The sequence below is a fragment of the Pseudomonas sp. MYb185 genome, assembly GCF_002979975.1.
Taxonomy (GTDB): Bacteria; Pseudomonadota; Gammaproteobacteria; order Pseudomonadales; family Pseudomonadaceae; genus Halopseudomonas.
This window is the reverse complement of record NZ_PCQD01000013.1, coordinates 1-53,855: the sequence shown is the minus strand read 5'-3', so window position 1 is coordinate 53,855 and position 53,855 is coordinate 1. Positions and strand designations below refer to the sequence as shown.

The following is a 53,855-nucleotide window of genomic DNA, read 5'->3' as shown; positions in this document are numbered from 1 at the left end:
ATGTGTTCCGGTGTGCTTGCCAGACGGTGACCTTCTTCAGCTGCGGAGCCTTCTACCACCTCGGTGTCCGTGTAGGTGTAGGTGGCGATCAGATCCCAGTTGGGGGACAGGGTAGCCAGGGCTTCCAGCTCGACGCCCTGGGCCCTGGTTTCGCCAGTCTGGATGGTGTTGATCGGATTCTCCGGGTCCGGCATGCGGCGGTTCTGCTCGCGCAGATCGAATAGCGCGGCGGTATACAGGCTGCGGCTGGCCGGGGGTTGATACTTGATACCGAGCTCCCATTGCTCGCCTTCCATCGGCTTGTAGGGCTGGTTGGTCAGGGCATTCAAGCCGATGACCGGCTGGAAGGATTCGCTGTAGCTGATATAGGGCGCCAGGCCATTATCCAGCAGATAGGTCAGCCCAACATGGCTGGTGACGGCGTCGTCCTTCTGCCGGGTGCCGCCTTCGGTGCGGTTGTCGGCCCAGTCCTTGCGCAGGCCCAGGGTCAACAGCCAACGCTGATAGCGGATCTGGTCCTGCAGGTACAGGCCGCGCTGGGCCACGGTCTGCTCCGGGTCGGCGGTCAGGCTGATGATGGATGGATCGAAGGTGCCGTACACCGGGTTGTACAGGTCCAGCGGCGTGGCCGGGCGCCGGCCTGGTCGCGGTTGGTCACGGCGTGCTGGTAGTCGGCACCGACCAGCAGGGTGTGCTGGAGTGAGCCGGTATCGAACTGGGCCTGGCCATTCTGATCGGCGATCCAGACGTCCACCTTGGGCTTGGCTACGTAATAGATCCGGTCGAGTGTGCGATTGTCCGCTGCCAGTACCGGTGGCCAGCCATAGATCTGCTGATAGCTGACCTCGCTTTCCTGATAGCGCAGGTTCTGGCGCAGGGTCCAGGTATCGTTCGGGCGCCAGGTCAGCATGGAAGTCAGGGCCAACTGCTCGGTGTTGTATTCATCGAAGCCCGGTTCGCTGACGAACAGATCGGTATCGAAGCGTCCATAGGGGGCACCGAGCAGGGTGCCGGTGTGGGGCAGGAACTGCGATGTGGAGCCGCTGTCATCCCGCTGGATGTTGGCGAGCAGGGTCCACTGGAAGTTGTCGGTCGGCTGCCAGGTGATCGAGGGCATCAGCAGCAGGCGGTCATCGTCGACATGATCGACCTGGGTGCCGCTGTCGCGGGCGATGGCCACGATGCGATACAGCCAATTGCCATCCGCGGTCAGCGGACCGGTGCTGTCGATGGCGATCTGCTTGCGATCGTGGCTGCCGTACTGCAGCTGCAGCTCGGTCTGTTGGGTAGCCAGAGGGCGCTTGCTCACCATGTTCACCAGCCCGCCCACCGGGCTCTGGCCGTAGAGCATCGAGGCGGGGCCCTTGAGGACTTCGATACGTTCCAGAGCAAATGGGTCGGGGCGGGTGTTGGTATAGCTGCCAAAGGCCTGCTGCAGGCCATCCAGGAACAAGGCCGGCATGCTGCCGCGGACCAGCGCCGCGTCACCCCGGGCATCCAGCCCGTAAGCCTCGCCGCGCACGCCGGCAACATACCGCAGGGCATCCTGTACCGTCTGCACGCCCTGGTCCCGCATGCGGTCAGCGGTGACGATACTGATCGACCTTGGCGTTTCGGTGATGGCCGTGTCGGTCTTGGTGGCGGTGGCTGAGCGCGTCGCAGTGTAGCCCTGGACGGGACCCTCGGGCGACTCCACCTCACTACCGACGATCACATCGTCCGGTAGCTCGACAGCCGATGACTGAGCGAATACCGGGAGGGCTGACAGACAGCCGATGATCGCCAGGCTGGCGCGCAGGGGTATAGGAAGAGGGAGGTGAGCATCGCGTTGGGAATTGTGCATTCAGGTTGTCCTTTGTTTTATGAATGCTAATGCTAGTGATTATCTATAGCAATAATTGCATTTGGCCGTACATCACGAAATGGCGCAGGGGTTCTCGACACAATCCATCCGCAGTCGTCCAGACAGACGATGCCAGCACTGCCCTCAGGCCATAGAAAGAAGGCTGAACTCTTTGCAGGAGCAGCTTCATGGTATCGATACAGCCTGGTATCGCTGTGGTAACCGGGGCCAGCCGGGGTGTGGGCAGGGGCATTGCGATAGCGCTGGGCAGCGCCGGGATGACGGTTTATCTCACTGGGCGGACGCTCAGTGGTCAGGGCCAGGAGCAGGTCAATGGCCAGGTGCTCGGGGGCAATCTGGAGGAAACGGCGCAACTGGTCAGCGCAGCCGGCGGCTGTGGTATTCCGGTCGGCTGCGATCATGCCGATGATGCCCAGGTCGCCAGGCTGTTCGAACGGGTTGAAGCGGAACAGGGGCGGCTCGATCTGCTGGTCAACAACGCCACCTTTCTGCATCGCCAGTTGGTCGCGCCCGGGCCGTTCTGGGAGAAGGACCTGGATATGGCGGATATGCTCGACGTGGGGTTGCGTTCGGCGTATGTCGCCAGCTATTACGCCGTCCCGCTGTTGCTGAAATCCACGCGCGGTCTGATTGCCTTCATTTCTTCCTACGGCGCCAATTGCTATATGCACGGCCCGGCCTATGGCGCCCAGAAGGCCGGTTGCGACAAGCTGGCGGCGGACATGGCGGTGGACCTGGAAGGCACCGGCGTCGCAGCCCTGTCTCTCTGGCTGGGGTTGCAGCATACCGAGCGCAGTGCCCTGGTTGGCGCCGCCAGTGGTGTGGATTACTCGGCTTTCCTGGCCCAGGCGGAAACACCTGAATTCAATGGCCGGGTGATTCACGCTTTGCTGAATGACCCGGCGCTGGCGCAACTGAGTGGGCAGACCCTGATCAGTGCCGAACAGGCGGTGCGCTACGGTATCGTCGATGCCGATCAACGCCAGCCGGCCTCACTGCGTCAACAGCTGGGTGGGCCGGTACCGGTGCATCCGGTGCGGGTCGGCTGATCAGGAGAATATAATCATGCAGTCCACAGACACACTGACCATCGAACAACGCCTGCAGCAACTCGAAGCGCTGGAACAGATTCGCCAGCTCAAGCACCGATACCTGAACGCGTGTGATCGCAAGGCGGTGGAGGATATTCGCGAGTGCTTCGCCCTGGGACCGATACGGATCGATTATGGCGAGTTGGGTGTGTTCCATGATCGCGACAGTTTCATCGAGCTGTATACACGTCTGGCTTGTCAGCCCAATGTCATCGATCTGCATCACGGCAGCAATCCGGAAATCATCCTGGAGTCGGCAACCGAAGCGCGTGGCCGCTGGGCGCTGTACTACTTCAATCTGGAGGCGCAGAGTGGTATCACCCGCCAGCTCGGTGGGTTGTATGAAGATCGCTATCGGCTGACCGAGGCTGGTTGGCGCATCGTCGAAACCTGCTCTCATATCCATTCGGTGGTGGAGGGGCGCAGCCTGTCCGGGTGAGCTAGACCCCCTGCAGTTGAGCCGTAGCCCAGCTATGCGACTGCAGGTAGATGCGGTTGATCTGCTCCATCAGTTCACTGGATGCCTGCTCGAGCCTGCCCTGTTCATGGGCGATCACCAGTCGCAGCAGGCGGCCCAGCTCTCCCTCGCCGTGACGGACCGCCTGCTTGATGTCGCGGCTGAGTGGCAGGCTGTCGAGTAGTTGCTCGCGCTTCTTTCCCAGCATCACGTGCATGAGCGAGAAGATGCCGACGGTGAAGGCTTCATCCGGAGCTGCTCTGCTGAACTGCCGGGCCAGTGACTCGCACATGGCGGCGCGGGTCAGCAGCTGCGGCAGCATCAACAGGCTGGCTGGGCCGTTTCTGGCCAGCATGAGGGTGGTGACCAGTTGCTGCAGGCGCTGCATGCCGAGCATGAGTAGCGCCTGGTGGATGCTGGAGATTTCCCTGGTGCGGCGATGGGCGGCGGAATTGGCCTGTCTTATCAGCGCGACGCATAACTCCGGGTCCTGCACCAGCAGGTAGGCCAGCCGCTGGAAGTCCGGGGTTTTGCTGTACAGGGCGTTGAGTAGGTGGATATGGGCGGCATGGTTGCTGCCGCGTTGACGGGCCGAGAGAGCATGCACCTCCGGCCGTGCATAGAAATAACCCTGGAACAGGGTGAAGCCGAGCGCCTGGCAGCGCTCGAAGGTCTCGGTGTCTTCGACCTTTTCCGCCAGCAACTGCAGGTTGTGCTGGTGGTACAGCTCGATACTGGCTTCATCCAGCGGTTGCAGCATGTCCACCTTGATGATGTCGGCCAGCTCCAGTAACGGGCGCGTTTCCGGAGTCAGGACGAAATCGTCCAGGGCCAGGCGGTAACCCTGTTCACGCAGTTGTTGCAGCGCCTTGATGATGGCCTGGTCGACCTCGACCGATTCCAGCACTTCGATGACGATCTGCTCACTGCAGGGCGGCAGCAGTTCCGGGCTCATCAACCAGTCGCGGGGTGCATTGAAGAACAGGGTGCGCTGCCCGACCAGGGCTTCCAGGCCGATCTCGTAGAAGGCGGTGTTGCAGGCGCGCACGGTGGCAGTCAGGCCACAATCGATCTGGGCGTAGTCGCTTTGCTGGTTGTGGCGATAGAGCATCTCATCGGCCACATGCTGCCATTGGGTGTCACAGATGGGCTGCAGTGCGATGCAGTAATTCTCAGCGGGGCTGGTTTTCCTGGACACGCGGCGATCCTTTGTCGGTGGCTCTGAGGTCTATGCTGTACCGCGCTCCCCGCTCAAGTCCACTGTATTTTCCCTTCCATTACCGATGCTGGCCAGCCCCGCAGCTCTGCGATTGGCGCTATCATCAGACGATGCTGAGCCACGCTATGAGCTGAAGATGGTATCTCACCCGCAGGGAGCGCCAAGCGCGGGCTGATCCCCACCTGAACCGGAGGAAACGATGCACGGACCGAAGCCGACGACCACACACCCGATGGAGGGATTTCCCCAGGTGTGCTTTATCAGGAACACGGTGAAGAGCCCGAACATCATCGTGGGTGACTACAGTTATTACGATGATCCGGAGGACTCGGAAAACTTCGAGCGCAACGTTCTCTATCACTACCCGTTTATCGGCGACAAGCTGATCATCGGCAAGTTCTGTGCGATCGCGCGGGGCGCGAAGTTCATCATGAACGGCGCCAACCACAAGCTGTCCGGTATCTCCACCTATCCATTCCAGATTTTCGGTAATGGCTGGGAGCAGGTCATGCCGCGCCTGGACGAACTTCCCTACAAGGGCGATACGGTGGTGGGGAATGATGTGTGGATTGGTTATGACGCCTTGATCATGCCGGGCGTGAACATCGGCAATGGCGCTATCGTGTCGTCACGGGCGGTCGTGGTCAGCGATGTACCGCCCTATACCGTGGTCGGTGGTAACCCCGCCAGGCCGGTCAAACCGCGCTTCTCACCCGAGACCATCGAGATACTGCAAGCCATCGCCTGGTGGGACTGGCCGGTGGAGAAGATCACGCGCCACCTGTCGGTGATCGTGTCGGGGGATGTCGAGGCGCTGCGCGTCTGCGCGCTGGAGGCATGACGGCAATATAACCTGATCCGTATGGACGAGGCGCGCCATATCATGGCTGAGCTAGGGTGGGTATCTACGCACCATCGACGGCCAGCTGTGGAGAACTCGCGATATGCATTCGGGCAAGGATCTGATCAGGCAATACTTCGATTCCGTGGCGGGCAGGAACGACACCCCGATAACCGACTACTTTGCTGCTGATATCCAATGGCATCTGCCCCCAGCTCATCCCTTTGGTGGGCCTTTTACCGGTATTCCTGCCGTGCTGGAGATGATGGGCAAGGGCAGTCATCTCTTTCGATTCGACACCATCGCTATTGAATTGCACGCTCTGATCGCGGAGCAGGATGATGTGGTGGCACATTTCCGGCTCACTGCCAGAACCCCTGACGATCGGGATTACCGCAACGAATATCTGTTCCGTTTCCAGTGTCGTGACGGCAAGATCATCGCGGTATGGGAGTTCCTGGATACCTATCTGCAGCACCGGATGGGGCTGTTCGAGAAATAGGCGCCCGAAGGCGCCTCTGCGGTACTCAGAAGGATTTGGACGCTGAGAAGGTGAAGTTGGAGTCGCAGTAACCGCTCTTGCCGTACCACTCGGCACAGGTGCTGCCTTTCAGGTTGGTATCGGTGTAGGCCAGTGCCCAGTCGATGTCCAGGAAGGTCTTGCCCAGCGTAACTGCCCAGTCATTGTACTTTTCCTTGGTATCGGTGGGCTCGTTCAGCGCGTCCTTGGTATCGGTCCGGCCAAAGTGCAGGTCCAGGCTCACATCGGCGGGCAGGGCGAAGCCGTAACCGATATAGGTATACAGGGCGCTGTCCGACTCGTAGGCGTACTTGGCCCCCAGGGTCAGACCATACAGGTTGATGCTGGCCAGCACCTCGTCCGTGGCGCGGACGCCCTTGGGATAGGTGTAGGTCGCCCACTGCAGGTCATAGCTGATATCGTCAGTGATATCACCGGCAAAGCCGGCATAGTAATCGATTTCAATGCTTCCCCCATCGAAGGCGTCCGAATCCACATTGGAGGCCCAGGCACCGATATACAGACCGCTCTCGTGGCCGATATCCAGGCCGCCCTGGATGGCGCCCGCGCCGGCAGTCTGGGACTGGCCGCGCCAGATGTAGTCGGTGGCCAGCGTGACGTTCATGCTGGCATCCAGTTTGCCGATGGCGGTATCGAATTCTTCCGTATGGCCCAGATTGGCAAAGCCGACGGTGCTGATCGTGGCGACGGCGGCTGCGAGTTTCTTCATCATCAGTTGATTCCCCATGCATGTATGTCAGGTGCTGTTGCGTTGGCATGGGTCTCATAGCATTTTGCTTGCCATGTTTTACTAATCTTTATTATTCAAGGGGTTGCATGTTTTTGTTGGCGAAATAAGCGCTATTGGTGCACTAGCGAAGCGGATTCGTGTGCCGTAATGGTGCGTGGTGGCGAGGTGATGGTGCAAAGCGGGCGGGTGCTACAGTATTGTGCTGCAGCGGCGAAACCTATGCGGGTGAATCAGAGGAGGAGGATTGAGCCATGAATGCGCAGCAGCGAGCGGCATTGCTTGAGACCTTGCGGTCGCGTTTTGCAGGCAATATGAGCCGGCATAGAGACATTGACTGGGCAGATGTCGAAAGCCGGTTGGAAGCCAGGCCGCACAAGCTGCGCTGCCTGCTGCAAATGGAAAACACCGGCGGTGAACCTGATGTAATCGGTGTCGACCTACAGAGCGGCGAGCTGCTCTTTGTCGACTGCTCTGCGGAAAGTCCCACAGGCCGCCGCAGCCTGTGCTATGACCGGGAAGCACTGGAAGCCAGAAAGACGCACAAACCGGCTAACTGCGCTACGGATCTCGCTGCGGCCATGGGTATAGAGATCCTGACGGAAGAGCAGTATCGGATGCTGCAGACACTCGGCTGCTTCGACAGCAAGACCTCGAGTTGGGTGGCAACGCCGCCTGGGATCCGCAGGCTTGGCGGTGCGCTGTTCTGCGATCGCCGCTATAACCAGGTTTTCCTGTATCACAATGGCGCGCAGTCCTATTATGCCGCGAGGGGCTTTCGCGGGATGCTCAGGGTGTGACTGCAGTGCCTGCAGGCTCCCCCGGGTGCCCAACCGACTGCCACTTGCGTGACCTGCTCTACAAATAGAACAGGAGCCGCTTGGCTCATATCGCCGGCTTCTCTAGCATCCGTCGTCACTTCAGGAAAAGTTGCAGGACGGATGGCAGTCCATGTTGAAAATCGGAATAGGTTCCAGAACGTCGACTGGCGGTTCTGTTATCGAAGGAAACCCAGGTATCACCTTCGACGGTCTGGTAGCGAGTTCGGTGGGGCACAAGGCTACCTGCCCCGCCTGCAAGAAGGGTATCGGCGAAATCATCGCTGTCGGCCCCAGAACCATCGTCCTGCCTGCGGGGCCTGCTGCCCGGGCCGGTGACTATATTGCCTGTGGATGTCCAGCGGGATCCAACGTGCTGCTGGCCGAGGGAACCGTGCATATTGGCGCCCAGTCCGGCTCAGGTTCCCTGGGCAGTTTCGCTGCCGCTGCATTCGCCTTGAAGTGAAGAGACTTTACCGTTCCAGCCTGGTGGCAGCGCTGATCATCTTCCTGGGTGGCAACGCCGCCGCCGCCGATGAAGGCCTCGTCTCTGCGCGGCAATCCTTGGCGGATTATGGCCTGGCCCGCTGCCTGATGGCCGCCTGGCCGGAGACCTCGGTTATCCGCGATGATATAGCAGCCGCGAGCGGGGCATTGCATCATATGGGGCGAGGAGCTCATCAGATCAGGCAGAATGAGGACACCCTGGAAGTGACGCATGACCCCTATCAGGTCATCGATGCGTTTGTACGCAAGGCCTATGCGGAGCACGCCACGCTGACAAAGGATGAACGGGAGAATGTGCTGCTTGGCTGTCTCGCTGTGTATCATCTTGATGAATACCGGCAATTGGTCAGCGCCCAGGATGAATTCATCGATAGGTGAGAGATTGGAACAGACCCAGGATAGCGATATATGGTGCCAGTATTACGCAAAGGCGCTTGCCCGAAAGCATGCCCAACGAACGGAGCTGGCGGCGGGGATGAATCAATCCTCCCTCAGGGTGGCGGTCGATTGTGGCTGTGGGACCGGGGCGGATATCGCCTACCTTGCCGAGCTGGGCTACTGCGTTCATGGCTTCGATATCAACCGCGACGCGGTTGCCATCTGCGAGCAGCGCTTCAAGAACAACCCCCGGGTCAGGATATCCGACGCCTCTTTCGAGCGATTTGCCTATCCGGAAAACGGGTTGGTTCTGGCCAATTCCAGCCTGTTCTTTGCCGACCCCCAGCGCTTCGATAAGACCTGGGCAAGCATCAGGTCGAGCCTGGGGGAGGGAGGCGTATTTGCCGGTGACTTCATGGGGATGAAAGACAGTTGGGCCACGGGTTATCGCAGTCCGACGCTACCCTTGACCAGGGAGCAGGTAAATGGACTGTTTGATGGCTTCGATATCATCAGGCTCGATGAGCGCGATGAGGACGGCCCTACTGCGTTGGGCAGGACCAAGCACTGGCATATGTTTTCCGTGGTGGCGATCAAGCGGGCCTGATTCGAAGAAGAGATGCCGAAGGCGTGGCGCCCGAACGCGGACCGGGGTGCTACACCCCGGTCCTGTCGCAGGCCGGATTCAGGCGCCCTTGGCCAGTTCAGCCTCGATCGCTGCCACCAGTCGCGGATCATCCGCGGCTACATCCGGGGCAAAGCGTGCAACCACTTCACCGCTGCGGCTGATCAGAAACTTCTCGAAGTTCCACAGCACATCCTTCGGTTCTCCCGGGTTGATGCCAAAACCTTTCAGACGCTCGCGGAACGGACCATCGCCAGCCGCTTGGGGCTGGGCAGCGGTCAGCTGCGCATACAGCGGATGCTGGTCATCACCGACCACCGAGATCTTGGAGAACAAGGGGAATTGAACGTTGTACTCGGTGGAGCAGAAACTCTGGATTTCCGCGTCGGTGCCCGGCTCCTGGCCTTTGAAGTTGTTGGCGGGAAAGCCCAGCACCTCCAGCCCCTGGTCGCGTTTATCCTGATACAAGGCTTCAAGCCCTTCGTACTGGGGTGTCAGTCCGCACTTGGAGGCGACGTTGACTACCAGTAGCACCTTGCCGCGGTAGTTGGCCAGGCTGGAGGGAGCGCCGTCGATCTGGGTCAGCGGGATGTCATACAGGGCGGTCATGTCGTATTTCCTCGGTATCGATGTTGTTAGTGGATACTGAAGGTAGCAGAACCTTTGCCTGCTGGTTAACTTTGTTGGGTGGGGTGGCGACACTGGTGCGGCGCTCTGGCGGTTACCGGTGGGCCCTGCCCAGGGTTACTGGACTGTCGGTTTCCTCAGCTACCCTAAAGAGGTGCATTCAACAGAGGAGATGCGGTCATGAAACTGACAGGAAGCTGTCTGTGCCAAGGCGTGCAATATGAAATCCACGGCCCGTTGAGCGATGTCTACAACTGTCATTGTTCCATGTGCCGCAAGCTGCATGCCGCGGCGTTCAGAACCTCCTGCAAGATCCGTTCGGCGGACTGGAAGACGCTGCGCGGCGAGGAGCTGATCCGGTTCTACGAATCCTCGCCGGGTGAGCACAAGGCCTTCTGTTCGGTATGCAGCTCCAGTCTGTATACTCGCTTCGATGCCAGGCCTGAGGTGTATGGCTTCCCACTTAGTACACTAGATGCCGACCCGGGTGTACGTCCCCAGCGGCATATTTTCGTGCAGAACAAAGCTCCCTGGTTCGAGATTACCGATGACCTGCCACAGCATGCTGGGTTCAGTTAGCGAGGTGGCGCCTGTGAGGATACGGATTGATGAAAAGCTGGCTGTTTCTATCCATCGCGATTGTCGCCGAGGTGATTGCTACCTCGGCGCTCAAGGCCAGTTCGGGATTCAGCAGGCTCTGGCCATCGGTGCTGGTGGTGGTCGGGTACGGCATCGCTTTCTATCTGCTGGCGCTGACGCTGCGCACCATTCCGGTGGGCGTCGCCTATGCGGTCTGGTCCGGCGCCGGCATCGTATTGATCGCGGTGGTGGCCTGGTTGCTGTTCGGGCAGAAGCTGGACCTGCCAGCCGTGATCGGCATGGGGCTGATCATTGCCGGTGTGGTTGTACTGAATGTATTTTCCAAGGCGGTTGCCCACTGACGATGGCGTGCCTCTTTTCGCCGGGCGGGGTATAATCGCCGGGCTTGCTTGGCAGAGGCTGTGCAGGCGCCTTTAACGCTATGGAAGTGAGGACGACCTCACTTTGTCATTCAGCGGGGACGGCCCCATTCAGAGGTAATCATGAACTGGGTCATTCTCGCTATCGCAGGTCTGTTTGAAATCGGTTGGGCTATCGGCTTGAAGTACACGGAAGGGTTCACCCGTCTGTGGCCCACGCTGGGTACCGCCTTGTCGATGGTGATCAGTGTCTGGCTACTCGGTATTGCCATGAAAACCCTGCCACTGGGCACCGCCTATGCGATCTGGGTCGGAATTGGTGCGGTGGGCACCGTGGTGCTGGGCATTCTGCTATTCGATGATCCGGCCAGTCCGCTGCGGCTGATCAGTCTGGTGCTGATTGGTGCCGGCATCCTGGGCCTCAAGCTGGCCAGCGCATAACGGGCGGGCGATGTTATGCTCGCGGGCCTGCTGAACTGGATACCGAGCCCCATGCAGAGACTGCCTTCCGACAATCCTCTGGTCGAACTCTATCGTGATGACTGGCTGTTGGCCGTGCACAAGCCGGCCGGCCTGCTGGTGCATCGCAGCCCCATCGACCGTCACGCCACCGAATTTGCCCTGCAGTATGCCCGGCAACTCAATGGCGGTGAGCATGTCTATCCCTGCCACCGGCTGGATCGTCCGACCTCGGGTGTGCTGTTGTTCGCGCGGGATCCGGATACCGCCAGTGTCTTCGGCAAGGCACTGATGGCGGGGCAGGTGAGCAAGGCCTACCTGGCGCTGGTACGGGGTTGGTCGGCGGAGCAGGGGATAATCGATCACCCGCTGCGTGAGCATGCGACCGACAGGCGCAACAAGGATGAGGAGCTACCGGTGCGCGATGCGCTTACGCATTTCCGGCGGCTGGCTACTACCGAGATTCCGGTGGAGGTGGAGGGCTATCCACAGAGTCGCTACAGCCTGCTGGCGCTGTATCCGCACACTGGTCGCAAGCATCAGCTGCGCAGGCACATGCAGCACATCAGTCATCCGATCATTGGCGATACCAATTACGGCCGTACCCGGCACAACAAGTACTTTGCCGCGCGCTTCGGTGGCAGTCGGTTGATGCTGGCGGCCACCGAGCTGGCCTTCGAGCACCCGGCCACCGGCGAGCCACTGCGGGTGCAGTGCTTGCCGGAGGCCAGTTTCACGCAGGTGCTATCGATCTTTGACGACCTGCCGCCGCTGCTGGCGTGAGTCTCAGTCGAGAATCAGCACATGCCCATCGCTGGGATCGATGCGGCCATTGACCAGGGTGTCGACCAACGCTGGGGCCGCATCGAGTCCCTGATGATTCTGTAGCGCGATCCAGGGTGAGCTCGTATCACGTACTCGGTCGATGAAACTCAGTTGTGCAGCGTTGAAACGCCGTGTCACTTCCGCAGGCCCCCAATCGGCATTGCGTTTGCGGATCTGGTTCGGTGCGAAGTAGGTCTGTGGTTGCGGGCCGGCGAGTTTCAGGTTCTGTTCGCTGATATGGTCCTGGCTATGGGCCGAACCGGCGTAGCAGTCATGCATCAGCGATGCGCCAAAGTGGGCGTGGACGCGCTGGCGCAGTCCGGCGTTGCCGGAGAAGTCGACATACAGGGTGGGAACACTGGCATCCAGCGACTCCAGTTGGTCATAGGTGACCGTCTGCTGATAGCAGCCGAGGCCTTCCACATACTCCCGGTTACTGGCTGAGGTGAGGCCAACCAGTTGCACGTCATTGCGGCCCTGCAGGCAGAACACGGTGCCGAACGCGGTCTTGCTCGAGGCGCTGGAAACGACAATGCGTCTGGCATCGAAGAAGCGGTTGTCCTCCAGATAGTCGGCAAGCATGAACGAGGTGATGAACAGCGGCCGCAGCAGCATCTGATAATCCTCGTTTTCCGGACGATAGGCCGCGTCGCTACTGTTGCGCTGGTACTGGTTATAGGCTGAGGTCAGGCTCAGTCGATGTTCGCTGCCATCGTAGAAACCGCGTTCGGTTACCCGTACCGGCTCCACCACCAGATGCGTGGCGATCGGCCAATAGCCATAGAAGCGCTCACCAATGGTCAGGCCTTCCACCGTGGTGCTGACCACCTCGGCAAAGCCCCAGGCCGGCATATGGCCCCAGCCTGCGTCGCCAGTGGGGAAGAAGTCCCAATAACGCAGGTGCGGAGTGTCACCAAAGGCGGCATAGGTGATGTTGTTGGTGGTCAGCGCCAGCCGGCTGATCTTCAGCAGGGCCTGGCCGGCTTGCAGATCACCCTGGGTTTGGGTGACGATGCGGGTACGCGCGAGGTCGCGTTTGTCAGTTTGCAGACTATGGATCTGAGTCATGTTGGGCTCCGGTAAAGACAATCTTGCAGTACACAGACTGTACGCCAGCCCTGGGCTGGACGGGTTCGGATAACCATGAACGGCAAGACGCCCCCTGTAACCCGCAGTAAACCGCTGAAACGGCCCACACAGGCCCGGGCGCGTTTCACCGTCCAGGCGATATTCGACACCTATGTTCGGATTTGGCAGCGCGATGGCTGGGACAAGCTGACCACCCGCGCCGTGGCGCTGGAAGCGGGTGTGGCGGTCGGCACCCTGTACGATTACTTTCCCAGCAAGGAAGCGCTGCACTCGGCCTATGTGCGCCATTGCATCGAAACGCTGATCCAGGCCGTGGAGCAGCAGGTGGTGCTGCCGGCAGACCTGGCTTGGCGGCAGCGTATGCACCGACTGATTCAATTGCTCAGCGGCCGGCGTGAGCTATCCTGGTTTCATCCTGACATGATGGAACTGGAGCCACGGGTTGCCGAACAGAAGCACCAACAGCGCGCCTGCTCCGAGTTCCTGGCCATGTGGCGGCGTGTCTTCAATGCCTGTACCGATCTGCCGCAACAGCCGGACGATAGTCTGATCCAGGCGCTGCATCTTGCCGTATGGGGCGGTCGTCGCTATGCCATGCAATTGCATTTGGATGATGCCGGTATGCAGCACTGGGCGGAGGAAATGGAACAGCTGTGTCTGGCTCGGCTGGAGCGGTTGGCTCAATAGTAACCAGTAGGGAGCTGAAGAATGTCATTCGCCAAGGCAAGTTGGCACCGTCGGATTCCCGCCAGGCGCGTTCCAGCATGGGGGCTGATGCTCCTGGCGGCAACGGCGCTGATGGCCTGCGAATCAAGCAGCCACCCCTATGGGTTATACAGTGAAAAGGTGCCGGTCTGTTTCAGCACATCAGCGGGCTTTGAGTGTGAAGGCGAGGCGGAGAACCGCCTGCTGATTGCCCCTGCGGCGTCAGGACAGGCGCTTGTCGATCTGGACATGGTGTTTACCAACGGCCACTCCTGTACGGCAGAAAACGCCCCAGGCCAATGGGCGGAGGGTCATCTTGTCGTCACGGTGGACAGCGGCACGGATGCCTGCGAGTTCACTATCAGCTTCAGTGGCAAAGAAGCGACTCTCGCGGACGACCCGGATACTCCCTGCCGCGAAAGGATATGTGGGGCAAGGGGGATGCTGGACGGCATGGTGCTACCTTTCAAGGGCGAGCCAGCGGACGATAAAGGCCGAACGGGTGGGGTGAATGATGCATAAGGGGCGCTGTCCTTAGGGACGCTACTGAGCTGGAGGAAAAGACCAATGAAACCTCATATCACTGTCATTACCCTCGGTGTCGACGATCTGCACAGGTCATTGCGTTTCTATCGGGATGGCCTGGGTTTCCCTACCCAGGGTGTCATGGGCGAAGAGTTCGAGTACGGAGCTGTCGTATTCATCGATATGCAGCCTGGCTTGCGTCTGGCCTTGTGGCCGCGCGGAAGTATTGCCCATGACACAGGGCTGGCCGTCGGCCCGTCTAGTCCGACGGAAATGACCTTGGGGCATAATGTCCATTCGACCGCGGAAGTCGATGCGGTCATGGCCAGAGCGGGCGGCGCAGGCGCAGTAATCGTCAAGCAAGCGCATGAGACGTTCTGGGGTGGCTACTCCGGTTACTTTCAAGATCCGGATGGTCATCTCTGGGAGGTCGTCTGGAATCCGCATTGGTCTGAGTAGTGGCGGGCTGGCGATGACGCTCCGCCGTGCCATATCATCTGCCGTCCAGTCATTGCCAGCTCGAGTCATGCTCAATCTATCTTGGTGAGCGCATCTTCCTTGTGCATGGCAATGTGATCGGTCTTGTCACTTTTTATCTCGTATTGCGGTGAATCCTTGCTCGCCCGGCGTGGATGTCCTTTGTAGGTGGTGTCTGCGGTGTGTACCTTGATGATGGTGCCGCTGACCCGGCCGGCCTCGGAATTCCAGCTGACGTGGTCGTTGACCTTGAACTTCATGACGTGCGCCCTCGGTAGCCTGTTACTGTTGTGACAAGGGGCAGGGTGGAAGGTTTGTCCGAGCTTGGCGCTGATGGCGCAGCACAGCTAATCTTTCCCTGTTCATTTCATACAAGAGAGGGTACTGACATGGAGACGATGGAGCTGCACCGTGGACGACTGATCGACCACATCCAACTGGTGGTGCGGGATCTGCCTGCCGCGCAGCGATTCTATACCGCGATTCTCGATGTGCTGAACGTTCCCATCAATGGCACTGGCGAAGGGTTCTTCTGGGCTGATGAACTGGTGATCTCGACAGCGGACTCCGAGGCGGCACAGGGCGAATTGACCGGACGCCAGCACCTGGCATTCCAGGCGCACGACCAGGCCATGGTGGATGCCTTCCATCAGGCGGCGCTGGCCAGTGGTGGCAAGGACAATGGTGCTCCGGGAACGCGCCCCTATCACCCCGATTACTACGCTGCATTCGTCCTGGACCCTGACGGCAACAATATCGAAGCTGTCTATCATGGTGAAGCAAGGCGCAGTGCGCCATCGGTGCATATCACCTTCGAGTCGGACTGAGTTAGGGCGCTGTCGTCATGCTGGTGACCATTTCCCGCTACAGCTTTCCCTATGAGGCCCAGCTGGCTCGCGCGCTGCTGGAGAGCGAGGGGATTCCCGCGTTCATCGCCGACGAGCACACCATCAACATGCAGTGGCTGTATTCCGACGCGTTGGGCGGGGTGCGGCTGCAGGTGCCGGAGCCCTATGTGCAGGCTGCGCAGAAGGTGCTGGCGGAGGATCGCGAGCAGGCGCTGGTCGAACAGCAGGATATCGATATTCGGCACTGTCCCCGTTGCGGCAGTGCCAATACCGAGTATCACCAGATTGGTCGGCGCTGGGCGTTTCTGGTCTTCCTGGGCATCAATTTCCCGCTGTTTCCGGTGCGCGATGGCATCCTCTGCCGGGATTGCGGGAGGGTCTCGAAGTCATGATCTGCTAAAAAACACTTGATTGTTATAATATAACGAATCATATTGCTCCCCAATCCGTGGCGTGGGGCCATGGGCATTCGACTTTGCATCTGTGGGGAAGCATGAAAAGGTTACGTCATCCGTTGGCTGCGGCAGTTGCCCTGGCCAGTCTTTCCGGGTTGCCCGTGTTGGCAGCCGATTCTCTCAGCCTGCCGGACACCACGGTCAGCGCCTCGTCCCATGGTAGCCGGGCAGCGGAGCTGAGCTCCTCGGTCGAGGTGTTGCGCGGTGATGATCTGGTGACCGGCAGACAGGCGACCCTGGGCGATACCCTGTCCGGTCTGCCAGGCGTTCACTCCAGCGGCTTTGGGCCCGGTGTCGGCCGGCCGGTTATTCGTGGCCTGGACGGCGCGCGGGTAAGGGTGTTGAGCGATGGCGTGGGGGTACTGGATGCGTCAACCAGCAGCCCGGACCATGCCATCACCAGCGAAATGCAGTTGCTGGAACAGGTGGAGGTCATCAAGGGGCCAGCGACGCTGATGTACGGCGGCGGAGCCATTGGCGGGGTGGTCAACCTGATTGATCGGCGCGTGCCGACCTACATTCCGGAGCGCGGTATCGAGGCGGATCTGGAGCTGCGTGGCAATACCGTGGCCGATGAGCGCGCCGGCGCCGTCGGCGTGACCGCCGGTAGCGGGCAGTTCGCGCTGCGGCTGGAAGGCAGCAAACTGGAGGCCGACCCCTACCGCATTCCGGGCAGCCCATCACGCCAGGCGGGAGCGTTCAACGAGTCCGACTCGGCGGCCTTCGGCTTGAGCTGGATCGGTGAGCGCGGTTATCTGGGGGTGGCCTACAGCGAGCAGAACCGGGAATACGGCCTGCTGGCGCATGAGCACGCCGATTGCCATACCCATGGCCCAACCTGGCATTGTGGCGGCCATGACCATGATCACGACGATGACCATGGTCATGACCACGATCATGACCACGCCGCGGCGTTCATCGATATGCGTCAGCAGCGCTGGGATCTGCGTGGTGAATACCAGGATCCCTTTGCCGGCTTCGAGAAGGTGCGGCTGCGCATGGCGCATACCGATTACCAGCATAAGGAAATCGAAGGCAGCCAGGTCGGTACCCGCTTCGACAACCGGGGCAGCGAGGCGCGTCTGGAGTTGACCCACCGGCCGCTCGCGGGCTGGCGTGGCGTTATCGGTGGGCAGACCACCCGGCGCGACTTTTCCGCGTTGGGCGAGGAGGCCTATGTGCCGGCGACGCTGACCAGCAACCATGCACTGTTCCTGGTCGAGGAACTGCAGCTGGGCAACTGGCGCCATGAGATCGGCCTGCGCCATGAATGGCAGAACGTGGATGTGAAACGCACAGCGGCGGATGTGTCCCACCGTGGGACTTCGATTTCCGCTGGCACCACCTGGCGCTTTGTGCCGGATCATGCCTTGTTCGCCAGCCTGTCCCGTTCCCAGCGCCTGCCGACCGCCGAAGAGTTGTATGCGGCTGGTCCCCATGCCGCGACCCGTACCGTGGAGTTGGGCAACGCCAACCTGCGTGAGGAAACCGGCTACAACCTGGAGGTTGGCCTGCGCAAGCTGGCCGGCACCCTGACCTACAGCCTCAGTGCCTTTCGCAATCAGGTGGATGATTTCATCTACGCCGCCGATGCCGGCTACGATCCAGGCGGCGGCTACCGTGTGGTGGAATACCGCCAGGACGACGCGCTGTTGCGCGGCTTCGAGGCCAGTCTGGGCGTTCGTGCCACAGATGCGCTGCAGGTTACCCTGTTCGGTGACAGCGTGCGTGGCAAGCTGCGCAACGGCGGTGGCGACCTGCCGCGTATTCCGGCAGACCGTTACGGTGTACGTCTGGAGCAGCGCCTGAGCAGTCAACTGACCGGCGAGCTGGAAAGCTACCGCGTGCGGCGCCAGGGCAATACCGCTGCCCATGAAACCGATACCGGCGGCTACAGCATGCTCAACGCCGGGTTGAGCTATCGTGGCCACAGCCAGGTCGGCGTGGATTACCTACTGTATGCACGGGCCAACAACCTGCTGAATGACAAGGCCCGCCAGCACACCTCCTATATCAAGGATGAGGTGCTGTTGCCGGGGCGCAATCTGACGGTGGGCATGCGCTTCAGTTTCTGATTGGCATTTGTACAACGCGCTCGGGGCTGCAACACTGCCCAGTCCATGTTCAGCCCGGAGCGTCCAGCATGTACAAACTCTGTTTCTTTGTTCCCGAGTCTCATCTGGAGTCGGTCAAGCAGGCAGTATTTACCGCCGGCGGTGGCCGCATCGGTGATTACGAGCATTGCTGCTGGCAGGTGTTGGGCCAGGGGCAGTTCCGTCCGTGCCAGGGGGCCAATCCGTTCATTGGCCGGCAGGGAGAACTGGAGCAGGTGGCCGAATATCGGGTGGAGCTGGTGTGCCGGGATGATCTGATCAGGGACGTAGTGGTCGCGCTGAGGCAGGCGCACCCCTACGAGGAGCCCGCCTTCGATGTCTGGCAACTGCTGGATATCTGAGCGGGGGCCGCACCGCGGGAGCGGCCCGGCATGGCGTGCCCCGGTTCGAGACCGGGGCACGGGTCTCCGGTTCAGGCGCTTTGGCGGGCCTCATCCTTGAAACCGGCAGCCGGCACGGGGCTGGCCAGGTATGACGCCATGGAGTCGTCCATGGCCTCCAGCCAACGGCTGTGGTGCGGAGTGGCCATGGTGCCGGTGATGACCGAGCGGTAGAGCCGGTCACGGAAGGTCATGATGTTCTCCTCCTTGTGCTGCATCCAGTCCAGGAAAATCTGCTTCACGCCTTCGATGTCAAAGCTCGGATAGTCGGTCTGTTCGATCAGGCTGTGCACATAGTCGCCCTGGAAGCCGATCATGCCCGGCACATCGACGATCTCGTCCTCGCGTTGGCGCCACGCCAGGCTGTGCTGGCGCATGGCTGCCTGCTCGGGCAGTGCAATGCGCTGGAGGATCACGTCACGGACGTACCAGGCCTGGGCGTCGAACATGTTGAAGGTGAACCATTGGTCCTGCATACCGAGGTAGAAGAGCTTAGGATTGTTCTCCCAGACGGTGCCCTGATAGAGGTTCAGCGGCCACAGGCGGTTGTCGGTTTCCAGGCGCAATGATTCGTCCAGGAAAGGAAAATAGTGCTGGTATCCGGTACACAGGATGATCGCATCGATACGTTTTGAGGTGCCGTCGGAAAAGTGGGCCGTGTTGCCATTCACTTTGAGCAGCAAGGGTTTTTCTTCCCAGTTGTCCGGCCATTCAAAGCCCATTGGCCCGCTGCGGTAGCTGGAGGTGATGCTGCGAGCGCCGTATTTGTAGCATTGCGAGCCGATGTCCTCCGCTGAATAGCTGCTGCCGATCAACAGTACATCCTTGCCGCGAAATTCGGTGGCATCGCGGAAATCGTGGGCATGCAGAATGCGCCCGGGGAAGCTGTCGAAGCCTTCGAATTCCGGTACGTTGGGAGTGGAAAAGTGGCCGGAGGCAACCACAACGTGGTCGAAGGTCTCGGTGCTGGTCGTATCGGTTGCATGGTCATGGGCGGTCACGCTGAACAAGCCGCTCTGCTCATCGTAGGTTACACGACGAACCGGGCAGTTGAAGCGGATATAGCGGCGTACATCGGCCTTTTCAACCCGCCCCTTGATATAGTCCCAGAGTACTTCCCGCGGCGGATAGGAGGCCAGGGGCCGGCCGAAATGCGCGTCGAAACTGTAGTCTGCGAACTCGAGGCCCTCCTTCGGACCGTTTGACCAGAGATAGCGATACATGCTGCCGTGCACGGGCTCGCCATGCTCGTCCAGGCCGGTGCGCCAGGTGTAATTCCACAGGCCGCCCCAGTCGCTCTGTTTCTCGTAACAGACCAGCTCGGGAATCTCATGACCCTGCTGCTGCGCCGACTGGAATGCACGAAGCTGGGCCAGGCCGCTGGGGCCGGCGCCGATAATGGCTACTCTCATATTTTTACTTCCTTCAATAAATAAGAAGCACTGCCAGCCATTGGTTATATGGTCTTATTTGGACTTACGACAGCGGAGGAAGCCAGCCGGTTTATTGGCGGCTGGCTGAGGACGTTAGAGTTATTGCTTAGACGTATAAGTATAAAGGCTGATCAGCCGTGTGGCTAGTGTGGTTATTGTGTCGGGCCGCCATGGGGATGATTCACTGTGCTGCAGGGGGCAGTCGGCGAAGGGGGAGGGAACGAAAAAGGCCACACCCTGGGGGTGTGGCCTTGGTCTCAGCGGCGGGGCCTGATCACTTGGCGCCGAAGGGTTGCGGCCGTGGTGTGTCGTTGGTCGACGGCGGCAGGATCGGCATGGTGAAGGTTGGCTGTTGACCAGTCAGGGTCTTGAGGAAGGCAACCACATTGTTGATTTCCTCTTTCTGTAGTTCACGGCCCAGCTGCAGGCGCGCCATGACGTCGGTAGCCTCTTCCAGCGTCCAGTAGGCGCCATCGTGGAAGTAGGGGTAGGTCAGTTCGACGTTGCGCAGTGTCGGCACCTTGAAGGTGAAGCGGTCCGCATCCTTGCCGGTAACCGCCGCACGGCCTTCAGCCGGGTTGGCGGTCTGATAGGCTTCCACTACACCCATGCGCTGGAACGAGGTCCCGCCAGCGGCCGGACCGTTGTGGCAGGCGACACAGCCGATGCTCTTGAAAGTCTCGTAACCGGCCAGCTCCTGGGCAGTGATGGCATCGTCATCACCCTTGAGCCACAGGTCAAAACGCGAGTTCGGCGTCACCAAGGTTTCCTCGAACTCGGCGATGGCATCGGTGATGTTCTCGATGGTGACCTCAGCACTGCCATAGACTTTGGCGAACTCTTCCCGGTACTGCGGAATGGAGTTGATCACATCGATTGCCAGCAGGTGACTGGAGGCCATTTCCATCGGGTTCGCGATCGGGCCACCGGCCTGCTCCTGAAGGTTGGCGGCACGGCCATCCCAGAACTGCGCTACGCTCAGGCTGGAGTTCAGTACAGTCGGCGAGTTGATCGGACCTTCCTGCCAGTTGTGGCCGATGGAGGTTGGCAGGTTGTCACTGCCGCCCGTGCTCAGGTTGTGACAGGAGTTGCAGGAAATGAACCCGGACATGGACAGGCGCGGATCGAACCACAGTTTCTTGCCCAGCTCCACTTTTTCCGGTTCGGCGGAGACGTAGGGGTCAATCGGCTTGATCAACTCGGTGGTCAGACGGTCGGCATGTGCCTGCATGCTGAGGCCGAGTCCGGCGGCGATGGCGATAGTGAGTAGCTTTTTCACGGATAATGCTCCTTGACATGTAGCACAACAGGCATGGTTCTGTGGCCATGTTCTTGATGGCTATAGTGTTCCTCAGCTGGAGGAGGAGGGTGTTGATCTGGGTCAAGGTCTTATTTCAACGAGGGTCCCATCGGGGACCAGGTCCCATAGTTCCCGCATGCTGCGGTTGTCCAGGGCGATGCAGCCGTTGGTCCAGTCGAGCCCGGTGAAGAACCACTCGGGGTACTCTTCATCCACCGGCGTGCCATGAATCATGATCATGCTGCCGGGGTCTGCACCGCGTTTCCAGGCGTCGGCCCGGTCCTTGAGGTTGGGGTAGTCCAGGTGCAGGCTGAGATTGTAGCTGGGGCTGCGGTGCCGCCAGTCGATACTGTAGATGCCCTCCGGTGTGCGATCGTCGCCCCGTTCCTGCTTGTGCCCGACCGGCTGTTTGCCCAGGGCGATGCGGTACTGGCGAATCACCTGGCCATGGCTGATCACCTCCAGGCGCCTTTCGTGCTTGTGGATCAGCAGTTGATCGATGGCCGGTGGCGTGGCCAGGCAATTGGCCGCGAACAGCCCGAACAGCAGTGCAGCCAGCCAGCGGCTCATCGCACGGCGCCGCCGGATTTGCCGGTAGGCCAGGTGATATCGTTCATGCGTACCGGAAAATGCTGGGTGGGATAGTCGAGGAAATACTGGCGCAGCGTCTTGCTGATGGTGGGAAAGGCCAGTTGATCCCAGGGAATTTCCGCCTCGCTGAAGAGTCTGACTTCCAGGCTCTCTTCGCCGGCGGCGAAATCCGCATCGGCCAGTTGACCGCGGAAGAACATGTAGACCTGATTGATGTGCGGCAGGTTGAACAGCATGTACAGCTGCTGCGCTGCCACCCTGGCCCGCGCCTCTTCCCAGGTTTCCCGCAGGGCTGCCTGCTCGGTGGTTTCGCCGTTCTCCATGAAGCCCGCCGGTAGTGTCCAGAAACCGCGGCGCGGCTCGATGGCGCGACGGCAGAGCAGCACATGCCGCTCCTGGGTGACCAGGCAGCCGGCGACGATGCGTGGATTCTGGTAATGGATGACTTCGCAGTGATCGCACACATAGCGGGGACGATTGTCACCTTGCGGGATCCGCTCGGTGACAGCCTGTCCACAATGGCAGCAGAATTTCATGTCGCGGATACTCCCGGCTGGTAGGCTGGCATGGCGGTATCTTGCGTTGCAACGGCCCGGCGGTAAAGGGGGGGAGACTGCTGTGGCGGTCGCTATGGCGGCTTATTCGGTAGCATAGAGGTGCTGGCTCGGTGACGGTGATCATGCCATGATTGGGAAAAATGACGAGGTAGGTTGCATGCTGGACAAAGTGCGCTCGCGGGTTCCCGGGTATCGACCGCGAGCAGTCGAGGCGGCCGGACTTCCGGAGGCGGGGGTTCTGGTGCCGGTAACCTGTATAGATGACAAGCCGGAGATCATTCTCACCCTGCGTTCCAACAGCCTGTCGACCCACTCAGGGGAAGTGGCGCTGCCCGGCGGGCGACGTGATCCGGGGGATGTCGACCTGGCTTATACCGCCCTGCGCGAAGCTCACGAGGAAATCGGCCTGCTGCCGGATCTGGTGGAAGTGGTGGGGCCGCTGGGCAGTCTGGTGTCGCGGTTCGGCATCAAGGTCACGCCCTATGTCGGCATAGTGCCGGATGTGTTCGATCTACGCCCCAACGAGAGTGAGATCCAGGAAGTCTTCCGCGTGCCGGTGAGCTACTTTCTCGGCGACAACCGGGAAATGACCCACCGCATCGATTATGAAGGGCGTAGCTGGTATGTCCCCAGCTACCGCTATGAAGGCTTTCGCATCTGGGGGCTGACCGCGCTGATTCTGGTCGATCTGATGAACGTCGCCTTCGACGCCAATATCCCGCTGCGCACTCCCCCCAACGAGTGGAGCGATCCGACTAAGGAGTAGGAATGAAGTACAGACTGGGCAATGACCGTGTGGAGATGGCTGATGATGCCTGGATTGCCGATAGCGCCATGGTGATCGGCAAGGTGCGCCTGGAAAAGGGCGCCAGCGTCTGGTTCAACGCCGTATTACGCGGTGATTGCGAGTTGATCCTGATCGGCGAGAACAGCAACGTCCAGGATGGCGCGATCATGCATACCGACTACGGTTTCCCGCTGACCCTTGGCAAAGGCGTCACTGTTGGTCACAAGGCCATGCTGCATGGCTGCACTGTGGGGGATGACAGTCTGATCGGCATCAACGCGGTGGTGCTCAATGGTGCCAGGATTGGCCGTAACTGCATCATCGGCGCCAATGCGCTGGTGCCTGAGGGCAAGGAAATTCCCGATGGCTCGCTGGTCATGGGCTCGCCCGGCAAGGTGGTGCGCCAGTTGAGCGAGCAGCAACATCAGGCAATCGTCGCCGGCGCCGCCCACTATGTGCATAACGCCCAGCGTTACCGCCGTGATCTGCAGCCGCAGGAAGATTGATGTCTCAGGAACAACCGGTCAAATCCCCCTGTGTGTATGTCTGCTGCCTGGATGACAACGACATCTGCACCGGCTGCCAGCGCAGCGGTGCGGAAATCACCGAGTGGGGACGCGCCAGCAATGAGCGGCGCCGGGAAATCCTGGGGCTTTGTGAGCGCCGGGCCCATGAGCAGGGCCTGTGGTTGAATGTTGGAACGGTAAAAGGATAGTCGGCATGCCCTGTATTGGAACGCCATTGACCGGGAATGCTACCCGTGTATTGCTGCTCGGCTCAGGTGAGCTGGGCAAGGAAGTGGCCATTGAACTGCAGCGCCTGGGCTGCGAAGTCATTGCCGTGGACCGTTATGCCAACGCCCCGGCGATGCAGGTGGCGCACCGCAGTCATGTGATCAACATGCTGGATGCCGCTGCCCTGCGTCAGGTGGTCGAGGTCGAACGGCCTGCGTATATCGTGCCGGAGATCGAAGCCATTGCCACCGCCGCGCTGGTGGAGCTGGAAGGGGAGGGCTATACCGTCATTCCCACTGCCCGCGCCGCGCAACTGACCATGGATCGTGAAGGTATCCGGCGGCTGGCCAGTGAAGAATTGAAACTGCCCACCTCGCCTTACCGGTTTGCCGACGGGCATGCGGATTATCTGGCGGCGGTCAGGGAGATCGGTCTGCCCTGTGTGGTCAAGCCGGTGATGAGTTCCTCGGGCAAGGGGCAGAGCCTGCTGCGCAGCGAGCAGGATATCGAGGCGGCCTGGGAATATGCCCAGTCAGGTGGGCGTGCCGGTGTCGGCCGGGTGATCGTCGAGGGCTTCGTCGATTTCGACTATGAAATCACCCTGCTGACGGTGCGGCATATAGGGGGCACCAGCTTCTGTGCCCCGATTGGTCATCGTCAGGAAAGCGGTGATTATCGCGAGTCCTGGCAGCCGCAGCAGATGAGCGAGCAGGCCTTGGCACTGGCGCAGGATGTAGCGCGGCGGATTACCGATGCACTGGGCGGGCGCGGCGTGTTCGGCGTCGAGCTGTTCATCAAGGGCGATCAGGTCTGGTTCAACGAGGTGTCACCGCGGCCGCATGATACCGGCCTGGTTACGCTGATTTCCCAGGAGCTGTCCGAATTTGCCCTGCACGCCCGGGCCATCCTCGGGCTGCCGATTCCGCAGATCCGCCAGTTCGGCCCGGCGGCCTCGGCAGTGGTCATGGCTGACGGGTGCTCCCAGAGTATCAGCTACGGCAATCTGCAGCAGGCGTTGAGCGAGCCGGATACCCAGTTGCGGCTGTTCGGCAAGCCCGGTGCGGAGGGCTTACGGCGCATGGGGGTGGCGTTGGCACGGGATGAGAGCACCGATCTGGCGCGGACCCGGGCGCAGCGTGTGAGCCAGGCGGTGAAGGTCGAGCTGTAGGAGGGGGGGCGGTCAGTCCTGCTCGTCGGCCGCCGGCTGCAAGTCCAGCTGCCAGATCCGCACGCTCTTGATCATGTTGTCCTTGGTCTGCAGGATCTCCATGCGGTACTGGCCGATACTCAGGCCCACGATATTGTCAGGAATGTTTTCCAGGCGCTCGGTAATCAGCCCGTTGAGGGTCTTGGGGCCGTCCTCGGGTAGCCGCCACAGCAACTGCCGGTTGATCGCCCGCAGGGTAACGCTGCCGTCGATCACATAGGTGCCATCCCCCTGGGGGTGGATATCATGGTTGGCCGGTAGCAGGTCGGTGGTGAACTCGCCGACGATCTCTTCCAGGATGTCCTCCAGGGTCACCAGCCCGATCACATCGCCATACTCATCCACCACGAAACCGATGCGCCGCTTGTGCTTCTGGAAATTCAGCAGCTGGGTATGCAGCGGGGTGTTCTCCGGGATGAAGTAGGGCTCCTTGCAGGAGGCGATCAGGGTTTCCTTGGTCAGCTCGTCACGGCTCAGCAGTCGGGCGATGGCGCGCATGTGCACCAGGCCGGTGACATTGTTGATGTCCCCGCGGAATACCGGCAGTCGGGTGTGGTGGCTGGTCTGCAGTTGGTCGAGAATGACCGTCATGTCATCATCCAGATCGATGCCATAGGCCTCGTTACGTGGCACCATGATGTCATTGACGGTCATCTTCTCCAGGTCGAGGATGCTCAGCAGCATGTTCTGCCGGCGGGGCGTGATGCCCAGGCTGGCCTCGTTGACCACGGTGCGCAGTTCTTCGCTGCTGAGCTGGCCCGCATGGCTCTCCTGCAGGCTGATGCCAATCAGGCGCAGCAGGCCGTTGCTGATCGTGCCACACAGCCAGACCACCGGGTACAGCAGTCGCTGTAGCACACTGAGGACGATGGTGACGCGGAAGGCGATGGTTTCCGGGCGCAGCGCGGCAAAGGTCTTGGGCGTGATCTCGCCAAAGATGAGCAGGATGATGGTCACCGCTATGGTGGCAATGGCGATGCCCGCATCGCCCCACAGCTGCACCGCCACCACGGTGGCGATCGAGGCGGCAAGAACATTGACGATATTGTTGCCGACCAGAATGGTGCCCAGCAAGCGGTCAGGGCGGTTGAGCATGTCCTCGGCGCGCTGGGCGGCGCGGTTACCCTTGTTGCTCAGGTGTTTGAGCCGGTAGCGGTTGAGGCTCATCATGCCCGTCTCGGAGCTGGAGAAGAACGCCGAGCAGACGACGAGTACGGCCAGTATCAGTAACAGTACGCCGGTGCTTGTGTCACTCAAGAGTTACCTCGGCACGGGTTGGTGAGCCATCACATCGGCAGAATGAATTCGCTGACCAGTTTGCTGCCGAAGAACGCCAGCATCAACAGGAGGAAGCCGCCCAGCGTCCAGCGGATGGCATTGCTGCCGCGCCAGCCGCGGAAATGCCGGCCCCACAGCAGAATGCCGAACACCACCCAGGCCAGGCAGGACAGCAGTGTCTTGTGCGCAACACTCTGATCGAACATGTTGTCGAGGAAGACGAAGCCGGAAATCAGCGACAGGGTCAGCAGTACTTCGCCGCACAGCAGGAACTGGAACAGCAGCTCCTCCATGGTCTGCAGCGGCGGAAAGGTACGATTGAAGCGCACCGGGTTGCGGTGCTTGAGCTGATGATCCTGGAATGCCAGCAGGGTCGCCTGGAAAGCCGCAATGGTAAGGATGCCGTAGGCCAGGATCGACAGCAGCACATGAATCAGCAGGGTCGACTTGCCGGGAATGGTCGCTGCCCCGTGGCCGGGGAACAGCCAGGCCAGCAGCTCGGTGATCAGTGCCAGTGGGAACAGCACCAGCAGCAGGCTGGTGACCGGCGCGCGCAGGCTGAACACCAGGGTCACGGCGATGACCAGCCAGGCGATCAGCGAGGAAACATGGAAAAAACCGAACGACAATCCGTGGCCGGTGAACAGCTGCACATAGAGGCTGACCGCGTGGGCGGCCAGCGCCGCTGCCCCGATGGTGCGTAGCAACCCGGGGCGGGCGATCTGCCGCTGCTGCAGGCAGCGTACATGGTAGAGCGTGCCGCCGAGATAGAGCACAGCGGCAAGCAGACTGGATATCAGAGCTGTCATACGTCCTTGCAAATGCTTATCAATTAGTTGGGAGTGTCGCACAAGCTGTGCTGAGGATAAAGCGCTTGCTGCATCCACACAAACCCCAATGTATACTTGCCGGCCAGAACGCCTCAACCCGTAGCGGGGTACGCGGGGCAAAGGAGAATTCGTCGATGTTTGAAAATCTTACCGAACGCCTGTCCGGCACCCTCGCTGGGGTCACCGGTCGTGCCAAGCTGACCGAAGAGAATATCAAGGATACGCTGCGCGAAGTGCGCATGGCGCTACTCGAGGCGGACGTCGCCCTGCCGGTGGTCAAGACCTTCGTTGACCAGGTGCGCGATCGCGCGGTAGGCCAGGAAGTATCCCGTAGCCTGTCGCCGGGGCAGGTATTCGTCAAGATCATCAAGGCCGAGCTGGAAGCGGTCATGGGCCAGGCCGAGGGCCTGAACCTGGCGGTGGCACCGCCGGCCGTGATCCTGATGGCGGGTCTGCAGGGCGCCGGTAAGACCACCAGTGTCGCCAAGCTGGCCAAGACCCTGCGCGAGCGGCAGAAGAAAAAGGTCATGGTGGTCAGCGCCGACGTTTACCGTCCGGCGGCGATCAAGCAGCTGGAAACCCTGGCGGCGGAAGTGGATGTCACCTTCTTCCCCTCGGATCTGACCCAAAAGCCGGTTGCCATTGTCGAGGCGGCGATCCGTGAGGCGAAGAACCGCTTCATGGATGTGCTGATCGTCGATACCGCCGGTCGCCTGCATGTCGACGCCGACATGATGGACGAGATCAAGGCGGTGCATGCGGCGGCCAACCCCGCCGAGACGCTGTTCGTGGTCGATGCCATGACGGGTCAGGACGCCGCCAATACCGCGCAGGCGTTCAACGAGGCGCTGCCGCTGACCGGGGTGATCCTGACCAAGGTCGATGGTGATGCCCGTGGTGGTGCCGCGCTGTCGGTGCGGCATATCACCGGCAAGCCGATCAAGTTTCTCGGTGTGGGCGAGAAGACCGATGCCCTCGAGCCTTTCCACCCCGACCGGGTTGCCTCGCGCATCCTCGGCATGGGGGACGTGCTCAGCCTGATCGAACAGGCCGAGCAGAAGCTGGACAAGGACAAGGCCGAGAAGCTCGCCAAGAAGCTCAAGAAGGGCAAGGGCTTCGACCTGGAAGACTTCCGCGACCAGTTGCAGCAGATGCGCGGCATGGGCGGGCTGGGTTCGCTGATGGACAAGCTGCCGATGATGGGCAAGATCAATCCGGCACAGATGGAAACCGCCCAGACCCAGGCGGAAAAGCAGTTCAAGCAGATGGAAGCCATCATCAACTCGATGACTCCCGCCGAACGGCGCAATCCGGACATCATCAGCGGCTCGCGCAAGCGCCGCATCGCTGCCGGCTCGGGCACCCAGATCCAGGATATCGGTCGGGTGATCAAGCAGCACAAGCAGATGCAGAAGATGATGAAGAAGGTCAGCGGCAAGGGCGGCATGGCCAAGCTCATGCGGGGCATGGGCGGTATGGGAGGCATGGGTGGCGGTGGTGGTATGATGCCGCCGCCGGGCGGTGGTATGCCCCGGTTCTGAGGCCTGCCGGCGGTGTCGGCAGGGCTGGATGACGAAGCGCCGCCGGCCGGTTGCTGGAGTGCTTCACAAAGGAGTTTCATTTGTCCGCGATATTCCGTAGAATACGCGACCTTTCGGGCTACATGCCCGTAATGAATCCATGAGTGCTACTCAAATACAGGAAACGATGTTCACATGGTAACTATTCGTCTTGCTCGTGGCGGTTCCAAGAAGCGCCCCTTCTATCATCTGACTGTTGCCAACAGCCGCAATTCCCGCGATGGCCGTTTCGTTGAGCGCGTCGGTTTCTTCAACCCGGTTGCCGCCGGTGGCGAAACCCGCCTGTCCGTCAACCAGGAGCGCGTAAGCTACTGGCTGGGTCAGGGCGCACAGCCGTCCGAGCGTGTTGCTTCTCTGCTGAAGGAAGCTCAGGCCTCCGCCTGATATGATCCGCCAGCCTGAGTCGGCTGGATCACCTCTGGTGGTCCTCGGCAAGATCGTATCGGTTCATGGCATACGCGGGGCGGTGAAGGTGTATTCGCACACCGATCCGCTGGACAATGTGCTGGACTACCCCGAGTGGACCATTCGCCGGGGCGATGAACAGCGTCAGGTGTCCGTTGTTGCGGGGCGCGTTCAGGGACGCATCCTGGTGGTGCAGCTCAAGGGGCTGGCCGACCGGGACCAGGCGCTGGAACTGGTGGATTGGGAAATCTGCGTGCCGCGATCCGAATTGCCGGAACTGGAAGACGGTGAATTCTACTGGTATCAGCTGGAAGGTCTGCAGGTAGTGACCCTTGACGGGAAGCTGTTCGGTCGTATCGACCACCTGCTGGAAACCGGCTCCAATGATGTCATGGTGGTAAAGCCCTGTGCGGGCAGTATCGATCAGCGTGAACGGCTGCTGCCGTACCTGCCGGATCTGTACGTAAAGCACATCGACCTTGCGGCGGGAATCATGCAGGTCGACTGGGATCCGGAGTTCTGACCGGTGTGGGCCGGTGTGGTGACCCTGTTTCCCGAGATGTTTACGGCGTTGACCGAGCACGGTGTGACCGGGCGCGCCGTCAAGCGGGGCCAGCTGGCGGTCGAGTTCAGCAATCCCCGTGACCATGCCCACGATCGGCACCGTACGGTCGATGACCGGCCCTTCGGGGGCGGACCAGGCATGTTGATGAAGGTCGAGCCCTTGCTGGAGGCGATTGAAGCCATCCGCGAGAAGGCCCCCTCCACCCCACGGGTGATCTATCTGTCTCCCCAGGGGCAACCGCTGACCCAGCAACGGGCAGTGGAGTTGGCGGAGCTGGACAGTGTGGTACTGCTGTGCGGACGCTACGAGGGAATCGACGAACGCATCATCGAGATGTGCGTCGATGAGGAAATTTCCATTGGCGACTATGTGTTGTCCGGTGGTGAGCTGGGAGCCATGGTGCTCCTGGATGCGGTAACCCGTCTGATCCCCGGCGTGCTTGGGCATGCGGACTCGGCGGTAGAGGATTCGTTTTCGGAAGGGTGGCTGGATTGTCCACACTACACCCGGCCGGAAGAGTTTGCGGGGCAGCGCGTACCGGAGGTGCTGCTCAGTGGTAATCATGCACTGATCCGGCGCTGGCGTCTCAAGCAGTCCTTGGGCAGAACCTGGCAACGACGCCCGGAACTGCTTGCGGAACTGACGTTGAGCAAAGAACAGCAGCAACTGCTGGCGGAATACATCCGCGAGCAGGAAACCGATAACCATTGAAGCAAGTCCGGCGGCTTGTAGGAGTTTTAGAAATGTCCAACATCATTGCCCAGCTCGAAGCAGAGCAAATGACCCGTGAAATCCCTGCGTTCGCGCCGGGTGACACTGTCATCGTCCAGGTTAAAGTGAAGGAAGGCGATCGTCAGCGTCTGCAGGCCTTCGAAGGCGTGGTTATCGGTAAGCGTAACCGTGGTCTGAACTCCGCGTTCACCGTCCGCAAGATCTCCAGCGGTGTCGGCGTCGAGCGTACCTTCCAGACCTATTCGCCGATGGTGGAAACCATTACCGTCAAGCGTCGCGGCGACGTGCGCAAGGCCAAGCTGTACTACCTGCGCGCCCTGTCCGGCAAGGCCGCACGTATCAAGGAAAAGCTCGGCTGATCGAGCGTTTTACCTGGTACTCAAGAAACCGCCTTCGGGCGGTTTTTTGTGGCCTTCCATCCATGCAGTCGTTCGCGAAGGATGACGGTGTCAAGTGAGCAGCATTGCCCCTTCCCTGGGGTTGTCGAGCGCCTGCTCGACGACAGCTCTCGGCAACTGCCGGGCTGCAGGCGGGCTGTAGCCCTCTCAGGTTACTGAGGGATGTTCTTCCCTGGACTCGAACCTATTGGCCAAAGCCTTTATGATCCCGGCATGTTTATCCGAGGTGGTCATGAACGCGCCTGAACTTCCCCCGCCCAGCGATGCCGATCAGCAGGCCATCGGCCGTTTTGTCGATGCCCTGTGGTTGGAGCGTGGGCTGGCCGCCAAGACCCTGGAGGCCTACCGTACCGACCTGAGCCTGCTGGCTGGCTGGTTGAGTGGCCGCGGTGGGTTGTACGCCGCCTCGCGGCCGCTGTTGATGGAGCATCTGGCCTGGCGCATCAGTGTCGGCTACCAGGCGCGTTCCACGGCACGCCTGCTGTCCTGCCTGCGCGGTTTCTATCGGCATGCCCTGCGCGAAGGCCTGATCGGTGAAGATCCAACGCTGGATATCGCCATGCCCAGGCTCGGTCGGCCATTGCCCGAGACGCTCAGCGAAGCGGATGTGGAAGCGCTGTTGGCGGCACCGGAGGTCGATGACAGTCTTGGCCTGCGGGATCGTTGCATGCTCGAGGTGCTGTATGCCTGTGGTCTGCGGGTCAGCGAGCTGGTGGGGCTGCGCCTGGACCAGTTGAATCCACGCCAGGGCGTGCTGCGCATCACCGGCAAGGGTAGCAAGGAGCGACTGGTGCCCCTGGGCGAAGAGGCGTTGGCCTGGATCGTGCGCTACTGCGCCGAGGCGCGGCCGGTGCTGTTGAAGGGCAAGCCCAGTGATGTGCTGTTTCCCAGTCAGCAGGCGCGGGAGATGACCCGGCAGACCTTCTGGCACAGGATCAAGCTGCACGCGGCGCAGGCCGGCATCCGCCGGCCCCTGTCACCACATACGTTGCGGCATGCCTTTGCCACGCATCTGCTCAACCACGGTGCCGATCTGCGCGTGGTGCAACTGCTGCTTGGTCACAGCGATCTGTCTACCACGCAGATCTATACCCATGTCGCCCGACACCGCTTGCGCGAGCTGCATGCCAGTCATCATCCCCGTGGGTGAGAAGCGGGTTTCATGGTAAGCTTGCCAGTCTTTTGGGATCTGTTAGGGACCGATTATGCGACTGAAACACCTGGCAACCGGCCTGCTTGCCCTGTGGGCGGCCCAATCCTGGGCGGATGCACAACAGAACATCCGCCAGAGTCTGGACAGTCTGAACTTTCCAATGTCGGTCTCGACCATTTCCGAGACGCCGGTCAGCGGCTTGTATCAGATCCAGCTGGATAATGGACGGGTGCTGTACGGTAGCGCCGACGGCAGCTATCTGTTTCAGGGCGCGATGATCGCGGTCAATGGCGGCCAGCCGCGCAACCTGACCGCCGAAGTCGAGGCCAAGGCCATCGGTGAGGTGATCAACAGCATCCCCACCGAGGAACTGGTCGTATTCGCTCCGGCACAGCCCAAGACCCATGTCACGGTGTTCACCGATGTGGATTGTGGCTACTGTCGCAAGCTGCATGAGGAGATCGGGCAGTTGAACGAGTTGGGTATCGAGGTCCGTTACGCGGCATTCCCGCGGGCCGGCGTCGAGAGTCCCACCGCCGATGTAATGCGTTCGATCTGGTGTGCCGATGATCGCCAGACCGCCATGACCCGCGCCAAGCAGGGCAAGTCGGTGGCGTCGGCAAGCTGCGATAACCCGGTAGCCAAGCAGTATCAGTTGGGCGGCCAGGTGGGGGTGCAGGGCACGCCGGCGATCTTCCTCGCCAACGGCACCCTGGTGCCCGGCTACAAGCCGGCACAGGCTCTGGCCGAAGAGGCCATGGCCAATAAATAAATCGCAATCTCTCAGCCGAGGGACTGCAGCAAAGCATTTCATACAACACCGAGAATATGTGGGGACCTTAGTTTGAAACCGGTCAAAGTGGGTATATGTGGTTTGGGCACCGTTGGCGGTGGCACCTTCAATGTTCTGCAACGCAACGCCGAGGAGATTGCCCGTAGGGCAGGCCGGGCGATCGAGGTGACCCATATTGCCACCCGGCACCCGAACCCATCCTGCCACCTCGGTGACAACGTTCAGGTATCCGACGACGCCCTGGCGCTGGTCAACAATCCCGATATCGATATCATCGTCGAACTGATCGGCGGTTACGGCCTGGCTCTGGAAATCGTCATGCAGGCGATTGCCAACGGCAAGCATGTGGTCACCGCCAACAAGGCGCTGATCGCCGTGCATGGTAACGAGATCTTCGCGGCCGCCCGTGACAAGGGTGTCATGGTTGCCTACGAGGCCTCGGTGGCCGGTGGCATCCCGATCATCAAGGCGCTGCGTGAAGGCCTGGCGGCCAACCGCATCCAGTGGGTGGCGGGCATCATCAACGGCACCGGCAACTTCATCCTCACCGAGATGCGCGACAAAGGTCGTCCCTTTGCCGATGTGCTGGCCGAGGCCCAGGCGCTGGGCTATGCCGAAGCCGACCCGACCTTCGACGTGGAAGGTATCGACGCGGCGCACAAGCTGACCATCCTCGCTTCCATCGCCTTCGGCATCCCGTTGCAGTTCGACAAGGCCTACACTGAAGGCATCACCCAGTTGACCACTGCGGATGTGCACTACGCCGAAGCCTTCGGCTACCGCATCAAGCACCTGGGCATCGCCCGGCGCACCGAGAGCGGTGTCGAGCTGCGGGTGCACCCGACGCTGATTCCCGCGGACCGGCTGCTGGCCAATGTGCACGGCGTGATGAATGCGGTCATGGTCAATGGCGACGCCGTGGGCTCGACGCTGTACTACGGCGCTGGTGCCGGTGCTGAACCGACCGCATCGGCGGTGGTGGCCGACATCATCGACGTGGCGCGGGCGGTGGCCTGTGCACCGGAAAGCCGCGTGCCGCACCTGGCGTTCCGTGCCGAGGCGCTGTCGGATCTGTCGATCCTACCGGTGGGTGAGGTGGAAACCGCCTACTACCTGCGTCTGCATGCCCAGGATCGCCCCGGCGTGCTGGCCCGCGTGGCCAGCATCCTGTCCGAGCGCGGCATCAATATCGAGTCGATCATGCAGAAGGATGTCGAGGAGCAGGATGGCCTGGTGCCGATCATCATCCTGACCCACCGCGTACGCGAGCAGAGCATGGATGATGCCATCGCCGCGATGGAAGCACTGGACGAAGTCGCCGGGCCGCTGATGCGGATCCGGGTTGAACAGCTGAATTAACCGAAGGTTTGTAACCATGCGCTATATAAGCACGCGCGGCCAGGCGCCGGCCCTGAACTTTGAAGAAGTGTTGCTCGCCGGCCTGGCGTCCGACGGCGGCCTGTATGTGCCGGAGAATCTGCCGCGCTTCACCCAGGAGGAAATCGCTTCCTGGGCTGGCCTGCCGTATCACGAGCTGGCCTTCAACGTGATGCGCCCGTTCGTGACCGAGAGTATTGACGATGCCGAGTTCAAGGCCATTCTCAAGGACACCTACGGCGTCTTCGCCCACAATGCGGTGGCGCCGCTGCGGCAGCTGAATGCCAATGAGTGGGTCATGGAACTGTTCCACGGCCCGACCCTGGCATTCAAGGATTTTGCCCTGCAACTGCTGGGTCGCCTGCTGGATCATTTCCTGACCAAGCGCGGCGAGCGCGCGGTGATCCTCGGCGCTACCTCCGGTGATACCGGCTCGGCGGCCATCGAGGGCTGTCGTCGCTGCGAGAGCGTGGATATCTTCATCCTGCATCCGCACAACCGGGTATCGGAAGTGCAGCGTCGGCAGATGACCACCATCCTTGGCGACAACATCCATAACATCGCCATCGAAGGCAACTTCGACGACTGCCAGGAGATGGTCAAGGCCAGCTTCGCCGACCAGGGCTTTCTCAAGGGCAACCGGCTGGTCGCGGTCAACTCGATCAACTGGGCGCGGATCATGGCGCAGATCGTCTACTACTTCCATGCTGCCCTGCAGCTGGGCGGCCCGCAGCGCTCCATGGCGTTCTCGGTACCGACCGGCAACTTCGGCGATATCTTCGCCGGCTACCTGGCCCGCAACATGGGACTGCCGATCAGCCAACTGGTGGTAGCGACCAACCGCAACGATATCCTGCACCGCTTCATGAGCGGCAACCAGTACGACAAGGATACCCTGCACCCGTCGCTGTCGCCGTCGATGGACATCATGGTGTCGTCCAACTTCGAGCGTCTGCTGTTCGACCTACATGGCCGCAACGGCGCGCTGGTCAAGGAGCTGATGGACAACTTCCGCCAGAGCGGCAAGCTGTCGGTGGAGCCGGAGCGCTGGACCGAGGCCCGGCGCCTGTTCGATTCCCTGGCGGTGGATGACGAAGCCACCTGTGCCACCATCGCCGAGGTGTATCGCGAGTGTGGCGAATTGCTCGACCCGCACACTGCGATTGGCGTGCATGCGGCCCGCGAGTGCCGTCGCAGCATGGTCACGCCGATGATCACCCTGGGCACCGCGCATCCGGTCAAGTTCCCCGAGGCGGTGCGCAAGGCGCAGGTGCAGGAGCCGCAACTGCCGGCGCACCTGACCGATCTGTTCGAGCGCGAGGAGCGCTGTACGGTACTGCCAAACAGCCTGACCGAGATCCAGCAGTTCGTTGCTGCCCACGGCAATCGCGGCAAGCCGCTGTAATCCTGCCGGGCCTCACCGGCCCCACCGCAGAGCCAGCACAACGGCGCCCCACCAGCAGGTCGGGCGCCGTTGTCGTTGCTGAGGCTGCCATTGCCTGCAAGATCGGTTGTGCAAACCGCAGATTCCTGTTGTCCCACGTTTAGCTTCGCTCTGTCGCCAGGGCGATCACCTCGTGAGATGACAGGAGTTGACTCCGAATGCTCTGGTTTCTGGTGCTGCACATCATGGCGCTGGTGTTCTGGGTGGCTGCGCTGCTGTACCTGCCGGCGTTGATTGCCAGCCACAGTGGCCGCGGCTCAAGCATGATCGTGCGCAGCAATCCGCACAATTCGATCGAGCGTTTCGTCTTTACCCGGATCGCCACGCCTGCGGCACTGCTGGCGATCATTGCCGGCACCCTGGTATTCGTGATCGACCGCACCGTCGATGGCTGGCTGATCGTCAAGCTCACGCTGGTGATGGCGCTGGTGCTCTGTCACGTGTTGATCGGTCTGTTGGTATTGCGGCTGGAGCGCGCCACCGAGAAGCCCCTGCGTGGCTGGTGCATGGCCGCGGTGGTCGTGCTCTGTGCGCTGCTGTTACTGATTCTCTGGCTGGTGCTGGCCAAGCCGGCGCTGGAGCTGCCGATATGAGGCCGATGGCAGCCCAGGCCCGCTGTTCATTCCGGTTGTCTGGGTTCGGGGGCTTCCTCGAAATCCACGCCAATCGCATGGTCGTACACCAGTTGCCCACCGAGAAAGCTGGTGGCGGCAATCGCCAGTCCGCTGAGCAGCGACAGGTACAGCCCCCAGGGCAGGATGGCGGTCTCCGCCGCGTCAATGCGCAGCAGCCAGTTGAGCGAGGCCAGCGACAGCAGCATGACCGCCAGCACCGCATGACACCAGGCGGTGATCAACCGGCGGATCTGCGGCACTATGATCAGGTCCAGCAGTCCGACGCTGCCCGACACCCAGCCGCCGAGGGTACCCACCCCGGCCAGCCACAGACCGGCGCGGGCCCAGAAGTAATCCGCTGTCAGCGCATAGGCGATATCGGTACCGATCAGGCCGATCAGCGCGGCGACCGGAAAGTGGATCAGCATGGGGTGGATCGGGTGTCCGCCAATCGACATCTTGCTGGAGATGGACTCGTTCATCATGCGCTGTGTTCTCCTGGACGAAGGCCTGCGCGCCGCAGGCGCAAGCCGTATGCATCCAGCGTAGCAGCCGCCGGCACGATCGGCCTGGCGCTGCTGCTGGGCGGCTGCAGCGGGCCCTATTCCGCACTCGACCCGGCCGGACCGTCCGCCGCTGGTGCCGCCGCACTATGGTGGGCCATGGCCGGCTTTGCCGTGGTGACCCTCATGGTAGTGGTGGGGCTGTGGCTGTATGCCCTGTGTCGGCGACCGCGGGAATGCTCTGAGGAGCAGGCGCGGCGGGTGCAGAACCGCTGGATCATCGGCGGTGGGCTGATTCTGCCGGTGGCCAGCATCACGCTTTTGCTGGCATTCGGCATTCCCATCGGGCACCGCATGCTGCCTCTGCCGCTGGCCGACACCGAGGTACTGCGTATCGATGTGACCGCCCGGCAGTGGTGGTGGGATGTCAGTTATCCCGGCCACAGCCTGCGTCTGCGTGACGAGCTGCATATTCCGGCCGGCATGCCGGTGGACCTGCACCTGACCAGCGATGATGTCATCCATGCCTTCTGGGTGCCGCGGCTGGGCGGCAAGCTGGACATGCTGCCGGGGCGCACCAATGTGCTGCGGCTGCAGGCCGACGAGCCGGGGGTGTACTACGGTCAATGCGCGGAATTCTGCGGTATTGGCCATGCGCACATGAAATTCACTGTCCGGGCCCATGCGCCGAGCGAATTCGATGCCTGGCTGGAAGGAGCAACTGGCGATGAGTGACCGGCAGGGGGACAAGGCGCAGCTGCATGCGCAGTTCGAACGGGTATGGGCCAACCTGCCGGGAGTCGGCACCCTGGCGGCGGTCAACCATACCTCGGTGGGCCTGCGCTTCATCGTTACCGGGCTGTTCTTCTTCCTGGTCGGTGGCGTGCTGGCCATGCTCATGCGCACCCAGTTGGCGTTACCAGAGCAGAATATCGTCGGCCCCGAGCTGTACAGCCAACTGTTCACCATGCACGGCACCTTGATGATGTTCCTGTTCGCCATCCCGATCCTGGAAGGGGTGGCGATGTACCTGATACCGAAGATGATCGGCGCACGTGACCTGGCGTTCCCACGGCTCGGGGCCATGGGTTATTACTGCTATCTGTTCGGCGGGCTGATCATCCTGTCGAGCCTGCTGCTGAACATCGCTCCGAATTCGGGCTGGTTCATGTATACGCCACTGAGCAGCAGCACCTTTTCGCCGGGACCAGGCTCGGATTTCTGGCTGCTGGGCATCACCTTCGTCGAGATCAGCTCCATGACCGGGGCCATCGAGTTGATCGTCTCCATCCTGCGCACCCGCGCCAATGGCATGTCGCTGCGGCAGATGCCGCTGTTCTGCTGGTATATCCTGGCGATGGCGTTGATGATCGTGTTCGGCTTTCCACCGCTGATTCTCGCCAGCATCCTGCTGGAGCTGGAACGTGCTGCCGGCATGGTGTTCTTCGAGGTGGCCGGCGGGGGTGATCCGCTGCTCTGGCAGCACCTGTTCTGGATGTTCGGTCACCCCGAGGTGTACATCATCTTCCTGCCGGCGGCGGGCATCGTTTCCACGCTGATCCCGGTGTTCGCCCGGCGGCCGATCGTCGGTTACCGCTGGATAGTGCTGGCGGTCATCGTCATGGGGTTCATCAGCTTCGGGCTGTGGGTGCATCACATGTTCACCGTCGGCATCCCGCAGCTGGCCCAGGCATTCTTCTCCATGGCCAGCATGCTGGTGGCGATCCCCACCACCATCCAGGTGTTCGCCTGGCTGGCCACACTGTGGACCGGGCGGGTGGTGTGGAGCCTGCCGATGCTGTGGATCCTCGGCTTTCTGATCATCTTCGTCGCCGGTGGCCTGACCGGGGTGATGCTGGCACTGGTGCCCTTCAACTGGCAGGTACACGACACCCACTTCGTGGTCGCCCATCTGCATTACGTGCTGGTCGGTGGCATGCTGTTCCCGCTGATCGCCGGGTTGTATTACTGGCTGCCCCACGTATCCGGGCGGATGCCGTCGAATGTGCTTGGCGCCTGGGCGTTCTGGCTGGTGTTCATCGGCTTCAACGTCACCTTCCTGCTGATGCATCTGACCGGGCTGCTGGGCATGCCGCGACGGGTGTACACCTACGAGGCGGGGCTCGGCTGGGACTGGCTGAACCTGTTGTCGACCTTCGGTGGCTTCATCATGGCTGTCGGCATTGCCATGTTCCTGCTGGATATCGGCATGCATTTTCGCTTCGGTCGCCGCGCACCACGCAACCCCTGGGCTGCAGACACCCTGGAATGGGCGGTGGCCATGCCGGTGACCACCTACAACTTCATCAGTCTGCCGACCATTCGCAGCCGGCATCCGTTGTGGGATAACCCGCAATTGCCCGACGAGATCGAGCGGGGAGAGCACTCGCTGGCCTGCATCCAGCATGAGCGGCGGGAAACCTGGGGTTCGGATGCGGTAACCGGGCGGGTGCGCGAGCGTGTCCATCTGCCGAGCAATTCCTGGATACCGCTGCAGGCCGGGTTGGCACTGACCGTGGTATGCCTGGGGCTGCTGCTCAAGAGCTACTGGGTGGCGTTGGCTGCGGTGGTGGTCAGCGCGTTCATCCTGCTGCGCTGGAGCTGGCACAACGGCGGGCATCCGCAGGCGGCGCCATTGCGTCCGGATGATCCCTGTGATCCGCCCCTGCATTCGCGCACCAGCGATGGCCCGGGGCGCTGGGGCATGCTGCTGACGCTGATGGCCAATGGCTCGCTGTACGCCTCGCTGCTGTTTGGCTGGTTCTACCTGTGGACCGCCGCGCCGCAGTGGCAGGCGCCGGAGCAGGGGCCGCTAGACTTGCCGCTGCTACTCTGCAGTGGCATCGGCCTGAGCCTGGCGGTGGGCATCTATCACTGGCTGACCCGGCAACTGCGGCGCGGCCTCAGCAGCCGGTTGGCCGGCGGTCTGTGGCTGGTGACGCTGCTCGGTGCGGTGCATGCGGCCCTGCTGGTATGGGTGCTGCTGGCGGCGGAGTTGAATCCGACCGGTTCGGCCCATGACGCGGTACTGACGGTGATGCTCGGCTATCTGCTGTTCCACGGGGCACTGGCGGCGCTGCTCAGCGCCATGCAGGCGGTGCGCGTGCGGCGTGGCTACGTCAGTGCCGCATTGCCCTATGAGCCGCTGGTGTTGCAGCCGTTCTGGAGCTACACCCTGGGGGTGTTCTGGCTCGGCCTTGCCGCCTTCATTCTATTGCCGATGGCCTGGTAGGAGTGCGACATGGGATTCTCACGCACGCATCCGCTGCACCTGGTTCTCGGGCTGATCGTCTGGGCTGTCTGGTTCGTGGTGCTCTATGGGGGTGTTTCAGTAGCCTGCAAGCTGGCGCCACCGGACCCGGCCGCTGGCGCGCTGACCTGGATCAACACATTGCTGATGCCGCTTACGCTGGTGGTGGTGGCGCTGCTCGGCTGGGCCGCCTGGTGGTGCTGGCAGAGCGCTGAGACCGAGCCGCTCAGGCGTTTCCTCGCGCGCACCGCCGCCTGCCTGTACCTGCTGTCGGCGCTGGCGACCCTGGTGGTGGCGATGCCCATGCTGTTTCTGCCGCCATGTATCTGAACCAGGCCAGCGGGCCGGCGGCATGGGCGTCGGCACCATGCGGGAGGGCAGTCCAATGGCAGAGGAACTGAGCAGCCTGGAACAGCTGCTGGACCGCATGGAGGAGGCTGCGGAAGGGGAGCAGACGGTGTCCATGGGCCAGTTGGTGGAAACCGTGGGCACCCGTTCCTTCGGTCCGTTGCTGTTGCTGATCGGCCTGATCCTGGTCTCACCCCTGAGCGGGATCCCCGGTCTGCCGACCACCATGGGCATAGCGGTGTTCCTGATTGCCATACAGATGCTGGTGCGCAAGCGGCATATCTGGCTGCCGGGCTGGATACTCAGACGCAAGATCAAACCGCAGAAGCTGAGCAAGGCCGCCAAATGGATGCGCCGGCCGGCACGTTTTGTCGACCGGTTCGTCAAGCATCGGCTGGCCTTGCTGGTGGACGGCCCCGGCAGTTGGCCGATTGCCCTGGTCTGCCTGGTGCTGGCGGTAACCCTGCCGCTGCTCGAGCCGGTGCCTTTCGCTGCCAGCAGTGCCGGCGTGGCGCTGACCTGTTTCGGGCTGGCGCGCATCGCCCACGACGGTGTTCTGGTTCTGATCGCCTACGCTGCTACGCTCGGTATCGGTGGGGTGATTGCCTACGGTGTGCTTTAGGTGGAACTGTCGCGGCGCTTGGTGACCTAAATGCTCAGTGCCACCACGTAACAGTCAGTACCCTTCCTCGCCCACGGAGACTGCAGAATGACGATGGACCTGAAGCGTCTGGTGTACCCTCTGTTGTGCCTGATGCCGTTTACGGCTGGGGCTGCACAGTTCGACTTCCAGACGGTGGTCGACAAGGCCGAGAAGCTGGCGGACAACGACTGGCAGGCGCCGCAGCAGATTCCCCGCTTCCTCCAGGAACTGAGCTACCACGATTACCAGGGCATCCGTTTCAAGCCCGAGAGCAGTCTGTGGCAGGAGCAGGGGGCTCCGTTCAACCTGATGCTGATCCCGCCGGGGCTGTTCTACCAGCATGCGGTGGATATCCATATCGTCCAGGGTGATCAGGCCGAGCCACTGGTGTTCGACAAGAACCAGTTCAGCTACCCCAACAGCGAGATCGAAAAACTGCTGCCCGCTGACCTGGGCTACGCCGGCTTCAAGCTGACTTTCCCGTTCGGTGAGCCGGACGTGCAGAACCAGTTCCTGGTGTTTGCCGGTGCCAGCTACTACCGTGCGGTGGGCCGGCACAACAACTTCGGTCTGTCGGGGCGCGGGGTGGCGGTCAACACCGGTTTGCCCAGCGGCGAGGAGTTTCCCGCGTTCATCGAGTTCTGGCTGGAGAAGCCCAAGGCCGATGCCAAGAGCTTCACTTTCTACGGCTTGCTGGATGGCAAGAGCCTGACCGGGGCCTACCAGTTCGAAGTCACCCCCGGCGATGAGACCGCGCTGCAGGTCAAATCGGTACTCTTCCCTCGCCAGGCCATCGATCTGACCGGCATCGCGCCGTTGACCAGCATGTTCTACTACGGCGAGAACACCCTGCGCCCGGATGGGGAATGGCGCCCGGAGGTGCATGATTCCGATGGCTTGCTGGTGCATGACGGCGGCAGCGGTGAATGGTTGTGGCGGCCGCTGAACAACCCGGCGGCGCTGAGCATGGATTATTTCGCCACCCAGCAGGTGAAGGGCTTCGGCCTGCTGCAGCGCGATACCGGATTCACCAGCTACATGGATCCCGAGGCCCACTACGGCACGCGGCCCAGCGCCTGGGTCGAACCCGAGGGAGACTGGGGCGAGGGCCACGTGGTGCTGACCCAGTTGCCGACCCCGGATGAGACCAACGACAACATAGTGGCGTTCTGGACCCCAGACAGCGAACTGCAGGACGGGGAGTCCTACAGCTATTCCTATAGCGTACGCTTCGGCGACGCCGAACTGGCGCGCAATCCCATGGCCCAGGCGGTGGACAGCTTTCTCGGCGACGGTACCCGCATCGGCGGTGGCAACGCCAAGGGTGCGGTCCGGGTGATCGTCGATTTTGCCGGTGGCCCGCTGGCCGAGAAGGACGCCGATGCGCCGGTGACCGGGCAGGTGACTGCGCTGGAGGAAGGTGAGTTGCTGGAACAGTTCGTGGAATACGTTGCCGAGCTCAAGCGCTGGCGGCTGTCGATGCTGGTACGCCCGGCAGCCAATCGGCCGCTGTCGATCCGCGCCTTTCTGCACGAAGGTGAGCAGACCCTGAGTGAAACCTGGACCTACCAACTGGTGCCGGGCAGCGATGTGCTGAAGGTCCTGCGATGATGAGCGATCCGCATGCGCGCCACGACCGCTGAACATGCCTTGCGTCGCGTCCTCGCCTGGCTGCGCTGGGCCGGCTGGGAATTGACGCCGGAACTGCAACAGGCGGTATTGCAGGCGCTGGCCGACAGCATCGCAGCACAGCAGGGGGATCTGTTCGGTGCCTGCCTGCAAGCCCTGCAGCAGCGTGGCCTGCTGCAGCGCCAAGGTACCTCGGATACGGTCTGTCCGCCGCTGGTACCTCCGCTGCAACGCGGCAGCATCGGCTACGGAGAATACTGATGCTGACCCGCACCGAAACTGCCGAAACGGTCGACCTGGCCGCTTCCCGTCGCCGCTGGCGGACGGTGGCCCTGCTGCGCCGCAGTCTGTTGTTGCTGCTGGTCGGCGGACAGACGCTGATGGCCAGCTGGTTCATGCTCTCGGTGCTGCCCTATCAGGGCGGCAACGGGGTGGAGATCGGCATGCTGGTGCTGTTCGCCATCCTGTTCGCCTGGATTTCCTTCGGTTTCTGGATCGCTGTGGCCGGATTCATCCTGCGTCGTCTGGGCGGCGACCGGTATTCCCTGCTGCGCCAGCAGGATGCGCAGACCCTGGCGGCGACACCCCTGGCCCGGACCGCCATCCTGATGCCGATCTACCATGAGCCGGTCGAGCGCAGCCTGGGCGGGTTGAGCGCGGTGTACCGCAGCCTGGAACGCACCGGACAGATCGAGCATTTCGACTTTTTCATCCTCTCCGACAGTCGAGACCCGGACATATGGTTGCAGGAGCAGGCCGCCTGGGCGCGCCTGGTGCATCAGCTGGGGGCGGCAGGCCGGCTGTTCTACCGCCGCCGTCAGGTCAACCTGAACTACAAGAGCGGCAATGTCGCCGACTTTCTGCGTCGTTGGGGGCGCGGCTACCAATACATGGTGGTACTCGACGCCGACAGCCTGATGGCCGGCGACACCCTGGTGCGTATGGTGCAGCTGATGCAACGGCACCCGGCGGTGGGCATCGTGCAGAGCAGTCCCGAGCTGCTCAATGGTCGCTCGCTGTTCGCCCGCGTGCAGCAGTTTTCCAGCCAGCTCTACGGCCCGCTGTTCAGCACCGGCCTGGCGGCGGTGCAGATGGGCGAGGCGGCGTTCTGGGGGCACAATGCGATCCTGCGTATCCGGCCATTCATGGCCCACTGCGGCCTGCGCAAGCTGCCGGGCTGGGGGCTGTTTCGCGGACCGATCATGAGCCACGACTTTGTCGAGGCGGCCTACCTGGGGCGCGCCGGGCATGAGGTGTGGCTGGAGCCGGGCCTGCGCGAGAGCTGGGAGGAGTCGCCCCCGTCGCTGGTGGACGAGCTGACCCGGGACAAGCGTTGGGTCAAGGGCAACATGCAGCACCTGTGGCTACTGTTGGGCAGCCACAAGCTCAGATTCGCCCATCGCCTGGCCCTGCTCAACGGCATCATGTCCTACCTGGCGTCGCCGTTGTGGCTGGCCTTCCTGGTGCTGACCACCATTGCCACTACCCGGCTGATGCTGTGGCCGATCAACTACTTTCCCGATCCGCATCAGTTGCACCCGTTGTGGCCGCAGTGGCAACCCTACCGGGCGGTGAGCCTGGTGGCCTGTACCCTGTTCCTGCTGTTCGTGCCCAAGTTCCTCGGCTTGGCCGATGCCGCCCTGACTCGCCGGCTACGCGCCTTCGGTGGCTTTCTGCGGCTGCTTGGCAGCGTGCTGCTGGAGATCCTCATTTCGGCGTTGCTGGCGCCGATCCGCATGCTGTCCCATTCGCGCTATGTCGCCGAGTCGCTGCTGAACGTGAACCTGCGCTGGGCCGGGCAGAACCGCACCAGTGAAACCGGCTGGCTCAAGGCGCTGATCTACCAGGCACCGGGGTTGATCCTGGGGTTGGGGTGGGCGCTGTTCGCACTGTGGCTGAAGCCGATGTTCTTCTACTGGTCCCTGCCGGTGGCCTTGCCGCTGATCTTCGCCGCACCGATCTCCGTGGTGCTCAGCCGTGTGCAGTTGGGCCTGAGTCTGAAACGCCATGGCTGGCTGATGACCGCCGAGGAAGTGTTCGGCGCCAGGCTGCTGGATGATCTGGTAGGCAACCCGCTGAAGGGTAGCCCGCAGCCCGGCTTCTGCGAGTCGGTGATCGATCCGCAGCATAATGCGCTGCAGACTGCATTGGGCCGCTCGGGGCGCAGCGGATTGCGCCGTCAGCGGCTGGATGCGCTTTGTCAGCGCTGTCTGCAGCAGGGGCCGGACGGTCTGGAGCAGCGTGAGCTGGCGTTGCTGGCGCAGGATGCCGAGGCCATGACGCAACTGCACAGGCAGGTCTGGCGGGCGGCACCGCAATCGGTATGGGGCCGGCTGCTGCAGCAGCAGATCGTGCGCCGGCCGGAGCGGGCCCCGGACACTGGTCAGGCTTGCCTGCCCATGCCGGCGATGCTGTACGACGAATCATCAATCCAGCAGATAAAACGGATACCGGCCGATGGATGTCTCCCAGATTATTCTGACCACCCTGGTCAGTGAGTTCTCCGATCTCACCGATGTGGAACAGGCGACCCGCGTCAGCCTGCGCCTGCTGCTGGCGGCGCTGCTCGGCGGGCTGCTCGGCTATGAGCGGGAAACCCACGGCAAGGCGGCGGGGATACGCACGCACATGCTGGTATGCACCGGCTCGGCACTGTTCGTGATCGGCTTCGTGCTGGTCGGTGCCGGGGACGACGCCCTGAGCCGGGTAGTGCAGGGTATAGTCGCCGGGATCGGCTTTCTCGGCGTCGGCACCATCATCAAGGGCGGCAGGATGAACGAGGTCAAGGGGCTGACCACCGCCGCCGGAGTGTGGATGACCGCCGCGGTTGGCGTCTGCGTTGGCCTGGGCCTGGAAGCCACGGCGGTATTGGCGACCCTGTTGATGCTGTTCATCCTCCAAGTGCTGCCGCACATCATCGAGCCCAGGGAGCGCGATGACGGGTGATGCGACCCCTCTCTCCCGTCATTGCGAGCCGCAACGCGGTGAAGCAATCCACTGGCGCGGAGTTGCCGGCGCCCGGTGGGTTGCCGCGCCCTTCGGGCTCGCAATGACGGGAGGGGGGGGTGTCAGTTTGCCGAGGCCGGGCGAGGGCGGCTGTTTTGCGGTACACTGCCGGCCCGTCTGAATCAGGAATATCCGGCCCCATGGCGCTCCAGTCGATCCCCTGCAAAGTCCAGCTCAACCTCACCGATACCGATCGCGGGGTGTATGAAAACCTGCGCCTGACCGTGGCGCGGCACCCCTCGGAAACCGGCCAGCGCCTGGCCGCGCGCATTCTCGCCTACGCGCTGTGGTATCAGGAGCGCCTGGCCTTCGGGCGTGGCCTGTCGGAGGTGGATGAACCGGCGCTGTGGCAGAAGAGTCTGGATGATCGTATCGAGCACTGGATCGACGTCGGCCAGCCGGATGCCGACCGGCTGACCACCGGATCGCGGCGCGCCGAACGCTGCTCGTTGCTGGTGTATGGCAACAACCGTGTGTGGGCCGGCAAGGTGGTGCCGGCAGTGGCGCAGTTGAAGAACCTGAGCATCGCCGTGCTGCCCCAGGAGCCACTGGATGCGCTGGCCAGCGACTTGCCGCGCAACTTCGACTGGAGCGTGATGATCAGTGATGGTGTGCTCTATGTCAGCGACGCCGAGACCCAGCACGAGTTTGTTCTCGACTGGCTGCTGGGGGAGCGCTGAGCAGCCATGCGTATCGATTCCCGCGTCCTGCCCGATGAACTGCCCGATCTGGGTGATCTGCCACCGCTGCTGACCCGGCTATACGCCGCGCGCGGGGTGCGCTCGGCAGCGGAGCTGGATCGCAGCCTGAAGGCACTACTGCCGTGGCAGCTGTTCAAGGGCATGGAGCAGGCGGTAGCGGTGTTGCGCGAAGCCTTGGAGCAGCGCCAGTCGATCCTGGTGGTCGGCGACTTCGATTGCGATGGCGCCACCGCCAGTACGGTCGCGGTGCTGGGTCTGCGCGCGCTGGGCGCAGCGCAGGTCGACTACCTGGTACCCAACCGCTTCGAATACGGTTATGGCCTGACCCCGGAGATCGTCGAGGTGGCACTGGCCAAGCGCCCCGATGTGCTGGTCACCGTGGATAACGGCATTTCCAGTATCGACGGTGTGGCAGCGGCCCGCGCGGCGGGGCTCAAGGTGGTGGTGACCGACCATCACCTGCCGGGAGAGCGGTTGCCGGCCGCCGACGCCATCGTCAACCCCAGCCAGCCCGGTTGCGATTTTCCAAGCAAGTCGATTGCCGGGGTCGGGGTGATCTTCTATGTACTGATGGCTTTGCGGGTGGCGCTGCGCGACAGCAACTGGTTCAACCCGCAACGACCGCAGCCGAACCTCGGCGAGCTGCTGGATCTGGTGGCGCTGGGCACCGTGGCTGATGTGGTGCCGCTGGATGCCAACAACCGCATCCTGGTGCACCAGGGGTTGGCGCGGATTCGCGCCGGGCGCTGCCGTCCGGGTATCCGTGCTCTGCTGGAAGTGGCACGCCGGCCCGCCGAGCGCCTGGCCTCCAGCGATCTGGGGTTCATTATCGGGCCGCGGCTGAACGCCGCCGGGCGGCTGGATGACATGAGCCTGGGCATCGAATGCCTGCTGACCGAGGACGAGCAGCTGGCGCGGGACATAGCCAACGAGCTGGACAGCCTCAACCGTGATCGCAAGGGCATCGAACGGGATATGCAGCAGCAGGCCCTGGCCATGCTCGAGGGTACCGATCTGCAGGAAGCGGACCTGCCGTTTGGGCTGTGCCTGTTCGATGCCGAATGGCACCAGGGGGTGATCGGTATTCTCGCCTCGCGGTTGAAGGACCGCTACCACCGCCCGGTGATCGCCTTTGCCGATGCCGGAGACGGACAGATCAAGGGTTCGGCACGCTCGGTCAGCGGCCTGCATATCCGCGATGCGCTGGATGCGGTGGCGGCGGGCAACCCGGGGCTGATCAGCAAGTTCGGCGGGCACGCCATGGCCGCCGGGCTATCACTGCCGACAGCGCATTTCGAGGATTTCCGCCAGGCCTTCGACCGCGAGGTGCGCCGGCAGCTGTGTGCCGAGGATCTGACCGGGCGACTGGTCTGCGATGGCGAGCTGGCGGTGGAGGAGTTCAACCTGCAACTGGCCGCTGCCCTGCGCGAGGCCGGCCCTTGGGGCCAGCATTTTCCCGAGCCGGGTTTCCATGGTGAGTTCACCCTGATTCAGCAGCGGCTGGTGGGTGAGCGTCATCTCAAGATGGTGCTGCAACCGCAGGGCAGCAGTGAAGTGCTGGACGCCATCGCCTTCAATATCGACCCGCAGATCTGGCCTGACCCGACGATCCGCCGGGCGCGGCTGGTCTACAGTCTGGATGTCAACGAATACCGCGGCCGGCAGAGCCTGCAGTTGCTGGTCAGGCATCTGCAGGCCTGCTGAGCCAAGCCTCAACGCAGGATGGTCGGGTTGTACTGACCGCGCACCGCACTCAGTTCATCTTCATGCAACCATTGCAGTGGGTCCACCGCGCAGGCTTCGGCGGCGGCCGCCAGGGCATGGGCCCAGGTGCAGCGGTTGGCGAACAGCATGCCGGCTTCATCCAGGGTGCCGCCGCGGTTGCGGTAGCCGAGCACGCGGCTGCTGTTCAGCTCAGGGAACAGGTTGGCCAGATGCCCGTGGGCTACCTCCGAGCGCATATGGGTGAGCATCACCCGATGCTTCAGGGCGCTGGGGAACAGTGCCTGGATTTCCTCGGGGCTGGCGCAGGCTGCCGCTTCGTGTTCATCACGTGGTACCCGGAAGCGCCCCGGCTCCTGCAGGTACACCAGCCGCCAGCTCTGTCCGCGTTCACGCAGCCGCTCGGCGGCACGTTGCAGCTCGCCCAGTTGATAGGCGCCGTTGGCAATCAGCAGTAGTGGCTGGCCGTTGCCCTGGTGCTCATCCAGCTGCACCGCGCCCTGGTCCGCCAGTTGCCGGGCCTGTTGCGGCGTGCACCGGCTCGGCTGATCGCGCTTGGGGATGACCATGCAACTGATCCGGCCACGCTCGCGGTAGACCGAGGGCAGCACCGCTAGGGTGCTGTTGTAGTCGGCGGGGAAGATCACCCGCATCACATCGTGCATCTCACCAAGCAGTGCCTCGCAGAAGGTGGTGTCCTGGTGCGACTGTTCGTTCTTGCCATTCTCCCAGGTGTGCGAAGTGGCGATCACCGGGAAGCCCAACCAGCCGGCGGGGCGGCCGACCTCCTTCTGGTGTCGGGCGAAGATGATCTCCTGACGTACCGCACCGAGCATCTTCACGCAGAACGCCTCGTAGCTGGCGACCAGGTTGAGGCCGGCCTTGTTGGCCAGGCAGGCCGAGACCACGGCTTCCTCGTTGAGTGCGGTGATGATCTGGCCATCGATCGCTTCGAGCTCGCTCTCCGGTTCCGAGACGCGGTGCTTGAGCGCCTTGAGCACGCCGGTCAGGCGGTTGCTGGCCAGCTCATCCGGGTTGCCGACCCGTGGTCGCAATTGCGGGTTGCCGGCGACCAGTTCGACGAAGAAGCGATCCACCGCCTGCATCGGCGAGACGCTGCCGCTGTGCCAGTCGATCTGCGGCCATGCCGGCTCGTGCGGATGGCGCAGTGCCAGGGGGTGGTCGCGCTCGATGGGACGCTGTCCGGCATGATTGTTCAGCGTGGCACAGGCCTGGTGCAGCTCCTCGGGCGCCACCCATAACCGGGCGGCATGCTCGTTGAACAGTGCCCGGGACCGGTCATCGTGCCGGGGGTTGTCCGGCAGCGGCAGATTGTGCGCGGCATTCTCGTCGGCACCGTAGAAACCGAAGCCCTTGGTGGTCTCGGCGATGGCATAGGGCACCGGCAGCGGGTACTGCAGCAGGCCGCGTTGCTGTTCATCCACCCGGCGGGCCAGGCGCTGTTCCATCTCGTACAGGGTGCAGACGAAGGCCGCCGGATCGCGGCCATCCAAGCGGATCGGGTCGAAGCCGCAGCGGCTCAGGTGTTCGACGAAACCATCCAGGCCGTGCTGGGTGCCCAGTTCGGTACGCTGTTCGATGCGCCGGCCGTTGGCGATCATCATCGGCAGCGCGCTACCGCAGTCTTCGGCGCGCCACCAGCGTGGGATCCAGTCACTGCCGCGCTGCTCCTCGGCGGCGCCGTCGGACAGGAAGGCCACCAGGGTCTCACCAGGCAGTGGCATATGCGCATACTGCAGTTCGGCAAAGCCCAGGTAGCCGCCCTCGATGATACCGCCAGCGGTCCAGGGGTTGACGTGACTGCCCAGTGGCGCTGCCGGGCGGCCGTTGGGCAACTGGGCGTACCCGTAGAAATCCTGCAGCAACTGATCCAGCCCGCCCTGGCCAGTATAACGCTGCGCCTGTTCCGGATGCAGGTTGCCGGTAAGTACATTGATGGCATCGATTGCTGCCACGCAATGGCCCTGGCCCATCAGCCAGCTGCGGGTGCTGCCGGTGAGGCTGTTCAGCGCCAGATAGGCGGCGTAGGCAGGGACCATGTTGAGCGCGCCGCCGGTATGGCCCTCGGGACGCGACTTGAAGTCCTCGGCACGCAAGGGGGTACCGTCGGGCTGACAGCGCTTGGCATAGGTCATGTGCACCACCAGCCAGAGCCCGGCACTGGTCAGCCGGTCCAGTGCGGTCAGCATCTCATAGGTGCTTTCCACACTGGGCTGTCGTTGGCTCTGCTGCAGTTGGTGGGCCAGGCGATAGACTGCGGCCTGGGTGGCTGGCGTATGCTGCAATACGCCATGTCCGGCGCGCCAACGGGCGAAGGCCGGGCATTGCTCGGCATGTTCGTCCAGGGTGATCTGGGGAGGAAATAATTGACTCACAATGAACCCCGCTGAAATTGTCCGGAAGTTTCTCCAGTGTAGTCCCGATGGTCGGATCGACAGCTGACGTGGGTCAATCGGCGTTGCGGTCACTGCACCGGGCCGGCGATTTCCGCTACAATGGCTCCTTTTTCCTGCCGGGATTTGTCACCATGGAAATCAATCCGATTCTGAATACCATCAAAGATCTGCGTGGTCGCTCCGAGACCATCAGGGGGTATCTTTGACTACGATCACAAACGTGATCGATTGACCGAAGTAGAGCGCGAGCTGGAAGACCCGAGCGTCTGGAACGAGCCCGAGCGGGCGCAGAACCTGGGCCGCGAACGTGCCTCCCTGGCGGAAATCGTCGGCACCCTGGACGATATGGACAACGGGCTGGCCGATGCCTCCGAGCTGCTGGAAATGGCCGTGGAGGAGGACGACGAGGGTGCTGTGGCCGATGTGGTCAGCGAGCTGCAACGGTTGCAGACGCGCCTCGAAGCACTGGAGTTCCGCCGCATGTTCAGCGGCGAGATGGACGAGAACAACGCCTACCTGGATATCCAGGCCGGTTCCGGCGGCACTGAAGCCCAGGACTGGGCCAACATGCTGCTGCGCATGTACCTGCGCTGGGCCGACCACAACGGTTTCGAAGCGACCATCATGGAGCTGACCGCGGGCGAGGTGGCGGGCATCAAGGGGGCCACCGTACACATCAAGGGCGAATATGCCTACGGCTGGCTGCGCACCGAGATCGGCGTGCACCGTCTGGTGCGCAAGAGCCCGTTCGACTCGGGTAACCGTCGCCATACCTCGTTCACCGCCGTGTTCGTATCACCGGAAATCGACGACAACATCGAGATCGAGATCAACCCGGCCGACCTGCGCATCGACACCTACCGCTCCTCCGGTGCTGGTGGTCAGCACGTGAACACCACTGACTCGGCGGTGCGGATCACCCACGTCCCGACCAATACCGTGGTCAGCTGCCAGAACGAGCGTTCCCAGCACGCCAACAAGGACACCGCGATGAAGATGTTGCGGGCCAAGTTGTACGAGCAGGAAATGCAGAAGCGCACAGCCGCCTCCCAGGCCCAGGAAGACAGCAAGTCGGACATCGGCTGGGGCCACCAGATCCGCTCCTACGTGCTCGACCAGTCACGGATCAAGGATCTGCGCACCGGCATCGAGGAAAGCGACTGCGATGGCGTGCTCGATGGCGATATCAACGAGTTTCTCGAGGCCAGCCTGAAACAGGGCCTGTGACCCACTGCCAACCCGGCGCAAGACTACCGAATCGATTTACCCAGGACACCGAAATGAGCGAACAACCGCTGAATGAGCATGCACTGCAAGAGGAAGAGAACAGCCTGATCGTGCTGCGCAAGGAAAAGCTTGCCGCGGAGCGGGCCAAGGGCCAGGCTTTCCCCAACGATTTCCGCCGCGACAGTCTGGCCGGCGATCTGCAGAAACAGTATGCCGACAGCAGCAAGGAAGAACTGGCCGAGGCCGGCATTGCAGTCAAGGTGGCGGGGCGCATCATGCTCAACCGCGGCGCGTTCATGGTGATCCAGGACATGAGTGGCCGGATCCAGGTCTACGTCGACCGCAAGGGCCTGCCGGCCGAGACGCTGGAAGCCATCAAGAGCTGGGACCTGGGTGACATCATCGCTGCCGAGGGTACCCTGGCGCGCTCCGGCAAGGGCGATCTGTACGTGCACATGACAGCGGTCCAGTTGCTGACCAAGTCGCTGCGCCCGCTGCCGGACAAGCACCATGGCCTGACCGACACCGAACAGCGTTATCGTCAGCGCTATGTCGACCTGATGGTCAACGAGGAGACCCGGCATACCTTCCTGGTGCGCTCGCAGATCATTTCGCATATCCGCCGGTTCCTGTCCGATCGCGGTTTCCTGGAAGTGGAAACCCCCATGCTGCAGACCATTCCCGGTGGCGCCGCGGCCAAGCCGTTCGAGACCCATCACAATGCGCTGGACCTGCCCATGTTCCTGCGCATCGCCCCGGAGTTGTATCTCAAGCGTCTGGTGGTGGGCGGTTTCGAGAAGGTATTCGAGATCAACCGCAACTTCCGCAACGAAGGCGTCTCGACCCGGCACAACCCCGAGTTCACCATGCTCGAGTTCTACCAGGCCTATGCCGACTACGAAGACAACATGGACCTGACCGAGGAACTGCTGCGCGAACTGGCCCAGGCGGTGCTGGGCAGCACCGATGTGCCCTATGGTGACAAGGTGTTCCACTTCGGCGAGCCCTTTGCCCGCCTGTCGGTGTTCGACTCGATCCTCAAGTTCAATCCCGACATCACTGCGGACGATCTGAACGATATCGGGCGCGCGAGGGAAATCGCGACCAAGGCCGGTGCCAAGGTGCTCGGCCATGAGGGCCTGGGCAAGCTGCAGGTGATGATCTTCGAGGAATTGGTCGAGCATCTGCTGGAGCAGCCGACCTTCATCACCCGTTACCCCTTCGAGGTCTCGCCGCTGGCCCGGCGCAACGATGACGATCCGAGCGTGACCGATCGCTTCGAGCTGTTCATCGGTGGTCGCGAGATTGCCAACGCCTACTCCGAGTTGAACGACGCGGAAGACCAGGCCGAGCGTTTCCATGCCCAGGTGGCGGAGAAGGATGCCGGTGACGACGAGGCCATGCATTTCGACGCGGACTTCGTGCGCGCGCTGGAATACGGCATGCCACCGACTGCCGGTGAAGGCATCGGCATCGACCGTCTGGTGATGCTGCTGACCAACTCGCCGTCGATCCGCGATGTGATCCTGTTTCCGCACATGCGGCCGCAGGTTTAAGTACTGGCGTCTTGCCTGCCACACCTCGTCATGCTCCGCGAAGGCGGAGCATCCAGGGGGTGGAGTACGGGTTGTTGGTTGCTGCTGGTGGGTGCAAGGAAAGCGGATCAGGTTGGGTTGCGGGGTGGCGTGGTTGGGTTCGGCCTATGTGGGACACGCACAAGTACGTCCATGTAGCTCGCGGTTGCCGTCCCTGGCAACCGACGGTCCCACATAGGCCGAACCCAACCACGCTTGTGTGATTTGTGCAATGATCCGCTTTCCGGATGGTGTGGTTTGGGTAGGTTGGAGTGAGTTGACGAGGCGTAGCGCAGGCGCGCTACACCCCAAAAAACACCCCCCGACAAACAGATTTGCCGGAAACATTGATCCACACTGAAGCTCAAGAGCCGGGTCAGGTACCGCCTGGGGCGGACACGCACAGGTACATCCATGTAGCTCGCGGTTGCCATCCCTGGCAACCGACGGTCCGCCCCAGGCGGTACCTGACCCGGCTCTTGAGCTTCAGTGTGGATCAATGTTTCCGGCAAATCTGTTTGTCGGG

The 53,855-nt window shown here is 62.1% G+C and carries 60 protein-coding genes (1 of these 60 running past the window's edge); 45 read left to right on the top strand and 15 right to left on the bottom strand.

Going from position 1 to position 53,855, the window contains the following annotated elements:
- Both CQ007_RS19235 and CQ007_RS19230 read right to left on the bottom strand, forming a co-directional pair.
- Positions 1–602, bottom strand: the 5' portion of a protein-coding gene (locus CQ007_RS19235) for a TonB-dependent siderophore receptor (RefSeq protein WP_256582320.1). It extends 289 nt beyond the left edge of the window; the window shows 602 of its 891 coding nt (coding positions 1–602); its start codon is at positions 600–602; its stop codon lies off the left edge, out of view.
- On the bottom strand, positions 566–1,843 hold the full coding sequence (locus CQ007_RS19230) for a TonB-dependent siderophore receptor (protein ID WP_256582319.1): 1,278 nt from the start codon (positions 1,841–1,843) through the stop codon (positions 566–568). Before CQ007_RS19230 ends, CQ007_RS19235 begins: the two co-directional genes overlap by 37 nt.
- Positions 1,844–2,031: 188 nt before the next feature.
- On the opposite strand from CQ007_RS19230, the gene CQ007_RS16480 reads away from it, so the two are divergent.
- Together CQ007_RS16480 and CQ007_RS16475 are read left to right on the top strand one after the other, a co-directional pair.
- Positions 2,032–2,913, top strand: coding sequence for an SDR family NAD(P)-dependent oxidoreductase (locus tag CQ007_RS16480; RefSeq protein ID WP_105646927.1), 882 nt, complete (start codon positions 2,032–2,034; stop codon positions 2,911–2,913).
- Between the two features lie 16 nt (positions 2,914–2,929).
- Positions 2,930–3,394, top strand: a complete 465-nt coding sequence (locus CQ007_RS16475) for a nuclear transport factor 2 family protein (protein WP_256582318.1) — start codon at positions 2,930–2,932, stop codon at positions 3,392–3,394.
- 1 nt (position 3,395) lies between these two features.
- Here the strand turns inward: CQ007_RS16475 and CQ007_RS16470 are convergent, their stop codons facing one another.
- Positions 3,396–4,610 carry an EAL and HDOD domain-containing protein gene (locus tag CQ007_RS16470; RefSeq protein ID WP_218278905.1) on the bottom strand — a complete coding sequence of 405 codons (1,215 nt, stop codon included), beginning with the start codon at positions 4,608–4,610 and terminating at the stop codon, positions 3,396–3,398.
- 220 nt (positions 4,611–4,830) lie between these two features.
- Here CQ007_RS16470 and CQ007_RS16465 point away from each other — a divergent pair, with 220 nt between their 5' ends.
- Both CQ007_RS16465 and CQ007_RS16460 read left to right on the top strand, forming a co-directional pair.
- Positions 4,831–5,472 carry a Vat family streptogramin A O-acetyltransferase gene (locus CQ007_RS16465; protein ID WP_105646926.1) on the top strand — a complete coding sequence of 214 codons (642 nt, stop codon included), beginning with the start codon at positions 4,831–4,833 and terminating at the stop codon, positions 5,470–5,472.
- A 103-nt stretch (positions 5,473–5,575) separates the two neighbouring features.
- Entirely contained in the window at positions 5,576–5,974 is a 399-nt protein-coding gene (locus tag CQ007_RS16460) for a nuclear transport factor 2 family protein (RefSeq protein WP_105646925.1), read from the top strand.
- Positions 5,975–5,999: 25 nt separating this feature from the next.
- On the opposite strand, the gene CQ007_RS16455 is transcribed toward CQ007_RS16460, so the two are convergent.
- A complete protein-coding gene (locus tag CQ007_RS16455) occupies positions 6,000–6,725 on the bottom strand; it encodes a TorF family putative porin (RefSeq protein ID WP_105646924.1) in 726 nt (241 codons plus the stop codon).
- A 269-nt stretch (positions 6,726–6,994) separates the two neighbouring features.
- Here CQ007_RS16455 and CQ007_RS16450 point away from each other — a divergent pair, with 269 nt between their 5' ends.
- The 4 genes from CQ007_RS16450 to CQ007_RS16435 all read left to right on the top strand — a co-directional run bounded on the left by CQ007_RS16450 (position 6,995) and on the right by CQ007_RS16435 (position 9,050).
- Positions 6,995–7,540, top strand: coding sequence for a DUF4256 domain-containing protein (locus CQ007_RS16450; RefSeq protein ID WP_105646923.1), 546 nt, complete (start codon positions 6,995–6,997; stop codon positions 7,538–7,540).
- 151 nt (positions 7,541–7,691) lie between these two features.
- Positions 7,692–8,024 (top strand): PAAR domain-containing protein, encoded by a 333-nt coding sequence (locus tag CQ007_RS16445; protein ID WP_105646922.1) that lies wholly within the window; start codon positions 7,692–7,694, stop codon positions 8,022–8,024.
- Between the two features lie 23 nt (positions 8,025–8,047).
- Complete coding sequence (locus CQ007_RS16440; RefSeq protein WP_146114599.1) at positions 8,048–8,443, top strand: hypothetical protein; 396 nt, start codon at positions 8,048–8,050, stop codon at positions 8,441–8,443.
- 97 nt (positions 8,444–8,540) lie between these two features.
- Positions 8,541–9,050: a trans-aconitate 2-methyltransferase gene (locus CQ007_RS16435; protein WP_218278904.1), complete on the top strand. Its 510-nt coding sequence runs from the start codon at positions 8,541–8,543 to the stop codon at positions 9,048–9,050.
- 78 nt (positions 9,051–9,128) lie between these two features.
- Here the strand turns inward: CQ007_RS16435 and CQ007_RS16430 are convergent, their stop codons facing one another.
- Positions 9,129–9,677 carry a glutathione peroxidase gene (locus CQ007_RS16430; RefSeq protein WP_105646919.1) on the bottom strand — a complete coding sequence of 183 codons (549 nt, stop codon included), beginning with the start codon at positions 9,675–9,677 and terminating at the stop codon, positions 9,129–9,131.
- Between the two features lie 198 nt (positions 9,678–9,875).
- On the opposite strand from CQ007_RS16430, the gene CQ007_RS16425 reads away from it, so the two are divergent.
- The 4 genes from CQ007_RS16425 to CQ007_RS16410 all read left to right on the top strand — a co-directional run bounded on the left by CQ007_RS16425 (position 9,876) and on the right by CQ007_RS16410 (position 11,896).
- Positions 9,876–10,274, top strand: a complete 399-nt coding sequence (locus CQ007_RS16425) for a GFA family protein (protein WP_105646918.1) — start codon at positions 9,876–9,878, stop codon at positions 10,272–10,274.
- Between the two features lie 29 nt (positions 10,275–10,303).
- Entirely contained in the window at positions 10,304–10,636 is a 333-nt protein-coding gene (locus tag CQ007_RS16420) for an SMR family transporter (RefSeq protein WP_105646917.1), read from the top strand.
- Between the two features lie 141 nt (positions 10,637–10,777).
- A complete protein-coding gene (gene sugE / locus CQ007_RS16415) occupies positions 10,778–11,095 on the top strand; it encodes a quaternary ammonium compound efflux SMR transporter SugE (protein WP_105646916.1) in 318 nt (105 codons plus the stop codon).
- Between the two features lie 51 nt (positions 11,096–11,146).
- Positions 11,147–11,896, top strand: a complete 750-nt coding sequence (locus tag CQ007_RS16410) for a pseudouridine synthase (RefSeq protein ID WP_105646915.1) — start codon at positions 11,147–11,149, stop codon at positions 11,894–11,896.
- 3 nt (positions 11,897–11,899) lie between these two features.
- On the opposite strand, the gene CQ007_RS16405 is transcribed toward CQ007_RS16410, so the two are convergent.
- On the bottom strand, positions 11,900–13,006 hold the full coding sequence (locus CQ007_RS16405; protein ID WP_105646914.1) for a DUF2855 family protein: 1,107 nt from the start codon (positions 13,004–13,006) through the stop codon (positions 11,900–11,902).
- 75 nt (positions 13,007–13,081) lie between these two features.
- On the opposite strand from CQ007_RS16405, the gene CQ007_RS16400 reads away from it, so the two are divergent.
- Genes CQ007_RS16400 through CQ007_RS16390 form a run of 3 tightly spaced genes read left to right on the top strand, consistent with a single transcriptional unit; the run spans position 13,082 to position 14,716 of the window.
- Positions 13,082–13,714 (top strand): TetR/AcrR family transcriptional regulator, encoded by a 633-nt coding sequence (locus CQ007_RS16400; protein WP_105646913.1) that lies wholly within the window; start codon positions 13,082–13,084, stop codon positions 13,712–13,714.
- 21 nt (positions 13,715–13,735) lie between these two features.
- Positions 13,736–14,254 carry a hypothetical protein gene (locus CQ007_RS16395; protein ID WP_146114598.1) on the top strand — a complete coding sequence of 173 codons (519 nt, stop codon included), beginning with the start codon at positions 13,736–13,738 and terminating at the stop codon, positions 14,252–14,254.
- 45 nt (positions 14,255–14,299) lie between these two features.
- Positions 14,300–14,716, top strand: a complete 417-nt coding sequence (locus CQ007_RS16390; RefSeq protein WP_105646911.1) for a VOC family protein — start codon at positions 14,300–14,302, stop codon at positions 14,714–14,716.
- Positions 14,717–14,787: 71 nt separating this feature from the next.
- Here the strand turns inward: CQ007_RS16390 and CQ007_RS16385 are convergent, their stop codons facing one another.
- Positions 14,788–14,994, bottom strand: a complete 207-nt coding sequence (locus CQ007_RS16385) for a DUF2945 domain-containing protein (RefSeq protein ID WP_105646910.1) — start codon at positions 14,992–14,994, stop codon at positions 14,788–14,790.
- 129 nt (positions 14,995–15,123) lie between these two features.
- Between CQ007_RS16385 and CQ007_RS16380 the strand changes: the two genes are divergently transcribed.
- The 4 genes from CQ007_RS16380 (at position 15,124) to CQ007_RS16365 (ending at position 18,492) form a co-directional block, all read left to right on the top strand.
- Positions 15,124–15,561, top strand: coding sequence for a VOC family protein (locus CQ007_RS16380; RefSeq protein WP_105646909.1), 438 nt, complete (start codon positions 15,124–15,126; stop codon positions 15,559–15,561).
- A 17-nt stretch (positions 15,562–15,578) separates the two neighbouring features.
- The gene (locus CQ007_RS16375) at positions 15,579–15,974 is read left to right on the top strand and encodes a DUF2007 domain-containing protein (RefSeq protein ID WP_177424378.1); all 396 of its coding nucleotides are present in this window, start codon (positions 15,579–15,581) and stop codon (positions 15,972–15,974) included.
- Between the two features lie 101 nt (positions 15,975–16,075).
- The gene (locus tag CQ007_RS16370; protein WP_105646908.1) at positions 16,076–18,112 is read left to right on the top strand and encodes a TonB-dependent receptor; all 2,037 of its coding nucleotides are present in this window, start codon (positions 16,076–16,078) and stop codon (positions 18,110–18,112) included.
- A 68-nt stretch (positions 18,113–18,180) separates the two neighbouring features.
- On the top strand, positions 18,181–18,492 hold the full coding sequence (locus CQ007_RS16365; RefSeq protein ID WP_105646907.1) for a YqfO family protein: 312 nt from the start codon (positions 18,181–18,183) through the stop codon (positions 18,490–18,492).
- A 71-nt stretch (positions 18,493–18,563) separates the two neighbouring features.
- Here the strand turns inward: CQ007_RS16365 and CQ007_RS16360 are convergent, their stop codons facing one another.
- The 4 genes from CQ007_RS16360 to CQ007_RS16345 all read right to left on the bottom strand — a co-directional run bounded on the left by CQ007_RS16360 (position 18,564) and on the right by CQ007_RS16345 (position 22,391).
- Positions 18,564–19,943 carry an NAD(P)/FAD-dependent oxidoreductase gene (locus tag CQ007_RS16360; RefSeq protein ID WP_105646906.1) on the bottom strand — a complete coding sequence of 460 codons (1,380 nt, stop codon included), beginning with the start codon at positions 19,941–19,943 and terminating at the stop codon, positions 18,564–18,566.
- Between the two features lie 295 nt (positions 19,944–20,238).
- The gene (locus CQ007_RS16355; protein WP_305888515.1) at positions 20,239–21,243 is read right to left on the bottom strand and encodes a cytochrome-c peroxidase; all 1,005 of its coding nucleotides are present in this window, start codon (positions 21,241–21,243) and stop codon (positions 20,239–20,241) included.
- A 102-nt stretch (positions 21,244–21,345) separates the two neighbouring features.
- Positions 21,346–21,834 carry a murein L,D-transpeptidase family protein gene (locus CQ007_RS16350; RefSeq protein WP_105646905.1) on the bottom strand — a complete coding sequence of 163 codons (489 nt, stop codon included), beginning with the start codon at positions 21,832–21,834 and terminating at the stop codon, positions 21,346–21,348.
- Entirely contained in the window at positions 21,831–22,391 is a 561-nt protein-coding gene (locus CQ007_RS16345) for an NUDIX hydrolase (protein ID WP_105646904.1), read from the bottom strand. Before CQ007_RS16345 ends, CQ007_RS16350 begins: the two co-directional genes overlap by 4 nt.
- Positions 22,392–22,569: 178 nt before the next feature.
- Here CQ007_RS16345 and CQ007_RS16340 point away from each other — a divergent pair, with 178 nt between their 5' ends.
- From CQ007_RS16340 to purT, 4 genes are read left to right on the top strand one after another with little or no spacing between them, the layout of a single operon-like run.
- Positions 22,570–23,178: a CoA pyrophosphatase gene (locus CQ007_RS16340; RefSeq protein WP_105646903.1), complete on the top strand. Its 609-nt coding sequence runs from the start codon at positions 22,570–22,572 to the stop codon at positions 23,176–23,178.
- A gap of 2 nt (positions 23,179–23,180) precedes the next feature.
- Complete coding sequence (locus CQ007_RS16335) at positions 23,181–23,705, top strand: gamma carbonic anhydrase family protein (protein WP_105646902.1); 525 nt, start codon at positions 23,181–23,183, stop codon at positions 23,703–23,705.
- Positions 23,705–23,914: a DUF1289 domain-containing protein gene (locus CQ007_RS16330; RefSeq protein WP_105646901.1), complete on the top strand. Its 210-nt coding sequence runs from the start codon at positions 23,705–23,707 to the stop codon at positions 23,912–23,914. Before CQ007_RS16335 ends, CQ007_RS16330 begins: the two co-directional genes overlap by 1 nt.
- A 5-nt stretch (positions 23,915–23,919) precedes the next feature.
- A complete protein-coding gene (gene purT, locus CQ007_RS16325) occupies positions 23,920–25,101 on the top strand; it encodes a formate-dependent phosphoribosylglycinamide formyltransferase (protein ID WP_105646900.1) in 1,182 nt (393 codons plus the stop codon).
- A gap of 12 nt (positions 25,102–25,113) precedes the next feature.
- Here the strand turns inward: purT and CQ007_RS16320 are convergent, their stop codons facing one another.
- Together CQ007_RS16320 and CQ007_RS16315 are read right to left on the bottom strand one after the other, a co-directional pair.
- Positions 25,114–26,397 carry an HlyC/CorC family transporter gene (locus tag CQ007_RS16320; protein WP_105646899.1) on the bottom strand — a complete coding sequence of 428 codons (1,284 nt, stop codon included), beginning with the start codon at positions 26,395–26,397 and terminating at the stop codon, positions 25,114–25,116.
- A 29-nt stretch (positions 26,398–26,426) separates the two neighbouring features.
- On the bottom strand, positions 26,427–27,227 hold the full coding sequence (locus CQ007_RS16315; RefSeq protein WP_105646898.1) for an inner membrane protein YpjD: 801 nt from the start codon (positions 27,225–27,227) through the stop codon (positions 26,427–26,429).
- 155 nt (positions 27,228–27,382) lie between these two features.
- Between CQ007_RS16315 and ffh the strand changes: the two genes are divergently transcribed.
- From ffh to CQ007_RS16265, 10 genes are all read left to right on the top strand, one after another.
- Positions 27,383–28,789 carry a signal recognition particle protein gene (gene ffh / locus CQ007_RS16310; protein ID WP_105646897.1) on the top strand — a complete coding sequence of 469 codons (1,407 nt, stop codon included), beginning with the start codon at positions 27,383–27,385 and terminating at the stop codon, positions 28,787–28,789.
- Positions 28,790–28,963: 174 nt separating this feature from the next.
- The gene (rpsP, locus tag CQ007_RS16305; RefSeq protein ID WP_105646896.1) at positions 28,964–29,212 is read left to right on the top strand and encodes a 30S ribosomal protein S16; all 249 of its coding nucleotides are present in this window, start codon (positions 28,964–28,966) and stop codon (positions 29,210–29,212) included.
- A 1-nt stretch (position 29,213) separates the two neighbouring features.
- The gene (rimM, locus tag CQ007_RS16300) at positions 29,214–29,756 is read left to right on the top strand and encodes a ribosome maturation factor RimM (protein ID WP_105646895.1); all 543 of its coding nucleotides are present in this window, start codon (positions 29,214–29,216) and stop codon (positions 29,754–29,756) included.
- A gap of 3 nt (positions 29,757–29,759) precedes the next feature.
- Complete coding sequence (gene trmD, locus CQ007_RS16295; RefSeq protein ID WP_105646894.1) at positions 29,760–30,509, top strand: tRNA (guanosine(37)-N1)-methyltransferase TrmD; 750 nt, start codon at positions 29,760–29,762, stop codon at positions 30,507–30,509.
- Between the two features lie 32 nt (positions 30,510–30,541).
- Entirely contained in the window at positions 30,542–30,889 is a 348-nt protein-coding gene (rplS, locus tag CQ007_RS16290) for a 50S ribosomal protein L19 (RefSeq protein WP_105646893.1), read from the top strand.
- Between the two features lie 271 nt (positions 30,890–31,160).
- Positions 31,161–32,078: a site-specific tyrosine recombinase XerD gene (gene xerD / locus CQ007_RS16285; RefSeq protein ID WP_105646957.1), complete on the top strand. Its 918-nt coding sequence runs from the start codon at positions 31,161–31,163 to the stop codon at positions 32,076–32,078.
- Between the two features lie 55 nt (positions 32,079–32,133).
- Positions 32,134–32,853, top strand: a complete 720-nt coding sequence (gene dsbC, locus CQ007_RS16280; protein WP_105646892.1) for a bifunctional protein-disulfide isomerase/oxidoreductase DsbC — start codon at positions 32,134–32,136, stop codon at positions 32,851–32,853.
- Between the two features lie 72 nt (positions 32,854–32,925).
- Positions 32,926–34,233: a homoserine dehydrogenase gene (locus CQ007_RS16275; RefSeq protein WP_105646891.1), complete on the top strand. Its 1,308-nt coding sequence runs from the start codon at positions 32,926–32,928 to the stop codon at positions 34,231–34,233.
- 16 nt (positions 34,234–34,249) lie between these two features.
- Positions 34,250–35,656, top strand: a complete 1,407-nt coding sequence (gene thrC / locus CQ007_RS16270) for a threonine synthase (protein WP_105646890.1) — start codon at positions 34,250–34,252, stop codon at positions 35,654–35,656.
- A 197-nt stretch (positions 35,657–35,853) separates the two neighbouring features.
- Positions 35,854–36,288: a CopD family protein gene (locus tag CQ007_RS16265; protein ID WP_105646889.1), complete on the top strand. Its 435-nt coding sequence runs from the start codon at positions 35,854–35,856 to the stop codon at positions 36,286–36,288.
- 26 nt (positions 36,289–36,314) lie between these two features.
- Here CQ007_RS16265 and CQ007_RS19095 read toward each other — a convergent pair whose 3' ends face one another.
- The gene (locus CQ007_RS19095; protein WP_218278903.1) at positions 36,315–36,794 is read right to left on the bottom strand and encodes a DUF2231 domain-containing protein; all 480 of its coding nucleotides are present in this window, start codon (positions 36,792–36,794) and stop codon (positions 36,315–36,317) included.
- Between the two features lie 177 nt (positions 36,795–36,971).
- Between CQ007_RS19095 and coxB the strand changes: the two genes are divergently transcribed.
- The 10 genes from coxB to recJ all read left to right on the top strand — a co-directional run bounded on the left by coxB (position 36,972) and on the right by recJ (position 48,093).
- Positions 36,972–37,547, top strand: a complete 576-nt coding sequence (coxB, locus tag CQ007_RS19090; protein WP_218278902.1) for a cytochrome c oxidase subunit II — start codon at positions 36,972–36,974, stop codon at positions 37,545–37,547.
- Positions 37,513–40,044, top strand: a complete 2,532-nt coding sequence (gene ctaD / locus CQ007_RS16250; protein ID WP_256582317.1) for a cytochrome c oxidase subunit I — start codon at positions 37,513–37,515, stop codon at positions 40,042–40,044. The genes coxB and ctaD overlap by 35 nt, the downstream gene beginning before the upstream one ends.
- A gap of 9 nt (positions 40,045–40,053) precedes the next feature.
- Positions 40,054–40,392 (top strand): hypothetical protein, encoded by a 339-nt coding sequence (locus CQ007_RS16245; protein ID WP_105646885.1) that lies wholly within the window; start codon positions 40,054–40,056, stop codon positions 40,390–40,392.
- 55 nt (positions 40,393–40,447) lie between these two features.
- Entirely contained in the window at positions 40,448–41,032 is a 585-nt protein-coding gene (locus CQ007_RS16240) for an exopolysaccharide biosynthesis protein (RefSeq protein WP_105646884.1), read from the top strand.
- A gap of 87 nt (positions 41,033–41,119) precedes the next feature.
- Positions 41,120–42,664, top strand: a complete 1,545-nt coding sequence (locus CQ007_RS16235) for a glucan biosynthesis protein G (RefSeq protein ID WP_218278901.1) — start codon at positions 41,120–41,122, stop codon at positions 42,662–42,664.
- Between the two features lie 12 nt (positions 42,665–42,676).
- On the top strand, positions 42,677–42,943 hold the full coding sequence (locus tag CQ007_RS16230) for a hypothetical protein (protein ID WP_105646883.1): 267 nt from the start codon (positions 42,677–42,679) through the stop codon (positions 42,941–42,943).
- Positions 42,943–45,180, top strand: coding sequence for a glucans biosynthesis glucosyltransferase MdoH (gene mdoH / locus CQ007_RS16225; RefSeq protein ID WP_105646882.1), 2,238 nt, complete (start codon positions 42,943–42,945; stop codon positions 45,178–45,180). The genes CQ007_RS16230 and mdoH overlap by 1 nt, the downstream gene beginning before the upstream one ends.
- Positions 45,140–45,628, top strand: coding sequence for an MgtC/SapB family protein (locus CQ007_RS16220; protein ID WP_105646881.1), 489 nt, complete (start codon positions 45,140–45,142; stop codon positions 45,626–45,628). The genes mdoH and CQ007_RS16220 overlap by 41 nt, the downstream gene beginning before the upstream one ends.
- Before the next feature lie 200 nt (positions 45,629–45,828).
- Positions 45,829–46,368: a YaeQ family protein gene (locus tag CQ007_RS16215; RefSeq protein WP_105646880.1), complete on the top strand. Its 540-nt coding sequence runs from the start codon at positions 45,829–45,831 to the stop codon at positions 46,366–46,368.
- Between the two features lie 6 nt (positions 46,369–46,374).
- Positions 46,375–48,093, top strand: a complete 1,719-nt coding sequence (gene recJ / locus CQ007_RS16210) for a single-stranded-DNA-specific exonuclease RecJ (RefSeq protein ID WP_105646879.1) — start codon at positions 46,375–46,377, stop codon at positions 48,091–48,093.
- A gap of 8 nt (positions 48,094–48,101) precedes the next feature.
- Here recJ and CQ007_RS16205 read toward each other — a convergent pair whose 3' ends face one another.
- Positions 48,102–50,507: a xylulose 5-phosphate 3-epimerase gene (locus tag CQ007_RS16205; protein WP_105646878.1), complete on the bottom strand. Its 2,406-nt coding sequence runs from the start codon at positions 50,505–50,507 to the stop codon at positions 48,102–48,104.
- Between the two features lie 152 nt (positions 50,508–50,659).
- Between CQ007_RS16205 and prfB the strand changes: the two genes are divergently transcribed.
- Both prfB and lysS read left to right on the top strand, forming a co-directional pair.
- A protein-coding gene (gene prfB, locus CQ007_RS16200) for a peptide chain release factor 2 (protein ID WP_105646955.1) occupies positions 50,660–51,755 on the top strand; the annotation gives its coding sequence in 2 pieces (ribosomal slippage) (positions 50,660–50,731 and positions 50,733–51,755; 1,095 coding nt in all).
- A gap of 53 nt (positions 51,756–51,808) precedes the next feature.
- Positions 51,809–53,311 carry a lysine--tRNA ligase gene (gene lysS, locus CQ007_RS16195; protein WP_105646877.1) on the top strand — a complete coding sequence of 501 codons (1,503 nt, stop codon included), beginning with the start codon at positions 51,809–51,811 and terminating at the stop codon, positions 53,309–53,311.
- Positions 53,312–53,855 lie beyond the last annotated feature (544 nt).

What these genes read in the sequence shown, in the direction of transcription:
- recJ (WP_105646879.1), top strand. Translation starts at nt 46,375, where the DNA reads ATGCGTATCGATTCCCGCGTCCTGCCCGATGAACTGCCCGATCTGGGT.
- CQ007_RS16335 (WP_105646902.1), top strand. Translation starts at nt 23,181, where the DNA reads ATGAAGTACAGACTGGGCAATGACCGTGTGGAGATGGCTGATGATGCC.
- thrC (WP_105646890.1), top strand. Translation starts at nt 34,250, where the DNA reads ATGCGCTATATAAGCACGCGCGGCCAGGCGCCGGCCCTGAACTTTGAA.
- CQ007_RS16365 (WP_105646907.1), top strand. Translation starts at nt 18,181, where the DNA reads ATGTACAAACTCTGTTTCTTTGTTCCCGAGTCTCATCTGGAGTCGGTC.
- CQ007_RS16245 (WP_105646885.1), top strand. Translation starts at nt 40,054, where the DNA reads ATGGGATTCTCACGCACGCATCCGCTGCACCTGGTTCTCGGGCTGATC.
- CQ007_RS16430 (WP_105646919.1), bottom strand. Translation starts at nt 9,677, where the DNA reads ATGACCGCCCTGTATGACATCCCGCTGACCCAGATCGACGGCGCTCCC.
- rpsP (WP_105646896.1), top strand. Translation starts at nt 28,964, where the DNA reads ATGGTAACTATTCGTCTTGCTCGTGGCGGTTCCAAGAAGCGCCCCTTC.
- CQ007_RS16410 (WP_105646915.1), top strand. Translation starts at nt 11,147, where the DNA reads ATGCAGAGACTGCCTTCCGACAATCCTCTGGTCGAACTCTATCGTGAT.
- CQ007_RS16390 (WP_105646911.1), top strand. Translation starts at nt 14,300, where the DNA reads ATGAAACCTCATATCACTGTCATTACCCTCGGTGTCGACGATCTGCAC.
- ctaD (WP_256582317.1), top strand. Translation starts at nt 37,513, where the DNA reads ATGCCTGGCTGGAAGGAGCAACTGGCGATGAGTGACCGGCAGGGGGAC.
- CQ007_RS16215 (WP_105646880.1), top strand. Translation starts at nt 45,829, where the DNA reads ATGGCGCTCCAGTCGATCCCCTGCAAAGTCCAGCTCAACCTCACCGAT.
- CQ007_RS16400 (WP_105646913.1), top strand. Translation starts at nt 13,082, where the DNA reads ATGAACGGCAAGACGCCCCCTGTAACCCGCAGTAAACCGCTGAAACGG.
- CQ007_RS19230 (WP_256582319.1), bottom strand. Translation starts at nt 1,843, where the DNA reads ATGCACAATTCCCAACGCGATGCTCACCTCCCTCTTCCTATACCCCTG.
- CQ007_RS16465 (WP_105646926.1), top strand. Translation starts at nt 4,831, where the DNA reads ATGCACGGACCGAAGCCGACGACCACACACCCGATGGAGGGATTTCCC.
- CQ007_RS16315 (WP_105646898.1), bottom strand. Translation starts at nt 27,227, where the DNA reads ATGACAGCTCTGATATCCAGTCTGCTTGCCGCTGTGCTCTATCTCGGC.
- rimM (WP_105646895.1), top strand. Translation starts at nt 29,214, where the DNA reads ATGATCCGCCAGCCTGAGTCGGCTGGATCACCTCTGGTGGTCCTCGGC.
- CQ007_RS16380 (WP_105646909.1), top strand. Translation starts at nt 15,124, where the DNA reads ATGGAGACGATGGAGCTGCACCGTGGACGACTGATCGACCACATCCAA.
- sugE (WP_105646916.1), top strand. Translation starts at nt 10,778, where the DNA reads ATGAACTGGGTCATTCTCGCTATCGCAGGTCTGTTTGAAATCGGTTGG.
- ffh (WP_105646897.1), top strand. Translation starts at nt 27,383, where the DNA reads ATGTTTGAAAATCTTACCGAACGCCTGTCCGGCACCCTCGCTGGGGTC.
- CQ007_RS16370 (WP_105646908.1), top strand. Translation starts at nt 16,076, where the DNA reads ATGAAAAGGTTACGTCATCCGTTGGCTGCGGCAGTTGCCCTGGCCAGT.
- CQ007_RS16375 (WP_177424378.1), top strand. Translation starts at nt 15,579, where the DNA reads ATGCTGGTGACCATTTCCCGCTACAGCTTTCCCTATGAGGCCCAGCTG.
- lysS (WP_105646877.1), top strand. Translation starts at nt 51,809, where the DNA reads ATGAGCGAACAACCGCTGAATGAGCATGCACTGCAAGAGGAAGAGAAC.
- CQ007_RS16265 (WP_105646889.1), top strand. Translation starts at nt 35,854, where the DNA reads ATGCTCTGGTTTCTGGTGCTGCACATCATGGCGCTGGTGTTCTGGGTG.
- CQ007_RS16455 (WP_105646924.1), bottom strand. Translation starts at nt 6,725, where the DNA reads ATGATGAAGAAACTCGCAGCCGCCGTCGCCACGATCAGCACCGTCGGC.
- CQ007_RS16445 (WP_105646922.1), top strand. Translation starts at nt 7,692, where the DNA reads ATGTTGAAAATCGGAATAGGTTCCAGAACGTCGACTGGCGGTTCTGTT.
- CQ007_RS16240 (WP_105646884.1), top strand. Translation starts at nt 40,448, where the DNA reads ATGGCAGAGGAACTGAGCAGCCTGGAACAGCTGCTGGACCGCATGGAG.
- CQ007_RS16345 (WP_105646904.1), bottom strand. Translation starts at nt 22,391, where the DNA reads ATGAAATTCTGCTGCCATTGTGGACAGGCTGTCACCGAGCGGATCCCG.
- CQ007_RS16330 (WP_105646901.1), top strand. Translation starts at nt 23,705, where the DNA reads ATGTCTCAGGAACAACCGGTCAAATCCCCCTGTGTGTATGTCTGCTGC.
- CQ007_RS16420 (WP_105646917.1), top strand. Translation starts at nt 10,304, where the DNA reads ATGAAAAGCTGGCTGTTTCTATCCATCGCGATTGTCGCCGAGGTGATT.
- rplS (WP_105646893.1), top strand. Translation starts at nt 30,542, where the DNA reads ATGTCCAACATCATTGCCCAGCTCGAAGCAGAGCAAATGACCCGTGAA.
- coxB (WP_218278902.1), top strand. Translation starts at nt 36,972, where the DNA reads ATGGCCGGCTTTGCCGTGGTGACCCTCATGGTAGTGGTGGGGCTGTGG.
- CQ007_RS16460 (WP_105646925.1), top strand. Translation starts at nt 5,576, where the DNA reads ATGCATTCGGGCAAGGATCTGATCAGGCAATACTTCGATTCCGTGGCG.
- CQ007_RS16480 (WP_105646927.1), top strand. Translation starts at nt 2,032, where the DNA reads ATGGTATCGATACAGCCTGGTATCGCTGTGGTAACCGGGGCCAGCCGG.
- CQ007_RS16450 (WP_105646923.1), top strand. Translation starts at nt 6,995, where the DNA reads ATGAATGCGCAGCAGCGAGCGGCATTGCTTGAGACCTTGCGGTCGCGT.
- CQ007_RS16360 (WP_105646906.1), bottom strand. Translation starts at nt 19,943, where the DNA reads ATGAGAGTAGCCATTATCGGCGCCGGCCCCAGCGGCCTGGCCCAGCTT.
- dsbC (WP_105646892.1), top strand. Translation starts at nt 32,134, where the DNA reads ATGCGACTGAAACACCTGGCAACCGGCCTGCTTGCCCTGTGGGCGGCC.
- CQ007_RS16395 (WP_146114598.1), top strand. Translation starts at nt 13,736, where the DNA reads ATGTCATTCGCCAAGGCAAGTTGGCACCGTCGGATTCCCGCCAGGCGC.
- CQ007_RS16340 (WP_105646903.1), top strand. Translation starts at nt 22,570, where the DNA reads ATGCTGGACAAAGTGCGCTCGCGGGTTCCCGGGTATCGACCGCGAGCA.
- mdoH (WP_105646882.1), top strand. Translation starts at nt 42,943, where the DNA reads ATGCTGACCCGCACCGAAACTGCCGAAACGGTCGACCTGGCCGCTTCC.
- CQ007_RS16425 (WP_105646918.1), top strand. Translation starts at nt 9,876, where the DNA reads ATGAAACTGACAGGAAGCTGTCTGTGCCAAGGCGTGCAATATGAAATC.
- CQ007_RS16235 (WP_218278901.1), top strand. Translation starts at nt 41,120, where the DNA reads ATGACGATGGACCTGAAGCGTCTGGTGTACCCTCTGTTGTGCCTGATG.
- CQ007_RS16350 (WP_105646905.1), bottom strand. Translation starts at nt 21,834, where the DNA reads ATGAGCCGCTGGCTGGCTGCACTGCTGTTCGGGCTGTTCGCGGCCAAT.
- purT (WP_105646900.1), top strand. Translation starts at nt 23,920, where the DNA reads ATGCCCTGTATTGGAACGCCATTGACCGGGAATGCTACCCGTGTATTG.
- CQ007_RS16405 (WP_105646914.1), bottom strand. Translation starts at nt 13,006, where the DNA reads ATGACTCAGATCCATAGTCTGCAAACTGACAAACGCGACCTCGCGCGT.
- CQ007_RS19095 (WP_218278903.1), bottom strand. Translation starts at nt 36,794, where the DNA reads ATGATGAACGAGTCCATCTCCAGCAAGATGTCGATTGGCGGACACCCG.
- CQ007_RS16475 (WP_256582318.1), top strand. Translation starts at nt 2,930, where the DNA reads ATGCAGTCCACAGACACACTGACCATCGAACAACGCCTGCAGCAACTC.
- CQ007_RS16385 (WP_105646910.1), bottom strand. Translation starts at nt 14,994, where the DNA reads ATGAAGTTCAAGGTCAACGACCACGTCAGCTGGAATTCCGAGGCCGGC.
- CQ007_RS16230 (WP_105646883.1), top strand. Translation starts at nt 42,677, where the DNA reads ATGCGCGCCACGACCGCTGAACATGCCTTGCGTCGCGTCCTCGCCTGG.
- CQ007_RS16220 (WP_105646881.1), top strand. Translation starts at nt 45,140, where the DNA reads ATGGATGTCTCCCAGATTATTCTGACCACCCTGGTCAGTGAGTTCTCC.
- xerD (WP_105646957.1), top strand. Translation starts at nt 31,161, where the DNA reads ATGAACGCGCCTGAACTTCCCCCGCCCAGCGATGCCGATCAGCAGGCC.
- CQ007_RS16435 (WP_218278904.1), top strand. Translation starts at nt 8,541, where the DNA reads ATGAATCAATCCTCCCTCAGGGTGGCGGTCGATTGTGGCTGTGGGACC.